Source organism: Embleya sp. NPDC025285, assembly GCF_055558835.1.
Genome location: NZ_JBVHLU010000090.1, coordinates 1 through 44,413, shown reverse-complemented (window position 1 = coordinate 44,413; position 44,413 = coordinate 1). Strand labels below are relative to the sequence as shown.

General features: G+C 73.0%; 33 protein-coding genes. 12 read left to right on the top strand and 21 right to left on the bottom strand.

Features of this window, described 5'->3' with window-relative positions; genetic code table 11:
- Window positions 1-37 precede the first annotated feature (37 nt).
- The 8 genes from ACZ4FV_RS40070 to ACZ4FV_RS40035 all read right to left on the bottom strand — a co-directional run bounded on the left by ACZ4FV_RS40070 (window position 38) and on the right by ACZ4FV_RS40035 (window position 8,646).
- A complete protein-coding gene (locus tag ACZ4FV_RS40070; protein WP_465325617.1) occupies window positions 38-853 on the bottom strand; it encodes a ferredoxin reductase in 816 nt (271 codons plus the stop codon).
- On the bottom strand, window positions 846-1,460 hold the full coding sequence (locus ACZ4FV_RS40065; RefSeq protein WP_465325615.1) for a sulfite oxidase-like oxidoreductase: 615 nt from the start codon (window positions 1,458-1,460) through the stop codon (window positions 846-848). The genes ACZ4FV_RS40070 and ACZ4FV_RS40065 overlap by 8 nt, the downstream gene beginning before the upstream one ends.
- Complete coding sequence (locus ACZ4FV_RS40060) at window positions 1,457-2,830, bottom strand: amidohydrolase family protein (RefSeq protein WP_395873848.1); 1,374 nt, start codon at window positions 2,828-2,830, stop codon at window positions 1,457-1,459. Before ACZ4FV_RS40060 ends, ACZ4FV_RS40065 begins: the two co-directional genes overlap by 4 nt.
- Entirely contained in the window at window positions 2,827-3,615 is a 789-nt protein-coding gene (locus tag ACZ4FV_RS40055) for a nucleoside phosphorylase (RefSeq protein ID WP_402241535.1), read from the bottom strand. Before ACZ4FV_RS40055 ends, ACZ4FV_RS40060 begins: the two co-directional genes overlap by 4 nt.
- The gene (locus tag ACZ4FV_RS40050; RefSeq protein WP_395873845.1) at window positions 3,612-4,580 is read right to left on the bottom strand and encodes an ABC transporter permease; all 969 of its coding nucleotides are present in this window, start codon (window positions 4,578-4,580) and stop codon (window positions 3,612-3,614) included. The genes ACZ4FV_RS40055 and ACZ4FV_RS40050 overlap by 4 nt, the downstream gene beginning before the upstream one ends.
- A 2-nt stretch (window positions 4,581-4,582) precedes the next feature.
- Window positions 4,583-5,815, bottom strand: a complete 1,233-nt coding sequence (locus ACZ4FV_RS40045; RefSeq protein WP_395873844.1) for an ABC transporter permease — start codon at window positions 5,813-5,815, stop codon at window positions 4,583-4,585.
- Between the two features lie 13 nt (window positions 5,816-5,828).
- Window positions 5,829-7,466 (bottom strand): ABC transporter ATP-binding protein, encoded by a 1,638-nt coding sequence (locus tag ACZ4FV_RS40040; protein ID WP_465325611.1) that lies wholly within the window; start codon window positions 7,464-7,466, stop codon window positions 5,829-5,831.
- A 109-nt stretch (window positions 7,467-7,575) separates the two neighbouring features.
- A complete protein-coding gene (locus tag ACZ4FV_RS40035) occupies window positions 7,576-8,646 on the bottom strand; it encodes a BMP family ABC transporter substrate-binding protein (protein ID WP_395873842.1) in 1,071 nt (356 codons plus the stop codon).
- Window positions 8,647-9,303: 657 nt separating this feature from the next.
- On the opposite strand from ACZ4FV_RS40035, the gene mtnA reads away from it, so the two are divergent.
- Window positions 9,304-10,299 (top strand): S-methyl-5-thioribose-1-phosphate isomerase, encoded by a 996-nt coding sequence (gene mtnA / locus ACZ4FV_RS40030; protein WP_395873841.1) that lies wholly within the window; start codon window positions 9,304-9,306, stop codon window positions 10,297-10,299.
- Window positions 10,300-10,406: 107 nt separating this feature from the next.
- Here the strand turns inward: mtnA and mtnB are convergent, their stop codons facing one another.
- Complete coding sequence (gene mtnB, locus ACZ4FV_RS40025; protein ID WP_402241547.1) at window positions 10,407-11,054, bottom strand: methylthioribulose 1-phosphate dehydratase; 648 nt, start codon at window positions 11,052-11,054, stop codon at window positions 10,407-10,409.
- A 187-nt stretch (window positions 11,055-11,241) separates the two neighbouring features.
- Window positions 11,242-12,207 carry a LysR family transcriptional regulator gene (locus ACZ4FV_RS40020; protein WP_395873839.1) on the bottom strand — a complete coding sequence of 322 codons (966 nt, stop codon included), beginning with the start codon at window positions 12,205-12,207 and terminating at the stop codon, window positions 11,242-11,244.
- 229 nt (window positions 12,208-12,436) lie between these two features.
- On the opposite strand from ACZ4FV_RS40020, the gene snpA reads away from it, so the two are divergent.
- The 3 genes from snpA (at window position 12,437) to ACZ4FV_RS40005 (ending at window position 15,183) form a co-directional block, all read left to right on the top strand.
- Complete coding sequence (gene snpA / locus ACZ4FV_RS40015; protein WP_402241550.1) at window positions 12,437-13,108, top strand: snapalysin; 672 nt, start codon at window positions 12,437-12,439, stop codon at window positions 13,106-13,108.
- A 1,056-nt stretch (window positions 13,109-14,164) separates the two neighbouring features.
- Window positions 14,165-14,581, top strand: coding sequence for a PIN domain-containing protein (locus ACZ4FV_RS40010; protein ID WP_395873837.1), 417 nt, complete (start codon window positions 14,165-14,167; stop codon window positions 14,579-14,581).
- A gap of 146 nt (window positions 14,582-14,727) precedes the next feature.
- On the top strand, window positions 14,728-15,183 hold the full coding sequence (locus ACZ4FV_RS40005; RefSeq protein WP_395873836.1) for a hypothetical protein: 456 nt from the start codon (window positions 14,728-14,730) through the stop codon (window positions 15,181-15,183).
- Between the two features lie 38 nt (window positions 15,184-15,221).
- Here the strand turns inward: ACZ4FV_RS40005 and ACZ4FV_RS40000 are convergent, their stop codons facing one another.
- A complete protein-coding gene (locus ACZ4FV_RS40000; protein ID WP_402241556.1) occupies window positions 15,222-16,181 on the bottom strand; it encodes a hypothetical protein in 960 nt (319 codons plus the stop codon).
- A gap of 619 nt (window positions 16,182-16,800) precedes the next feature.
- On the opposite strand from ACZ4FV_RS40000, the gene thpR reads away from it, so the two are divergent.
- Together thpR and ACZ4FV_RS39990 are read left to right on the top strand one after the other, a co-directional pair.
- Window positions 16,801-17,388, top strand: a complete 588-nt coding sequence (gene thpR / locus ACZ4FV_RS39995) for an RNA 2',3'-cyclic phosphodiesterase (protein WP_465325605.1) — start codon at window positions 16,801-16,803, stop codon at window positions 17,386-17,388.
- Window positions 17,389-17,790: 402 nt separating this feature from the next.
- Window positions 17,791-19,128, top strand: a complete 1,338-nt coding sequence (locus ACZ4FV_RS39990; RefSeq protein ID WP_395873833.1) for a sulfite oxidase — start codon at window positions 17,791-17,793, stop codon at window positions 19,126-19,128.
- A gap of 142 nt (window positions 19,129-19,270) precedes the next feature.
- Here ACZ4FV_RS39990 and ACZ4FV_RS39985 read toward each other — a convergent pair whose 3' ends face one another.
- A complete protein-coding gene (locus tag ACZ4FV_RS39985; protein ID WP_465325602.1) occupies window positions 19,271-21,850 on the bottom strand; it encodes an NADP-dependent isocitrate dehydrogenase in 2,580 nt (859 codons plus the stop codon).
- A gap of 66 nt (window positions 21,851-21,916) precedes the next feature.
- Window positions 21,917-22,090: a hypothetical protein gene (locus ACZ4FV_RS39980; RefSeq protein WP_402241559.1), complete on the bottom strand. Its 174-nt coding sequence runs from the start codon at window positions 22,088-22,090 to the stop codon at window positions 21,917-21,919.
- A gap of 155 nt (window positions 22,091-22,245) precedes the next feature.
- Here ACZ4FV_RS39980 and ACZ4FV_RS39975 point away from each other — a divergent pair, with 155 nt between their 5' ends.
- Complete coding sequence (locus ACZ4FV_RS39975; RefSeq protein ID WP_402241562.1) at window positions 22,246-23,544, top strand: NAD(P)/FAD-dependent oxidoreductase; 1,299 nt, start codon at window positions 22,246-22,248, stop codon at window positions 23,542-23,544.
- A gap of 320 nt (window positions 23,545-23,864) precedes the next feature.
- The gene (locus ACZ4FV_RS39970) at window positions 23,865-24,485 is read left to right on the top strand and encodes a prolyl oligopeptidase family serine peptidase (protein WP_402241565.1); all 621 of its coding nucleotides are present in this window, start codon (window positions 23,865-23,867) and stop codon (window positions 24,483-24,485) included.
- Window positions 24,486-24,699: 214 nt separating this feature from the next.
- Here the strand turns inward: ACZ4FV_RS39970 and ACZ4FV_RS39965 are convergent, their stop codons facing one another.
- From ACZ4FV_RS39965 to ACZ4FV_RS39950, 4 genes are all read right to left on the bottom strand, one after another.
- The gene (locus ACZ4FV_RS39965) at window positions 24,700-25,749 is read right to left on the bottom strand and encodes an LLM class flavin-dependent oxidoreductase (RefSeq protein WP_395873829.1); all 1,050 of its coding nucleotides are present in this window, start codon (window positions 25,747-25,749) and stop codon (window positions 24,700-24,702) included.
- A gap of 54 nt (window positions 25,750-25,803) precedes the next feature.
- Window positions 25,804-27,282, bottom strand: coding sequence for an MFS transporter (locus tag ACZ4FV_RS39960; protein WP_395873828.1), 1,479 nt, complete (start codon window positions 27,280-27,282; stop codon window positions 25,804-25,806).
- 304 nt (window positions 27,283-27,586) lie between these two features.
- Entirely contained in the window at window positions 27,587-29,101 is a 1,515-nt protein-coding gene (locus tag ACZ4FV_RS39955) for an FAD-dependent monooxygenase (protein ID WP_402241569.1), read from the bottom strand.
- A 132-nt stretch (window positions 29,102-29,233) separates the two neighbouring features.
- Entirely contained in the window at window positions 29,234-30,469 is a 1,236-nt protein-coding gene (locus ACZ4FV_RS39950; RefSeq protein WP_395873825.1) for an amidohydrolase family protein, read from the bottom strand.
- A gap of 333 nt (window positions 30,470-30,802) precedes the next feature.
- Between ACZ4FV_RS39950 and ACZ4FV_RS39945 the strand changes: the two genes are divergently transcribed.
- The 3 genes from ACZ4FV_RS39945 (at window position 30,803) to ACZ4FV_RS39935 (ending at window position 33,935) form a co-directional block, all read left to right on the top strand.
- Entirely contained in the window at window positions 30,803-32,332 is a 1,530-nt protein-coding gene (locus tag ACZ4FV_RS39945; protein ID WP_395873824.1) for an FAD-dependent monooxygenase, read from the top strand.
- A gap of 116 nt (window positions 32,333-32,448) precedes the next feature.
- Window positions 32,449-33,726: a cytochrome P450 gene (locus ACZ4FV_RS39940; protein ID WP_465325595.1), complete on the top strand. Its 1,278-nt coding sequence runs from the start codon at window positions 32,449-32,451 to the stop codon at window positions 33,724-33,726.
- Between the two features lie 5 nt (window positions 33,727-33,731).
- A complete protein-coding gene (locus tag ACZ4FV_RS39935; RefSeq protein ID WP_395873822.1) occupies window positions 33,732-33,935 on the top strand; it encodes a ferredoxin in 204 nt (67 codons plus the stop codon).
- Window positions 33,936-33,980: 45 nt separating this feature from the next.
- On the opposite strand, the gene ACZ4FV_RS39930 is transcribed toward ACZ4FV_RS39935, so the two are convergent.
- The 3 genes from ACZ4FV_RS39930 to ACZ4FV_RS39920 form a co-directional block, all read right to left on the bottom strand.
- Window positions 33,981-34,757, bottom strand: a complete 777-nt coding sequence (locus ACZ4FV_RS39930; RefSeq protein ID WP_395873821.1) for an AfsR/SARP family transcriptional regulator — start codon at window positions 34,755-34,757, stop codon at window positions 33,981-33,983.
- Between the two features lie 503 nt (window positions 34,758-35,260).
- Window positions 35,261-38,740 (bottom strand): helix-turn-helix transcriptional regulator, encoded by a 3,480-nt coding sequence (locus ACZ4FV_RS39925; RefSeq protein ID WP_402241575.1) that lies wholly within the window; start codon window positions 38,738-38,740, stop codon window positions 35,261-35,263.
- An 820-nt stretch (window positions 38,741-39,560) separates the two neighbouring features.
- The gene (locus ACZ4FV_RS39920) at window positions 39,561-40,859 is read right to left on the bottom strand and encodes an acyltransferase family protein (RefSeq protein WP_395873819.1); all 1,299 of its coding nucleotides are present in this window, start codon (window positions 40,857-40,859) and stop codon (window positions 39,561-39,563) included.
- Between the two features lie 321 nt (window positions 40,860-41,180).
- Here ACZ4FV_RS39920 and ACZ4FV_RS39915 point away from each other — a divergent pair, with 321 nt between their 5' ends.
- Complete coding sequence (locus ACZ4FV_RS39915; RefSeq protein WP_395873818.1) at window positions 41,181-41,783, top strand: TetR/AcrR family transcriptional regulator; 603 nt, start codon at window positions 41,181-41,183, stop codon at window positions 41,781-41,783.
- 285 nt (window positions 41,784-42,068) lie between these two features.
- Here ACZ4FV_RS39915 and ACZ4FV_RS39910 read toward each other — a convergent pair.
- Window positions 42,069-44,413, bottom strand: a 2,345-nt coding sequence (locus tag ACZ4FV_RS39910; RefSeq protein WP_465325591.1) for an SDR family NAD(P)-dependent oxidoreductase, incomplete at its 5' end; no start/stop codon positions are given.

The window sequence follows — 44,413 nt, the reverse complement described above, 5'->3', positions numbered from 1 at the left end:
CGGCCGGTGGTACGGCGGTTCGTACCACCGGCCGCGCTCAGCCGAAGCGCTCAACCCGAATGCGAGTGGTCGGCACCCCCGCCGAGGTGAGCAACCGGCCCGCGTGCTCGGCGAAGCCGGTCGAGCCGCACACGAACACCTCGTAGCGCTCGTCCGCGAGCACCGCCGCCACGTGCGGCGCGAGCGTCTCCGCGCGCAGCCGGCCCACCGGATGCGGATACCCGCTCGGTGCCGCGCGACTGTACAGCACGGTGTGCTCCTCGCCCGGCAGCGCGGCCAACTCGCGTGCGTACAAAAGGTCTTCCGGGGTGCGCGCACAGGCCACCAGGCGCAGTGGCACGGCGAGCCCGCGCCGCCGGCGGTGGCGGACCATGGCCATCAGCGGGACCAGGCCGGAACCGCCGGCCACGAGCAGCGCCGGTCGATCGCCCGCCCACGCGAAGAATCCGCCGAGCGGGCCGCGTACCTCCAGCAGGTCCCCGGGCCGGGCCACATCGTGCACGAAGCCGGACACCTCACCGCCCGGCATGCGGTCGACGGTGAACTCGATGTGCCCGGCGTCGTCCGGCGCCGAGCCGACCGAGTAGTGCCGCTGCGCGGTGTACCCGTCGGCGGCGGTGAGCCGCAACATGTAGTGCTGGCCCGCGACATGCGCGTTCCACACCGGCAGCGCGAGTCGTACGGTGACCGCGTTGGGGGTCTCGCGGCGCACCTCGACCACTGTCGCGGCCTGCCAGTCCACCTTCCCGCGCAGACTCGGCGCGGCCCGACCGGGCGCGGCGAAGGCCGGAATCGGCGGCGCGCCGGGCCCGTTCGCCCCGCCCGCCTCGGTCACCGCGGTCGCCTCAGTCACCCGAGTACCTTTCCTCCGCCCACGGGTCGCCGCGGTGGTGATAGCCGTTGACCTCCCAGAAGCCCGGCTCGTCGTGGTCGAGCAGACGCAGGCCCGCGATCCACTTGACGCTCTTCCAGAAGTACAGGTGCGGCACCAGCAGCCGGGCCGGCCCGCCGTGTGCCGGGGTCAGCGGGGCGCCCTCGAAGTCGAACGCGATCCAGGCCCGGCCGCCGGTCAGGTCGGCGAGCGTGAGGTTGGTGGTGTAGCCCGTGTGCGAGTAGGCCACCGCGTGGGTGGCCGTGGCCAGGGGGTCGGCCTCGGCCAGGAACGTGTCCAGCGAGACGCCGGTGAAGTCGGTGCTCAGCTTGGACCAGGACGTGACGCAGTGGATCGGCCCGTCGTAGCTCTCGCGGGGCAGCGCGCGGGCCTGCTCCCAACTCCACGCGCGCGGCCCCTCGACCAGTCCGTCGATCCGGAACGACCAGTCGGCCGGCGCCAGTTCGGGGGTGACCTCGGCGGAGAGCACGGGGAAGTCGTGGCGCGCGTCGTACTGACCCGGTGGCAGCCTGGGGTCGCGTTCGGCGGCGGTGTGCCGGCCGACGAAGCCGCGCGTGGTGGAACTCATGGCGCGACCTCCGATGCTCGCGTCGGTGTGGTGTCGTTCATTTCGGGATCCCGATTCGGTCGACCGGACGGGTTCGGCAGCGTGGCGGCGAGCGCGTTCAGCTCCTCGATCGCCGCGCCCTCGTCGATCGTAAGCAGTCGACGATCGCGCATGACGATCCGGCCGTCGATCACGGTGTCCCGTACGTCGGCGGGCCCGGCCGCGTAGGCGAGCATCGACCACGGGTCGTGTCGGGGCGTCAGGTGCGGCCGGTTCAGGTCCAGGACGACCAGGTCGGCCGCCTTGCCGACCTCGATCGACCCGGTCAGCGCGCCGATCCCGATCGCCCGCGCGCCGTCGACGGTGGCCATCCGCACCGAGGCGCGCGCCCCGATCAGGGTCGGGTCGGGCGCCGCGCCGGGGGTGACCCGGTGCAGCGTCGCGGCGGCGCGGATCGGGCCGAACAGGTCGAGCGCGTTGGCGCTGACCGCGCCGTCGGTGCCCAGGCCCACCGGCACGCCGGCGGCCAGCAGTTCGGGCAGCGGGGCCACCCCGGAGGCGAGCTTGAGATTGGACACCGGGCAGTGCGCGACGCCCGCGCCGGACGCCGCGATCAGCGCGATCTCCTCGCCGGTGAGGCAGACCGCGTGCGCCAGCAGGGTGCCCGGGCGGAGCAGCCCGAGGTCGTGCAGGAGCTCCACCGGGCGGCGGCCGTACCGAGCGCGCACGTTCGCCACCTCGACCGCGTTCTCGGCGGCGTGGATGTGCAGCAGCGCGTCGTGCTCGCGGGCCAGTTCGGCCACCGCGAGCAACTGCTCCGGGGCCAGCGTGTACGCGCTGTGCGGGGTCACGCAGCGGGTGGTCGAGCGGCCCAGCAACGCGGGCGCGAGCCGCAGGCGCGCGGCGAAGTCGAGACCGTCCGGCGGTCCGGGCACGTCCATGAACGTCGGCCCGGTGACCAGCCGAAAGCCCGCCTCGGCCGCGGCCGCGAGCCCCGCCTCGGGGAACCAGTACATGTCCATCGCGGTGGTCACCCCCGCCCGGATCGACTCGGCCAGCGCCAGCCGGACCGCGACCCGCACCACCTCGGCGGTCAGCACCGCGCTCTCGGCGGCCACCAACCGCTCCAGGAACACCTGGAGGTCGACGTCGTCGGCCCGGCCCCGGAACAGGGTCATCGCCGAGTGCGCGTGCGCGTTGACCATCCCGGGCAACACCAGACAGCCGCGCGCGTCCAGGGTCGGCGCGGCGCGATACCGGGCGCCCAGCTCGCCCGCGGTGCCCACCGCGACGATCCGGCCGCCCTCGATCGCCACCGCGCCGTCGGGTATGTACGTGTCGGCGGCGTCGGCGGTGAGCACCGCGCCGCCGGTGACGAGCAGGTCGCTCACGCCCGGTCCGCCGCCTCGCCCGCCTCGTCCAGGGCCAGTCGGTACAGCGCGTCCAGCGCCACCACGACGCCGCGCTCGACGCCCTCGGCGACCACCCGGCGGTGCGGATCGTAGGTCGAGCTGCCGGACTCGTCGACCAGGTCGTCGGCCGCGATGCCGTCCACGACCAGCACGCCGCCGGCCCGGTGCCCGCCCAGCGCGGCGAACACGAGCAGCGCGGACAGTTCCATCTCGATGGCCAGCACGCCGGCCGCCTGGTACGGCTTCATCGGCAGTTCGAGCACCCCCGGCATGAACGCCGCCCGGGTCCACACGACGCCTCGGTGGTGCGGCGCGCCGTGCTCGCGGGCCGCACCGTGCAGCGCGAGCACCACCTCGGGGGTGGAGAAGGCCGGGAACTCGGCCGGCACCAACTGCTGGGTCACGCCGTCGTCGCGGACCGCGCCGGTGGCCACCACCAGGTCGCCGTCGCCCACACCGCGCGCCATCGCGCCCGCCGTGCCGAGCCGGATGAAGGTGCGTACGCCGGCCTCGGCCAGCTCGCCGAACAGGCACACCGCGCCGGGACCGCCCACGCCGTGCGAGGACACCACGACCGGTACGCCGCGCCAACTGCCCGCGTAGCTGACGTACTCGCGGTTGGCGCCGATCTGTCGCGCGTCGTCCAGTCGCTCGGCGACCAGTGCGGCGCGGGCGGGGTCGCCGACGACCAGCGCGTGGGCGGGCAGGCCGCTGCTGGGGATCTTGGTGATCGGCAGTACGGCCGGACGAGTGGTGCTGCTCATGTGGACGGCTCCGAGGTGGTGCGGGCGAGGCGGCGGGGACGGGGGATGCGGCCGGTGAGCCGGCCGGGCGGTGCGGTGCCGCGCCTGGCGCGCGAGCGGGTGGCCAGGAACAGCGCGACCAGCGTCATCACGTACGGCGCGGCGTCGGCGGCCTGCTGCGGCATGCCCTCGCCCTGGAGCCGGAAACCGACCGCCTCGACCAGGCCGAACAGGATGCCGGCGAGCAGCACGCCGACCGGGAGCGCACGACCGAGCATCACCGCGACCACCGCGATCCAGCCGCGGCCGGCGGTCATGTTCTCGGAGAACAGGGTCACGTTGCCCAGCGCGAGCTGCGCGCCGGCGAGTCCGCACAACGCGCCCGAGGTCAGGATCGCCGCGTAGCGGTAGCGCGCGACGCTGACGCCCAGCGACTGGGCGGCCTCCGGCGCCTCGCCGACGCCGCGCAGCCGTACGCCCCACGGGTGTCGGGACAGCAGTACGGCGATCACCACGACCGCGACCCAGGACAGGTACACCAGGGGCGAGTGGCCGGACAGCGCGCGGCCCAGGAAGGGCACCGACTCCAGTCCGGGGATGTCCACCGGTTGCAGGCCCTTGAGGTCGGGGTCGCCGAAGGTGCCCTGCTTGCCGAAGATCGTGCGCAGCAGGAACCCGGTCAGGCCGACGGCGAGCAGGTTCAGCGCGATGCACAACACGACCGCGTCCGCGCCCAGGGTGACCGCGCCGATCGCGAGCAGCAGCGAGAAGACCATCGCGGCAAGCACCGCCGAGATCACGCCGACCCACACGCTGCCGCCGAACCAGCTACCGGTGACGGCCGCGAAGCAGCCGATCAGCATGGTGCCTTCCAGGGACACGTTGAACACGCCGGCGCGCTCGCACAGCGCGCCGCCGAGGGCGGCGAACAGGATCGGGGTGAGCGCGCGCAGTGCGGAGAAGATCAGTTCCGCGTCGAAGGACATGGTCAGTTACCTCCGTCGCCGCGCGCGGGAGCGAGCGGCCCGGCGACGCCGGTCTCGAGTACGCCGGTGTCGACCAGGCCGGTCTTGGCATCGGGTGGTGGTGGATGGGCCTCGGCCTCGGGTCCTCGGCCGAGCCGGCGCAACCAACCGCCCTTGCGGAAGACGCCGCCGCGCACCGCGAGGAACAGGATCACCACGGCCTGGAGCACGGCGGTGAGCTGCTGCGGCACCGCGGTCTCCTGCTCCATGCCGAAGCCGCCGATGGTCAGCGCGGCGAAGAAGAAGCCGGCGGCCACCGTGCCCAGCGGGGACGCGGCGGCGAGCAGCGCGGCGAGCAGGCCGGTCCAGGTGTAGCCCGGGGTGATCAGCGCGCCGTCGACCAGGCGGTACGGGAAGCCGAGCACGGCGATCGCGCCGACCAGCCCGGCCAGCGACCCGGAGGCGAACATCAGCCGCAGGGTCAGCCGGGACCGGTCCACCCCGGCGTAGCCGGCGAAGCGCGCGCCCAGGCCGGTCATCCTCACCTCGTAGCCGGCGGCGGTGCGGTGGTCGACCACGAAGTAGACCACCGCGGCCAGCACGATCAGCACGATGCCGACGCTGACCCCGGTGCCCGCGCCGGACCCGGCGGCGAACTCGGGCAGCTTGACGCCCTCCGGCAGCCGGTCGGTCTGCGGGATGCCGGAGCCCTTCTGGAGCAGCGGGAAGCGCACCATGTAGGACACGAACGACATCGCCGGGTAGCTCAGCAGCAGGCTGGAGACCAGCAGCGGCACGCCGCACCTGGTCTCCAGGACGGCGGCGAGCGCGGCCCACAGACCGCCCGCGAGCACGCCCGCGAGCAGCGCCAGGATCACGGTGATCACGTCGGGGAAGGGCGAGTACAGGCCGACCGAGGCGGCGGCCAGGCCACCCAGCACGAGTTGGCCGTCGCCGCCGAGATTGACCAGGCCCGCGCGCAGCGGGATGGCCAGCGCCAGCGCCATGCCGACGATGGGGATGCACTCGCCGAGCGTGTCGCCGATTCCCTCGGAGCCGAACGCCCCGGTGAGCACCGAGCCGTACGCGGTCAGCGGGTCGGCGCCGGTGCCGGCCAGGATGATCGCGCCCAGGATCAGCGCGGCCACGATGGACACGGTGACCGGGGAGAACACCACGCCGCGCACGCGCAGCGCCAGGTGCGCGAGTGGACCGGATGGGTGCTCGGTGGCCGTACCGGCCTTGCTGGCAGTCATATCTGATAACCCGTCAGGCCTGGTGGGCGGTGGTCGGTGCGGTGGCCTGCCGGCCGTCGGCGTCGCCGTCGGCGTCGGCGTGCGTCGCGGCGTCGGCGGTGGCGCGGGTGGTGGCGCCGCCGGCCATGGCCATGCCGATCGTGTGCACGTCGGCCTCGGCACGCGGCAGTTCGGCGACGATCCGGCCCTCGTACATGACCAGGATGCGATCCGAGAGCGCGAGGATCTCGCTCAATTCGGCGGAGACCAGCAGGATGCCGTGACCGGCGTCGCGATACTCGATCAACCGCGCGTGGATGTTCTCGATCGAGCCGATGTCCACGCCGCGGGTGGGCTGCTCGACCAGGAGCAGCGGCGCGTCGTGGGTGATCTCCCGGCCGAGGATGGCCTTTTGCTGGTTGCCGCCGGACAGCGTGCCGATGGTGACGGCGGAGGACGCGGCCTTGACCCCGAAGCGCTCGATCACGCGCGCGGCGTGCTCGCGGATCGCCGTGCGCCGCAGGAAGCCGCCGCGGCCGGCCAGCGGCGGGCTGCGGTGGAAGCCCATCGCGAGGTTGTCGGCCAGCGAGGCGTCGCGCGCGGCGCCGACCGTGGCCCGGTCCTCGGGTACGTAGGCCAGGCCCGCTCGGCGCCGGTGTTGCACCGAGGAGTCCTTGACGTCGTGGCCGGCCACGAGCACCCGGCCCGCGCTGCTCGGGCGCAACCCGGCCAGCGCCTCGACCAGTTCGCTCTGTCCGTTGCCGGCCACGCCCGCGACGCCGACGATCTCGCCCGCGCGCACGGTCAGCGACACGTCCTCGACCAGCGGCTTGGCGCCGCGGCCGGCGGAGACGGTCAGGCCCTGTACGTCGAGCACCTCGGCGGCGGGGGCGCCCGCCGGGTGGGTGCGGTCCAGGTCGATCCGGCGGCCGGTCATCGCCAGCGCGATCTCGGCCGGGGTGGTCTCGGCGGTGGCGAGCCGGGCGGTGACCCGGCCGTCGCGCAGCACGGTGACCCGGTCGCTGACCGCCATCACCTCGCCCAGCTTGTGGGTGACCAGCAGGATGGTGCGCCCGGAGCGGGCCAGTCCGCGGATCACCTCGAGCAGCCGGTCCGCCTCGGCCGGGGTCAGCACGGCGGTGGGTTCGTCCAGGATCAGCACCCGCGCGTCGCGGTAGAGCAGCTTGAGGATCTCCACCCGCTGCTGGACGCCGACCGGCAGGTCCGCGACGCGCGCGTCCGGTGGGACGTGCAGGCCGTGCGTCTCGACCAGCGCGGCGACCCGGGCGCGCGCTGCGGCGCGGTCGACCAGGGCGCGCCGGGTGGGCTCGCTGCCGTAGACCACGTTCTCCGTGACGGTCAGCGAGGGGAAGAGCTTGAAGCCCTGGTGGACCATGCCCAGTCCGGCCGCGATGGCCTGCACGGGCGAGCCGAACGAGTGCTCGGTGCCGCGCAGCAGGATGTGGCCGGCGTCCGGTCGTTGCAGGCCGTACAGGATCGACATCAGGGTCGACTTGCCCGCGCCGTTCTCGCCCATGACCGCGTGGATCTCGCCGCGCTCGACCCGCAGGTCGACCCGGTCGTTGGCCAGCACGCCCGGAAAACGCCGGACGATGCCGCGCATCTCGACCTCGGCGATGGCACCGGGGGCGGCGGCGTGCTGATCGTTCATCGGGCGAATCTCCGGGGGGAAGGGGGCGAGGCCGGGCGGGGTGGTCGCCGGTGTCGGGTCGGTGGACCCGACACCGGCGAACCGCGGGCAGTCCGCGACTGCTCGGCGACTACTTGGCGGCGGCCGGGTCGGCCACGGTGATCGTGCCCGCGACGATCTGGTCACGCAGGCCCAGCACGGTCTTGAGCACGTCCGGGTGCTGGGCGATCAGGCACTGCGAGGTCTCCAGGCCGGGCTCCATGCCGGTGAGCGTGATGCCGCCCTCCTTGAGGCCGTACGAGGTGACGCCGCCGGGCTTGCCGCCGACGATCTGCTCGACGCCCTGGGCGACCGCGATGTCGGTGTGCTTGATCACGTTGTCCACGACCGTGCCCGGCGCCGCGGAGCACTGGTTGACGTCGACGCCGTACGCCTGGACGCCGGCCGCCTTGGCCGCGTTGAACACGCCCAGGTTGCCCGCGGCGGAGGCGGCGCCCATGATCTGGTCGACGTCCTTGGCCTTGAGCGACGCGGTCTGCTCGCTGGCCCGGGCCGGGTCGTTGAACGGCTTCTGGCCGCCGACGAACAACTGGGTGAAGGCGCTCGCCGGGTTGGTCTGCTTGGCGCCCGCGCCGAACGGGTCGGAGAAGCGACGGATCTGCGGGCTGTCCAGCGCGACCACCGCGCCGACCTTGCCGCTCTTGGTCAACAGGCCCGCCTCGGCGCCCGCGAGGAAGGTGCCCTCGTGCTCGCGGAAGGTCGCGCAGGTGATGTTCGGGTACGGCTTGGTGGTGCACGAGTCGACGAACAGGAACTGCTGCTTCGGGTTGGCCTCGGCCTGCTGGGCCAGCACGTCGGCGAACTCGAAGCCGACGGCGACCACGACGGCGGGCTTCTGGCGGACCGCGGCCTCGACGTTCTGCTGGATCGCGCTGGTGTCCTTGCTCTCCAGCACGGTCGCGCTGCCGCCGGCCTTGCGGGCCGCGTTCTGCGCGCCGGTGGCGGCGAGCTTGAGGAAGTCGTTGACGCCGATCGGTTCGGGCGTCACCAACACGATGTTCTTCGCCGGGTCGCCGCCCGTGCCGCCGGCGGCCGGGGACTTGTCCTTGTCGGCGGAGGCGTTGCACGCGGTGGCGGCCAGCGCGGTGCCGACGACGACGGCGGCCACGGTCAGGCGGTGGCGGGAGGTGATGCGGTACATGAGCGTCCTTGGGAGGAGTGTCGACCCCGGCGGGGCGGTGCGGAATCGGCGGTTCGGGGACGGGAACCTCGCGGTCCCGCGGGCTCGGCGCCGGACGGCGCCGCGGCTTCGGGGTGGCGACGGGTTCGCGTGTCTCGATCGGCGTTCGGGCGATCGATCGGCGGGCGATCGATCAGTACAGGCGCCGACAACAGCGGCCGGTGCGGCGGACACAGACGCCGCGTACACCGCGCTTGTCGAGCGGAAGCGGCGGACGGTCCCACGCCATGGAGCGGCCGCGGCACTCGATACGTACGTCATGACGCCGCGTTTCGGCCACAGCCTGCTCCCTTCCGATCGCACCAGTCCGGGTCTCGATGTGATCATCACATCCGACTGGTTTCGGGGGAGGTTAGCACCCTCACCAGGCACTTCTCGCTCTTGTTCAGAATGTGGACAGATTGTCCACGATGTGAACATTGGGTGACCGGATCGACACGCGGTCGTCCCGGATGCCGGGCGGGAGTCGGGGCCGAGCCGGCCCGCCACGTAGCATCCGTAGTGCCGAGGCACGCGCTCGCTCCCACGCGCGGCGCGCCGGCGGGCCGGTGCCCTCGCCCGCCCGCGTGGCCGCCGCCCGCGCCCGGCGCTCGATCACCCGCCCGGAAAGGACCCCTGATGGCCTCCGAGATACGCTCGCTCGCCTGGCACGGCACCGGCCTGCGCCTGCTCGACCAGACCGCGTTGCCGCAGCGGATCGTGCACCTGGACATCACCGATGTGGACGCGCTGATCGACGCGATCCGCCGGCTCGCGGTGCGCGGCGCGCCGGCACTGGGCGCGGCCGGCGCGTTCGGCGTCGCGGTGGCCATGCGGCAGGCCGAACGCGAGGGCTGGGACGCGGACCGACTGGCCGCCGAGATCGCCCGGATCCGGGACGCCCGGCCCACCGCGGTCAACCTGGCCGGCGGCGTGGACCGGGTGTTGCCGTTCGCGGCCAAGGGCGTGGACGCGGTGCTCGCCGAGGCCGAGGCGGTGGTCCGCGAGGACGTCGAGGCCAACCACGCGATCGGCCGGCACGGCGCGGACTGGATCCTGTCCCGGGTCGAGCGGCGGCCGCTGCGCGTACTGACCCACTGCAACACCGGCTCGCTGGCCACCGCCGGATGGGGGACCGCGCTGGGGATCATCCGCGAACTGCACGCGCGCGGCGTCCTGGAGCTGGTCTATGTCGACGAGACGCGCCCGCTGCTCCAGGGATCGCGGTTGACCGCCTGGGAGTTGGACCAGGAGGGCATCGCGCACCTGGTCCAACCGGACGGCGCGGCAGCGAGCACCATCCTGCGCGGCCTGGCGGACGTCGCGGTGATCGGCGCGGACCGGATCGCCGCCAATGGCGACACCGCGAACAAGATCGGCTCGGTCGGCGTCGCGCTGGCCTGCGCCGACGCGGGCATCCCGTTCGTGGTCGCGGCGCCGCTGACCACGTTCGACGACGCGACCGCGCACGGCGACGAGATCACCATCGAGGAGCGCCCCGAGTCCGAGGTGCTGGAGGTGGCCGGCGTCCGGGTCGCCCCGGCCGGCTCGCGTGCGTTCAACCCGGCCTTCGACGTCACTCCGGCTCGACTGATCAGCGCGATCGTCAACGAGACGGGCGTACGCGAGTACTGAGCCGCGGCACGCGGGCGGGGCCACGAGCGGATCGTGGTCCCGGCCCCGCGCGCTTTTCGTCGTGTGGGCCTGTGGGCCTACCGGTCTGTGGGTGTCGCGGGTCGGGCTCAGCCCTCGGCGATGCGGTAGTCGAGGAGCCATTCGACGATCTCGACGTGGTGCCGGGCCTGGATCGGGTCCGCGCCCCAGACGTACATCCCGTGCGAGGCGACCACGACGGCCGGCACACCCGGGATCAGCGCGGCCTCGAGCCGGTCGCCGAGTTCGGTCATGTCCTGGCTGTTGGCGATCACCGGGATGGTGACCGTCTCGTCGTGCGCGGAGCGGCCGATGCCCTTGAGCATCTCCAGGTCGCGCAACTCGATCCCGGCCGGCCAGCGCCGACCCGCGCGCACGGCGGACACGGCGTGCACGTGGAAGACCGCGTTCGCGCCGGTCAACGCGACCACCCGGGCGTGCAGCCCGGCCTCGGCGGACGGCCGACGCGGCGGCGTGCTCGCCTCCTCCGGGACCGGTACGCCTGCCGCGTCCACCACGACCAGGTCCTCCGGCGTCAACTCGCCCTTGTCCAGGCCCGAAGCGGTGACCGCGAGCCGCAGCGGGTCGCGCGAGAGCACCACGGACAGGTTCCCGGAGGTGCCGCGCATCCAGCCGAGCCCGGCGAAGCGCGCGGCCTCCCGCGCGAGGGTGGCGCCGGCGTCCGCGCGCACGGAGGCCGGGACCAAGGCGGAAGTGCCGGCGTCGGGGGTCGTCATGGGGGTTCCTCACTGTTCACGGTCCGGACGCACCGGCTCACAGTGTGGTCGAACCGGTAGTTCGGGCCATCATTTCACCCACGCCGCGGCGAACCCGGATCGGCACCGGCGCGAGTGGCCGTGTGGCCGTGTGCCGGCCGTGGGAGCGCCTCCGAGCCGGGCTCCGCCCGCGGTGCGGCGACCGGTCCTACGCGTCGTAGCGCAGGATCGGGCTGTCCTCGCGCAGCAGCCGTTGTCGATAGGCCACCGCGAGCCACGCGGCCTCGCGGTAGGCGGCCTCCAGCTCGTGATAGACGGTGTCGATCAGGGCCGGGGCGGGACCGTTCTCGGTGCGGAAGGCCAGGAACAGCCGCACCGCGAGCGGATCGCCGGCCAGCGGTCGCACCGCCATGTCCGGTCGGGGCCGCGACGTGGGCTGGCACGGGGTGACCACTTCGCCGATCGCGACCAGGGACGCCGCCGTGAGGTAGTCACCGTGCAGGATCCGGGGGTTGATGCCCGCGTCGGTCAACACCTCGCGCAGGCCCTCCCATTCGCCGTCCACACTCGGGTCCACCATCCACTGGTCGTCGGCCAGTTCGGCGAGCTTGACCTCGGACTCGGCGGCGGCCGGATGGTCCGGGGACATCGCGATGAACTGCGGTTCCCGCTCGACCAGAACGCGGCGTCGCACACCGTCCGGCACGCGCAGCGGGAAGCCCTCGACCTCGTGCACGAACGCGACGTCGAGCTGGCCGGCGGCGACCATCCCGAGCAGCGTGCTCGCGGACACGTCCACCCGCAAATAGGTGTCCGTGGTGGGCAGTCGCAGTCGCAACCGGCGCAACCAGTCGGCGATCACCCGGTTCGCGGTGCCGCCGATCCGCAGGTGTGGACCGGCGGTTCGGACCGCCTCGGCCTGGGTGTCGATGACCAGCGCGCTCATCTCGGCCATGATGGGTCGGGCCCGATGCAGCATCGTGAGCCCCAGTGGAGTGGGTCGGCTGCCGGTCCGGTCGCGGACGAACAACGGTGCGCCCAGAGCGTTTTCGATTCGTCTGAGCTGTGCGGTCAGGGACGGCTGGGTCATGCCGAGCAACCGGGCCGCGGCGTGCAGGCTGCCGGTGTCGCCGATGGCACACAGTGCGCGGAGGTGCCTCACCTCGAGCTCCATGATGCGGAGGATAGGACGCACCACCGAGGTCGTACCAGACACCTGTGCGCGCGGGATGGGCGGGGGAAGCGTGAATCTTGCGTAACACGATGCGTGAATGCGCGGTGACGGTGCGGGAACGGGTGGTGATACGACCGTGCTATCGCCGATTGTCATCATCCGGGCCGGACCGGGCTCCCGTGAGACTCGTTGCGCACCGAACAGGTCTTCGGCACCCAAGGAGCCCCCCATGTCCCCAGTGCGTCCCCGGAATCCCCGTAAGACCATCGTTACCGCCATGCTCGGCCTCGGCCTCGCCGCCGGACTGATCTCCGCGCCCGCCGCGGCGGCCGGCACCGACGGAGTCGCGGCCCCCCTCCGCGCCTCCGCGCACTACACCTCCGCCCAGGAGGACCAGGCGCAGAACCAGGCCTTCCTCGACGCGGTGATGAAGTCCGTGGCGGCCAAGCGTGCCGCGGCGCCGAACTCGGCGGCAGCGGTCACGGTCGTGTACAGCACCGCGAACGCCCCCAGCTTCCGCACCCAGATCGCCCGCTCCACGCAGATCTGGAACAGCTCGGTCACCAACGTCCGCCTCCAAGAGGGCAGCAACCCCGACTTCCGGTACTACGAGGGCAACGACTCGCGAGGTTCGTACGCGAGCACCGACGGCCACGGCAACGGCTACATCTTCCTCGACTACCGGCAGAACCAGCAGTACAACTCGACCCGGGTCACCGCCCACGAGACCGGACACGTGCTCGGCCTGCCGGACCACTACTCGGGTCCGTGCAGCGAACTGATGTCCGGCGGCGGCCCCGGCACGTCCTGCACCAACGCCAACCCGAACTCCGCGGAACGCGCGCGGGTGAACCAGCTCTGGCGCAACGGCCTCGTGGCGTTCTCCGCCGCGGCCTCCTGACCCGATCCGGCGACGCGCACCCGGACACTCCGGGCTCCCCTGCGCGTCACCTCGTCCCCTGATCCGGCACCCGACCACCGCCCCCCGCGGTGGCCGGGTGCCGTTCCATGCCTGGGGCGCGCGTCCCTTCGTCCGGGCCCTCGGTGGACCCCGACACCCGTGCCGTCCTCAAACGCCGGACGGGCTGGGGCGGTTCGGCCCTTTCCGCCGGCCGCGGCGTACGGTGGCGGGCCTCGGTCGTGCGGACCCGTGGGATCGGTGGGCCTGTTGCGGCTCTGTCCTCAAACGCCGGACGGGCTGGGGCGGTTCGGACGGGACGGATGGTTGTGCGGCCTTGGCTGCCGGTGGCGGGCCTTGGTCGTGCGGACCCGGTTGGGCCGGTGGGCCTGCTGCGGTTTTGTCCTCAAACGCCGGACGGGATGAGGGGGTGCCCGGCGGGCAGAGGACGTGAGTTTGGCCAACTTTGCTTGCAGCCGCACCTCGCCGCATGTGCGCCCTGATCCGCCGACGGGAACCACAGGCGGGAAAGCGACCTCCGCCGCACGCCCGCCACCACGCCGAGACGCCTCCCGCCCCGCCTTCCCCCGTCCCGCGCCGCGCTTCGCGCCCCATCGCGCCGCGCCCCGTCCCGCGCCGCTGCGCCGTCGCGCCGCCCTGCCGCGTCGCCATCGCGCCGCGCCCATCGCGCCGCGCCTCGCCCCGTCCCGCGCCCTGCGCCGCCCCGCCGACCCGGGCTGCCTCGCCGACCCGGGCCGCGCCCTGCGCCGCCCCGCCGACCCGGGCTGCCTCGCCGACCCGGGCCGCGCCCTGCGCCGCCCCGCCGACCCGGGCCGCCCCGCCGGCCCGGGCCGCGCCCTGCGCCGCCCCGCCGACCCGGGCCGCCCTGCCGACCCGTCCCGTGCTCCGTCTCCGCCCCGTCCCGCCGCCGCGCCTTGCTGATCCGTACCGCGATCCCGGCTCGTTGCTGCGACCCGCGGTTCCGTCGCCGCGCTGCGTCGTTGTCGCTTGTTGTCGTGTCGGGGCTGTTACGGGGGTGGGGGTGGGCAGGATGGGGGGATGGGTGCTGCGGTGGCGTTGGTGGTGGTGGACGGGGCGAATGTGGTGGGGGCTGTGCCGGATGGGTGGTGGCGGGATCGGCATGGGGCCACCGAGCGGTTGCGGGACGCGTTGGTGGGGATGGCGGCGGCGGGGTTGCCCGGTGGCGGCTCCGTGCCGGAGTGGGCGCGGCGCGGGCCGTTGGACGTGGTCCTGGTGGTCGAGGGCGCGGCCCGCGAAGTCGCGGAGGTGCCCGGGGTGCGGGTCGTGCGGGCCTCGGGCAGCGGTGACGACCGCATCGTCGAGTTCGTCGCGGCCGAGCACGCGAGAACGCCCGCGCGTCGTTGTCTCGTGGTGACCGCCGACCGCGGCCTGCGGGAGCGGGTGCGCGCGTTCGCCGCCGAGGTGACCGGTCCCCGGGCGGTGCGTCCGGGCTGATCGCGCCGCCGGGATTCGGGCTCGCCGCGAAGGGCGGATATCGTGAGGTACGGCGGCCCCGCCCACGCGGGTCCGACGTCCCGAGGTCCCGCCCGCGCCGCCGGCCGTACCCGACACCCGATCCGTGGGCAATCGCCGGAGGAAGCATGACCACCAACCGAGTCCGCAAGGGCGTGATCCGAGGCCGGATGGCCGCCTCCGGCGAGTCGTACGTCGTCGCCGCCCGGCGGATGACCGTCCCGCGCGGGTCCAAGGCCCCCGACGCCCGGACCGCCGCGGCGCTGGCCACCCGCTACTGGGAGCCCGCCGAGAGCCTCGACCTGCCCTGTCCGTGCGGCGGCACCTGCGCTCCCGGCGAGCGCTGCACCCGTTGCCACGCGACCTACCGGCACGCCGCCCGGATCCCCGGCAGCGACACCGATGTCGAACTCTGGCAGGACCGGTACGACTGCACCGGCTGCGCGAACACCTATTCCTTCACCGTGTCCCTCCCGGACCGACCCTGGGGCGCCGTGCAGTCCGTGCCGCAGCGCGGCGGCCGGGAACCGATCGTCCGGATCAAGCCGTTCGAGGGCATCGGCCACCCGAACCTTCCCGCCTGACCGGGCCGTTGAGCCGGGCGTGGCCCGCCCCCTGGGGCTCAGGGCTTCTTTCGGTCCGGTACGAGTTCCAACCGGAAGCGCTGGTCGGCCGTGCCCGAGCAGCCGGCCTGTGCGGCCTCGGCCCCGGGTGAGATCTCGGCGGGGCCGCCGAGGATCCCCACGCACAAGCCGCTGTGCACCGGGCGGAGTCGAAAGAGCCCGGGTAGGAGCGGGTCGGCCGGTTCGATCAGAAAGCGCTCGTTGGCGGCACCCGTGCATACGCCGGGGCTGAGCAGCGCGCCGGGGGCCAGCAACGCGTCGTCCACGCGCAGGCAGCCGATGCCCTCCACCGGGTGGTGCCACTCGATCTGGTAGACGTCCGGGGCCAGCGCCTTGAGGTAGGTGTCCGGGACCAGACCCGCACACGGGCGTTGCACGGCCAACGGCCGGTCGGTGCGCCCGTTGCGCTCGAGCCCCTCACCCAGGCACAGCGACTCGTCGGCGATCTGGCCGGGCTTGACCAGGTAGTGCCCGTCGGCGAGGCGGGAAACATCCTTGTCGTCGGAGTAGTGGCGGATGGTGAGGATCGTGCCGATCGCGATCAGTACGAGGATCACGCCGATCAGGACCGGCACCGCACTGCGGTGACGCCACCACGGTTCCGGCGGCGGTTCGCCCGCCGACTCGGCGGCCGGCCCGGGCGGTTCGGCCACCCGGCGTTCGGGGACGCGTCCCGCCGCGAGATTCTCCCGGACCGCGAGCCAGCGCGCGGCGGCGTCGGCGTCCAGCCCGCAGGCGAACACCAGCGCCTCGACCAGGTCGGCCCTGGGCAACGTGCTGCGACCGAGCGCCGCGGCCACCGTGCTGGCGGGCAGTACATGCCCGGACGCCTCGGCCTTGGCCGCCAGTTGACGGTACGTCAGCGCCGACCACTCGCGCAGGGCACGTAACGCGGCCACGTACTCCGCCGCCGTGGTCGCGCTGTCCGGTTGTGGAGCGCTGTCGTCACGCCGTGTCACGCTTCTCCCGTTTCCTCGGACCGACACACACTCGCCGTAGCTGACGCGGCACCCATCGTGCCGGCAGTTCGACGGGGCGGGGAGTCCCAGAAAAGCGATAATCCGGACCCGAATCGATCGATTCCGGGGAGCGGCCGGCAGCCGGTCCGCGACGATCCTCGGATCGGCGTTCGGTCCGGACCCCTGTCCCGTTCCGTTCGAAACGTGTTCCGGTCGGCGCCGTGACCAGCCGGGACACGCGGTCGCCGTCCGGGACACGCGGAGCACCTTCCCGCCGGCCGCTCCGGGCCCGCAGTGTCGAACCCGTTCGCCGGGCCGGCCCGCCGGGTGAACGGGGGTGGCGGGCCGGAGAGGTGCGAGCGCCGGCGCGTCCGGGGCGCGCGTGATCGACGGTGGGTTCGTCGGATGTACGGGGAAGCGCGCGACCCGGGCGACAGGGCGGCGGGGCGACAGGGCGGCGGGGCGACAGGGCGGCGGGGCGGCGGGACCGTGGAGCGGCATCGGACGCGGTGCGTCGGGCCGCGGAACGCCGCGGGTGCGGGCGCGTAGCGGCGCAGTTTTCGGCCGCGTCGGTGGGCCGGCGCGCGGTGGTCGGCGGTGATGCGGTACGAAATCACCTGTGATCGACGACGCCCCGACGCCGCCCAGGACCGTACGACTGTTCGTGGCGCTCGCCCCGCCGGACGATGCCAAGGACGAACTGGCCCGGGCGCTGCGGCCGGTGCACGCCGCGCATCCGCGGCTGCGCTGGAACCGGATCGAGGACTGGCACATCACCCTCGTCTTCCTCGGCGAGGTGGCCCCGGACGTGGTCGAGGCCCTGCGCGCACCGCTGGCCGAGGTCGCCGCCTCGACCCGGCCGGTCGACCTGGAACTGCGCGGCGCCGGGCAGTTCGACGAGCGGGTCCTGTGGAGCGACGTGCGCGGGGACCTGGCGGCGCTGCACACCCTGGCCGACGCGGTTCGCGGCGTGGTCCGGGCGGGCGGCGTCGTGCCCGCGGACCGGCCGCTGCGCGCGCACCTGACCCTGGCCCGGGCCCGCCGGGACAACCCCGACGGCATCGGAGTCGCCGCCCGCGAACTGGAGGACTTCGTCGGCCGCCGCTGGTCCCCGCGCCGACTGCACCTGGTCGGCAGCAACTTCGGCCGGGGCCCGGGCCCGATCCACTACCGCGACGTGGACGCCTGGCCGCTGGCCGGCCGCTGAGGCCCAGCCGCCCGGCCGCCGCGCCCATCGCCTCGGCGGCCGATACCCGGGCACTCCCGGGAGTCGACGGTGCGCTCAGCCGCCCGCCTCGGTCGCCGCGCACGGGTCACTCCGGCTCCACCCCCGCCGGCACGGCCGCGACGCTGCGCGGTGCCCGACCGAACCCGAGGGACGAGCCCGGGACCGATCGGCTGTCTGCGCGCCATCGACGGCTCGCGGTCGGGTCCTCTAGCATCGCGCTGTGATCCTCAGCCACCGCCGCACCGGCGAGAACGCGCCGTCGCGCGTCGCCGTGCCGCGCCGTCGCTGTTGTTGATCCGACCTTCTCCGCGCAATCGACGCACCGCCGCGCCCGTATGCCCGCGCGCGCCTCCCGACGTCCCTTCAGCAGAGGAAGCCTCGATGACACCGATCAGCGAAGTCTCGTACGACCGACACCGGTTGCGGCAGTGGATCGGCGGCTCCGCCCGCGCCGACGGGGTGCCCAGACGCGACCTGCTCAAGTTGCTCGGCGCGGCGGGCGTCCTCACCGCGCTGCCCGCGGGTACCGCGTACGCGGCCGACCCGACCGCCTCCACCGCCCCCACCGACCCGAGCCGCCCACCCGCGCCGGCCGCGCCGCCCACCGCCCCGGGTGCCGTCGCGGCCCCGGGGATCGTCAAGCCGCTGCCGCCCGAACTGTTCACCATCCGGGGCACCAACGCGGAGACCAACTTCCACGCGTTGCGCGGGAGCGGCTATCACACCCCCGTCGACCGGTTCTTCGTGCGCAATCACACCTCGACCCCGCAACTGTCCGCGCGGGACTGGCGGTTGCGGCTGTGGGGGAGCGGGTTGCGCGGATCCGTGGACCAGGCCCACGCGATCGAACTCGACCTGGCCGACCTGCGCCGACTGCCGGCACACACCCATTCGGCCACCATCGAGTGCGCCGGCAACGGCCGCAGCTTCTACACCTCGCAACAGGGCGAGTCGGTGGCCGGCACCGCCTGGACGCTCGGCGCGATCGGCATGGCCCGGTGGCGCGGCGCGCGGCTGTCGGACGTGCTGCGCCGCGCGGGTCTGCGCCGCGAGGCGGTGGATGTGCTGCCGCGGGGGCTGGACGAGGAGTACGTCACCGGCGGCGTCAACCTCGGCCGGGTCCGCCGGCCGTTGCCGCTGGCCAAGGCGCTCGACGACGTGCTGCTCGCGTACGAGATGAACGGCGAGCCGCTGACCGCCGATCACGGCGCGCCGGTGCGGGTGGTCGTGCCGTCGTGGGTGGGCATCTCCTCGATCAAGTGGGTCGGCGACATCGAGGTCTCCGCTCAGCCGCTCTACTCGCCGTGGAACACCGACTTCTACCGGCTGTTCGGGCCCGCCCACCCCGAGGGCGGCAGCGCGCCGCTGACCCGACAGACCCTCAAGAGCGCCTTCGAACTGCCCACCGGTGCCCGCTTCGCGTCGCGCGTCACGCACCGCCTGGAGGGCCGCTCCTGGTCCGGCACGGGCGGCGTACGCCGGGTGGACGTCAGCACGGACGGCGGCGCGACCTGGCGCCGCGCGCGGCTGCGGGACCAGCCGCGTCGGGACGGCTGGGTGCGCTGGAGTGTGGACTGGCGTCCCACCACCACCGGCCCGACGGAACTGCTCGCCCGGGCGAGCGACACCTCGGGGCGGGTCCAGCCCGATCGTTCGACGTTCAACACCCAGGGCTACTTCTTCGACGCGGTCGTGCGCCACCCGGTGACCGTCGACTGAGCACCGGGCCGGCCACTCCCGGCACGGGAAACGCCGAACCGCCCCGGCCGGGCGCAGTGCCGGTCGGGGCGGTTCGAAGGTGTCGGCCCGGGGTTCGCGGGGATCGGGCCGACCTCGACGAGGTCGGCCCGCCCCGAACGGGTCAGCCCAGCGAGGCGATGGCCTCGTTGAAGGTGGCTGACGGGCGCATCACGGCCGAGGCCTTGGCCGGATCGGGACGGTAGTAGCCGCCGATGTCGGCGGGCGAGCCCTGTACCGCGATCAGTTCGGCGACGATCGTCTCCTGCTGCTCGGTCAGCGTCCGGGCCAGGCCCGCGAATGCCTCGGCGAGCGCCGCGTCCTCGGTCTGCGCGGCCAACTCCTGGGCCCAGTACAGCGCCAGGAAGAAGTGGCTGCCCCGGTTGTCGATGCCACCGAGCCGACGGCTGGGCGACTTGTCGTTGTCCAGGAAGGTGCCGGTGGCGCGGTCGAGCGTGTCGGCCAGCACCTGGGCACGGGCGTTGCCCACGGACTGCGCGAGGTGCTCGAAGCTGACCGCGAGCGCGAGGAACTCGCCCAGGCTGTCCCAGCGCAGGTAGTTCTCCTTGACCAACTGCTGCACGTGCTTGGGCGCCGAGCCGCCGGCACCGGTCTCGAACAGGCCGCCGCCGTCCATCAGCGGGACGACCGAGAGCATCTTCGCGCTCGTGCCCAGCTCCAGGATCGGGAACAGGTCGGTGAGGTAGTCGCGCAGCACGTTGCCGGTCACCGAGATGGTGTCCTCGCCGCGACGGATGCGCTCCAGCGAGAAGGCGGTCGCCTCGACCGGCGACATGATCTCGATGGTCAGGCCCTCGGTGTCGTGCTCGGGCAGGTACGCGCGGACCTTCGCGATCAGGTTCGCGTCGTGCGCGCGGCCCTCGTCGAGCCAGAACACCGCCGGGCTGCCGGTCGCGCGGGCGCGGGTGACGGCCAGCTTGACCCAGTCCTTGATCGGCGCGTCCTTGGTCTGGCACATCCGGAAGATGTCACCGGCGCCGACGACCTGCTCCAGGATCGCGGTGCCCGCGCCGTCGACGACCCGCACGGTGCCCGCGGTGGGGATCTCGAACGTCTTGTCGTGGCTGCCGTACTCCTCGGCCTTCTGCGCCATCAGACCGACGTTGGGCACCGAGCCCATCGTGGCCGGGTCGTAGGCGCCGTTCTTGCGGCAGTCGTCGATGACGACCTGGTACACGCCGGCGTAGCTGCTGTCCGGCAGCACGGCCAGGGTGTCGGCCTCCTTGCCGTCCGCGCCCCACATGTGACCGGAGGTACGGATCATGGCCGGCATCGAGGCGTCCACGATCACGTCGCTGGGCACGTGCAGGTTGGTGATGCCCCGGTCGGAGTCGACCATCGCCAGCGCCGGACCGGAGGCCAGTTCGGCGTCGAAGGACGCCTTGATCCTCGCGCCGTCCGGAAGCGACTCGAGACCCTTGAGGATCGCGCCGAGACCGTCGTTGGGGCTCAGACCGGCCGCCGCGAGCGCGTCGCCGTGCTCGGCGAAGGTCTGCGGGAAGTAGGCACGTACCGCGTGGCCGAAGATGATCGGGTCGGAGACCTTCATCATGGTGGCCTTCAGGTGCACCGACAGCAGCACACCCTCGGCCTTGGCCCGGGCCACCTGCGCGGCGAGGAACTCGCGCAGCGCCGCCGCGCGCATCACCGAGGCGTCCACGACCTCGCCCGCGAGCACCGGTACCGACTCGCGCAGCACGGTGGTGGTGCCGTCCTCGGCCACCAGCTCGATGCGCAGCGAGCCCGGCTCGGCGATCACGGCGGACTTCTCGGTGGAGCGGAAGTCGTCGGCGCCCATGTGCGCGACGTTGGTCTTCGAGTCGGCCGTCCACACGCCCATGCGGTGCGGGTGCGCCCGGACGTAGTTCTTGACCGACGTGGGGGCGCGGCGGTCCGAGTTGCCCTCGCGAAGGACCGGGTTGACCGCGCTGCCCAGGGTCTTGCCGTAGCGCGCCCGGACGTCCTTCTCCTCGTCGGTCTTCGGGTCGTCCGGGTAGTCCGGAAGCGCGTAGCCCTGCTCGCGAAGCTCGGCGATGGCCGCCTTGAGCTGCGGGATCGAGGCCGAGACGTTCGGCAGCTTGATGATGTTGGCCTCGGGCGTCTTGGCCAGGTCACCGAGCTCGGCGAGCGCGTCCTCGAGCCGCTGGTCCGCCTTCAGGTGGTCGGGGAACTGGGCGATGATCCGCCCGGCCAGGGAGATGTCACGGGTCTCCACCTTGACCCCGGCCGTCGCCGCGTACGCCTGGACCACGGGCAGGAACGAATACGTCGCCAGGGCCGGGGCCTCGTCGGTGTGCGTATAGATGATGGTCGGGTCAGTCACAGGATGCTCCGCTCCATGTCCGCAACATTGCTCGACATCAAGATATCTTGCGGCGGAACCCTTCGCGTCCCGCCCCCCGCCCGTCCCGGCAGCCACGGGGTCACACGGTGTCGGGTCGGTCCGGACCGGCCAAAGCGCGGAGTTTGAGGCCCAGGTGCAGGTCAGCCGGTCGTCGCCGTGGTCCAGCCGGCAGCCGGTGGGCGCCTCGATCCGACGCAGCCGTCGGTACAACGTCGCCAGGTGCACGCACAACAACGCGGCGGTGCGCCGCACGTCGCCGGCGTGGTCGAGGAACGCGGCCGGCGTCGGCAGCAGCACTCCGTGACCGTCCGCCCGCTCCAGCACGACCAGGGCCGGCACCCGAGCCGCCGCGCCCAGCTCCGCCGCGGGCAGCCGCAGAAGCAGGTCGTAGGGCCCGGCGCACCACTACGGGCGATGTCGCCCAAGCCGGGCACCAGCAGCGTCGCGCGCATGGCGCGCCTGCCGGTACGAGTCCGGCACCAGGTCGAGGCGATCCACCGGCGCGCCGACCCCGACCACCACCTGCCCGGCGCCGTGGGTCAGGCCCCGGAACCTGGCGGTGATCCGCGCACCGAGCACGTCCCGGCAGCTCCGCCGCCGCGGCGGCCGGCGGCACCAGCAGGATCCAGGCCCGCGAGCGCTGGGCGACGGTCAGACTGGACTGGTGACACGGACCGGGACGACCCACCGGGCACCCGTCCGTGTGCCGCCGCATCGGCAGGGAGGAAACCCGGATGAACACGGACGTCGTGGTGGTCGGAGCAGGGGTGATCGGCGCGTCGATCGCGCTCGAACTGGCCAGAGCCGGACGGCGGGTGCTCGTGGTGGACAAGGCCGGCGGGGTCGGCCTGGGCTCCACCAGCGCCTCCAGCGCCGTCATCCGGTTCAACTTCTCCACGCACGCCGGGGTGGCCGCGTCGTGGGAGGCGCAGTTCTGCTGGCGCGCCTGGCGCGAGCACCTGGGTTGCGACGTCGACGACCCGGTCCGCTTCGAACGCAGCGGCCTGGCCCTGCTCGACGTGGACGCCGCGCCGCGCGGTGCCTACCTGCCGCTGTTCGACGCGGTCGGGGTCCCCTACGAGGAGTGGGACGCCGACACCCTGGCGACCAGGATCCCGGGTCTGGACACCGGGCGGTACGGGCCGCCCAAGCGCCTGGACGACGAGGACTTCTGGGCGGAGCCGACCGGCACGCTCGGTGCGGTCTTCACGCCCGACGCGGGCTACATCAGCGATCCGCAACTGGCCGCGCAGAACCTGGCCGCGGCGGCGACGCGCTTCGGCGCCGAGTTCCGGTTCCGGCGGACCGTCGTCGCGGTGCGGTCGACCGGCGGCCGGGTGGTCGGCGTGACCTTGGACGACGGCACGGTGGTGGCCTGCCCGACCGTGGTCAACGCGGCCGGGCCGTGGTCCGGTCGGGTCAACGAACTGGCCGGGGTGGGAGCCGACTTCACCATCGGTGTGCGGCCGATGCGGCAGGAGGTCGGATACCTGCGGGCGCCCGCCGGCTACAACCCGGACGGGGCGGCCGGGGTCACCGTGGCGGATCTGGATCTGGGCGTGTACCTGCGCGGCGAGGTCGACGGCGGACTGCTCGTGGGCGGGACCGAGCCGGAGTGCGACCCGCTCCAGTGGCTCGACGACCCCGACGCCGCCAACCCGAACCCGACGCCGGACGTCTTCGAGGCGCAGGTGACCCGCGCGGCCCGGCGCCTGACCGGGCTGACCGTGCCCAACCGGCCGCGCGGCATCGCCGGGGTGTACGACGTCGCCGACGACTGGACGCCGATCTACGACCGCACCGCCATGGACGGCTTCTATGTGGCGATGGGCACCAGCGGCAACCAGTTCAAGAACGCGCCGCTGGTGGGGCAGTTGATGGCAGCCCTGATCGAGGGGGTGGAGAGCGGGATCGATCACGACACGAAACCGGTGCGGTTCGTCGGCGTACACACCGGCGAGCCGATCGACCTGGGCGCGTTCTCCCGCCGGCGCAGCATCAACACAGCCAACTCCGGGACGGTGTTCGGCTGATGCCGCCGCGCCCCCGGTAACCGGCACGCCGATCCGCCTTCCGCATCGCCTTCGCAGCGCACTCCTGATCGCCTTCCGATCCGCGCTCCTCATCGCTTTCCGATTGCGTTCCGCAGGTGAGCGGGGCCGGGACGAACGTGTGGGAGGCGTGCCGGGCGGGCCCCGACGCGCTGGTCTGCGTGACGAGCCCAAGGGCGGGCGAGGAGGCTCGGTACACCGCCGACCTGCGGTGGATCGCCCGGGCCGACGGGAGGCGGACCGTATTGCGGACCGGTGACCGGCAGTTCGGGGTGCCGTCCGGGTCGCCGTAGGGCCGCGCGGTGGCCGTGGTGGAGGCGTTCTGCTCCGATCGCAAGGTGGTTGCCGGGGACTTTGTGCTGCTCGTGGTGGACGGCACCGGGACCGCGACGGAGGCGGCGCGGATCGACACGAACGGCGTGGACGTCACCTCGACCGGCCGGCTCGACGAGGACCGTCTCGGGTGGGCCGGCATAGCCGGGCCGGACACGGTGGTCGGCGAGTACGACCGCACTTTTGGCAAGGTCGCCGAACTCCGGCGCGGCACCGAGACCTTCGGTGGCCGCCATCCCGAACTCTCCTTCTCCGCGCACGGGCTCGCCGGAGTGCGGCACGGCTACGACCGCTGTCCGGAACCGGCGGTCGTGACAGGGCAATCGGTGCGCACGATCACGTCACTGAGCCATCCGGGCGCGGACGTGCGCACGCCCACCCTGGTGACGGCGGGCGCGCTGGACCGCTGCACGCCCGCCGGGCAGGCCCGGGAGTTCCTTCGCGCGCTGGTGGAGGCGGGCGCGGAGTCGACGCTCGTGATGTGTCCCCGGGAGGGCCACGGGGTGCGCGCCTTCTCGGCCTTGATCGACCACTGCGCCCGGTTGTCGGGCTGGTTCGACAAGCAGATGGCCCCCGGCCCGGCGGCCTGAGACCCGCACGCGCGCCGGACCGGGGCTGGTGCCCGCCCGCTCACGGGGATGAAGGCGGGCGGGCACGGTGCGCCCGACGGCCGGGGTCGGGCCGTCGAGCGGTCTGGTGGTATAGCTGCCCCGCCACCGGCGAGGCAACCGGGTTCGCGGGCCGATTCGTCGGCACGACCGGCGAATCGGCGACCGGCGAATCGGCGGTCTGCGGGTCGGCGCGTCAGCGGGTCAGCGAGTCGGCCGAGTGCGCCGAGGGCACCAGGCCGGTCGCCTCGGCGAGGATCTCGAACGAGCGGATGCGGTCGTCGACGCCGTGCACCAGGGTCAGCGCCATGAGCTCGTCGGCGCCGGTGCGGTCGACGAACGCGTCGATCTTGGCCGCGATGTCGTGCCGTCCGCCGACCAGGTGCGCCGCTATCCGCTGGCGGACGAACTCCCGTTCCTCCCGGCTGTATTCGAAGGCCTCGGCATACTCCGGGCTGGGGTAGGGCCCGGTGATTCCGCTGGTGCGCTGGAGCAGCGACGACAGCCCCATCGGTCCGGCCAGCCACTCCGCCCGCTCCTGCGTCTCGGCGACGATCACGATGGCCGCGACGATGGCGTAGGGGTGGTCCAGGTCGGCCGACGGACGGAAGTTCTCCCGGTAGGTGGCCAACGCCGGAATGGTGTTCTCCGCGCTGAAGTGGTGCGCGAACGCGAACGGCAGGCCGAGCATGCCGGCCATCCGGGCACTGGAGGGGCTCGAGCCGAGCATCCAGATCGGCGGCCGGTTGCCCTCCGCCGGGATCGCGCTGACCGGGGAGATCGGGCCGCCGTGTGCGGGCGACTCGAAGTAGTCCAGGAGTTCGGCGAAGCGCTGCGGGAAGTCGTCACCGGGGTCGGAACTGCGGCGCAGCGCCCGGGCGGTGATCGGATCGGTGCCCGAGGCCCGGCCGATGCCCAGGTCGATCCGGTCGGGGTGCAGCGCCTCCAGGGTGCCGAACTGCTCGGCGACCACCAGCGGAGCGTGGTTGGGCAACATCACCCCGCCCGAACCCACCCGCAACCGCGAGGTGGCGGCGGCGATCCGACCGATCATCAACGGCGGCGAGCAACTCGCGATGTTGGGCGCGTTGTGGTGTTCGGCCATCCAGTAGCGCAGGTACCCGAGTCGGTCCACGCTCTGCGCGATCCGAACGGTGTCGCGCAGAGCCTGGGCGGCCGAGGCACCGCTGGCCACGGGTGCGAAGTCCAGCACCGACAGGGGAAGTCGACTGCTTGTGTCCGTCATGCGGGAAGTTCCTTCCGAAGGGCCGGTCGGCGCCGGACGCGGCACGGGACGCGGTCAGGCGGCGGGCTTGGGGGCGGGGGGTTTGGGGCGGATCACGAAGATCGACACGACGAGTGCGCCGACGGCGAAGACCGACGCGCCGATGGCCGCGGTGGAGATGCCTTCGGTGAGCACGTGGTGTGCGGTCTGTTCGGGATCGAGGCCGGCCGGCGGGTGCTTGGCGGCGTTCTTGCTCGCGGTGCCGGAGATGGTGGCCAGGATGGCCAGACCCAGGCTCGCGCCGACCTGCTGGAGGGCCTGGAGCAGGCCGGAGGCGGCGCCCGCGTCCTTGGGCGGGACCTCGGACAGGATGATCATGTTCAGTGGCATGAAGCTCAGTCCCGAGCCGATGCCGAACAGCAGCATCGGTCCGACCACGCCGCCGGCATAGCTGCTGGAGTCGTCGATCTGCGTCAGCCACAGGATGCCCAGCGCGACCAGGACGCCGCCGAAGACCAGGATCGGCTTGGGGCCGAACTTGGGCAGCAGCTTGGGCGTTGCCCGGGCGAAGGCGAACTGGCACAGCGCCATCGGCAGGAACGCGCAGCCCGCCTTGAGCGGGCTGTAGCCCATCACGGTCTGCAGGAACTGGGTGAGGAAGAAGAAGATCGCGAACATGGTGGCCGGCAGCAGCAGCATGTTCAGGTACGCGCCGGCCCGGTTGCGGTGCGCGAGCAGGCGCAGCGGGGTGATCGGCTGCGCGGCCTTGGACTCGATCGCGATGAACGCGGTGAGCAACACCCCGGCCAGGACGAGCGCGCCGATGGTCAGACCGTCGCTCCAACCGTCGGATGCGGCCCGGATGCAGCCGTAGACCAGGGCGACCATGCCCGCGGTCGAGGTGACCGCGCCCAGGATGTCGAAGCGGCCGGGGTGGCGCTCGGGCTGGCGGATGTACAGCGGTGCCAGGGCGAGGATGCCGATGCCGATGGGCACGTTGATGAACAACACCGCGCGCCAGGAGGTGGCGTCGGTGAGCAGGCCGCCGAAGACCAGGCCGAAGGCCATGCCCGCGCCGGACACCGCCGAATAGACGGCGAGCGCCTTGGCTCGGGCGGGACCCTCGAAGTTGGTGTTCAACAGCGCGAGGGTGCTGGGCGCGGCGAACGCGGCGCCCACGCCCTGGAAGGCCCGGGCGGTCAGCAACATCGCCTCGGAGTTGGCGAAGCCGCCGACCAGCGACGCGAGCGTGAACAGCGCGATGCCGGCGATGAAGACCTTGCGGCGCCCGAGGATGTCGCCGGCACGCCCGCCGAGCAGGAGCAGGCCGCCGAAGGCGAGCGTGTACGAGTTGATGATCCAGGTCAGGCCGGTGGGTGAGAAGTCCAGGGCCTCCTGCATGTCCGGCAGCGCGATGTTGACGATGGTCGCGTCCAGAATGACCATCAGCTGGCAGGCCAGGATCACGGCCAGCGCGAGGCCGGGGCGGCGCTCGCGTCGTTCGACGGCCGAGACCGGATCGGCCGGTGTGCCAACTGCCGGCGGGGTCGACATGGTGCCTCCACAAGGGGCCAAGAAGGGGGAACGGTGAGCGTGCGCGGGCTCGCGCGCCCGCAGCGATGACCGTTGTGCCGGTCGGGTGTGGCCGGCCGGGGCGAGGCACGCGACGGCACCCCTTCCGGGCCGAAAGCAAACCGGAGGATCTCTCGACTTACGATACGGAGGAACTCTCGACTTTTCAATCGCATCGGCAACACACGTGTCCGGCAAGGCAATTCGGGCCGAGAACACCGTGCGTCCGACCGGGTGAACGAGCGGATCGCTACGCGGGCGCGCCGACCGGGCGATCAGGCGGTGGTTACGCGGGCGCGCCGAGCCAGCCGGTCAGGGCGCGTCGCAGGCCACCGTCCCCGCTCACGCCTTCCGGGCGGATCCAGGCGGCGTACCCGTCGGGCCGCAGCAGCACGGCCGAGGCGGCCGATTCCGGGACCGGGGCGGCCTGCACCACGTCCACGCGGTCCTTCCAGCCGGTGATGTCGAACGGCTCGGCGTCGCCCGCCGACAGATCCAGGAGCACCGCACGGCCGGTACGCAGCACCCGGTCCACGCTCGTCTCGCCCGCCTCGGTGAGCAGCGTCGCGTCCGGGAAGCGCTCGCCCAGCAGGGCGTGCCCGCCCACCTCGGCGGCGGCGCCTCCGTCCGCGCCGATCCCGGACCGCTCCGCGACCGGGTAGCGGATGTCCACTCCCGCAATCATGTGCACCAGATGCCGGCTGACCTCCTCGTGCGCGAGCAACTCGCCCAGCACCTCGCGCAGCGGCTCGGCCTCGGAGAGCGGGAACATCAGCGACAACTGGGCCCGCGTGTTCATCAACACCCGTGCGGCCACCGGGTGCCGTTCGACGGCGTAGGTGTCCAACAACCCTTCCGGAGCCCATCCCTGGATCGTCGCGGCCAGCTTCCAGCCCAGGTTCACCGCATCCTGCAAGCCGGTGTTCAAGCCTTGGCCGCCGATCGGGAAGTGCACGTGGGCGGCGTCGCCCAGCAGGATCACCCGCCCCTGCCGATAGCGCTCGGCCTGCCGCGCGGACGAGCCGAACCGGGACAACAGTTGTGGTGTGCCCAGGTCGAACTCCCGTCCCACCACGTGTCGGATCTGCCGGTGCAACTCCTCCTCGGTGACCGGGACCTCGCGCCCGGTCCGGGGCGCGCCGAACTCCGCGACGGTGACCCGGACCAGTTCGCCCTCCAACGGGATCAGCGCGAACATCCCGTTCGGATGCAGTGACGGGTCGATCCGGATCTGCCGCTCCACCGGGATCCGCAGGTCGCCGGTGATGCCGTCGGCCACCGACGGCGTGCCGGGAAAGTCGATGCCCGCCCGCTTGCGCACCACACTGGCGCCGCCGTCGGCCCCGGCCAGGTACGCGCCGGCCACCCGGTACTCGCCGTCCGCCGTACGCACCGTGACGGTGACCCCGGACTCGTCCTGGGTGAAGTCGGCGACCTCGTGCCCCCGGCGCACGTCCACCCCCAACTCCACCGCGCGCTCCTCCAGATGCTGCTCGATCCGGCGCTGCGGCACCCGGCGCGGCACCAGGTGTTCCTCCAGCCCGGTGAACCGCAACATCCCGAAACCGAAGTGCTTGATCGGCGCGTACTCGAACACCGGTGCGGCCAGGTCGCGTTGCTCCAACGCCCGGATCGAGCCGTACTGCAGCCCGAGCGCCCGGGACCACCCCGGCGGCTCCACCAACCGCTCCAGCACGATCGTGCGCACGCCGGCCAGCGCCAGCTCACAGGCCAACATCAGGCCGCTGGGCCCGGCCCCCGCGACGACTACCGTGCGATCGCTGTGCTCGTTGCGTTCCATCTCGACTCCTCGGCGATGTCCGATGTCCGACGTGCGATGTGCGATGTGTGACGAGGGGGTCCGCCGACAGGCGGGTACGGCCCCGGGCGCCTCGGGGGCGAGCGGGCGGTCCCGCGCGGGTCCGCCCGGCGCTCAGCGGTGGGCGCGAAGCCGGGCCTCGACCTCGGCCGGCGGCAGATGCGCGCGGCCGTCGGCCAGCACCAGCCGGACCGCGCGCAGCGCCGCGAGATCGGCGCGCGGATCGCCGGAGACGACCACGAGGTCGGCGGCGAAGCCCGGGGCCAGCCGCCCGGTGCGATCACCCAGCCCGAGCCCGTCCGCCGCGTTCGTGGTGGCCATCTCCAACACGTCGGTGTTGGCCAGGCCGGATCGTGCCAACCACTCCAGGCCGGTCACGTAGGCGTCGAAGCTCGCCCCCGCGATGCCGGCGTCGGTACCGGCCATCAGGCGCACGCCGTTCTCGTGCAACACCCGGGCCACGTCCAGCCACGGGCCCATGGCCTCGTGGCCGATCCGCTCCCGGGTCAGATCGAACGCGCGACTGAAGGTGGGACACACGAACACCCCGCGGTCGGCGATCTCGCGGACCAGATCGAGCCGTACGTCCGGGCCCGCCGCCGGGCCCGCCTCCGGGATGAACGTGCAGTGCTCCAAGGTGTCCGCGCCCGCCGCCAGCGCGGCCTCGACGCCGACCGCGCCGTGCGCGTGCGCGGCCACCCGCAGCCCAGCGGCGTGCGCCTCGCGCACGACCAGCGCGATCGCGTCCGCGCCGAACTGGCGCTGCCACGCCTGGGGGCCGCCGGGGGTCAGGTTCCCGCCGGTGGCCATCACCTTGAGCACGTCCGCGCCGGAGGCGATGTGCGCGCGGGTCGCCGCGAGCAACTCGTCGTGGTCGGCCACCTCGCCACCGAGGAACCAACAGTGCCCGCCGGGCACGGTCAGCGGCGTGTTCGCGGCGAGCACCCGCGGCCCCGGCAGCAACCCGGCGGCGATCGCGTCCCGCAACCGCCGGGCCAGGCCGCCCCGATCGCCGAGATCGCGCACCGTGGTCACGCCGCTGTCCAGCAACTGCCGAGCCCGGCTCGCCATCGCCGGAAACAGGTCCAGGTCGTCGACCCCGGCCAACGCGGCCACCGGATCCGCGCTCGCGTCGAACACGAGATGGACGTGGCTGTCGATCAACCCCGGCAGGACGCTCGCGCCCGGATGATCGGCCACCGGTGTGCCGACCGGCGCCCGGGCGAGGACCTCGGCACGCGGGCCCACGTCCCGGACCAGTCCGTCCGCCACCAGGACCGCCCCGTCGGGCACCTCCGGGGCCCCCGCGCCGGGCAGCACCCGGTCGGCGGCGATGATCCGTGCTGTCATGGACTGCTTCTCCTCGGCACCGTGAGACCGCAACCGCCGGGCGGGACCACGCCCGCGGCAGGCCCTCCCACTGCCTCGCCGGCGGGTGCCCCCGGTCGTTCGCGCCCACTGTCACAGCCGGTTCTAAAGCGACTCTTACGACCGCTCACGCGGCCGGTGCCGGCGGCTCACCGCATTGCCCGCCGGGGCGCCGGGGCGGCGCTTCCGAGCCCGGGTGAAGGGCGCTTCGGCACGCCCCCGCGAGCCCGGCCGCCCGGCGCCCTTAAGCCCAGCCTTAGCCGCTGCGCTCAAGCTCTGGGCCGACCCCCAACGCCCAGCGCGGAGGAGAAGAGCATGAGCCGCACCGTCGTGATCGCCGGGGGAGGCCCCACCGGCCTCCTGCTCGCGTGCGAACTCGCCCTGGCCGGCGCCGAACCCGTGGTGGTGGAGCCGCGCACCGACGATCCCGAGTTCTCCCCGGGCATGGCCGTGCACGGCCGCACCCTGGAGATCCTGGAACAGCGCGGACTCGCGGACCGCATCGGGGAACACGAGATGTTCGCCTGGCCGCGCACCCCGTTCGCCTTCCACTGGCTCGACCTGACCTCGGTCGGCCCGACCGAATACACCTACGCCTACCCGCAGTGGCGCCTGGAGCGGCTGCTGCGCGCGCGGGCCGGCGAACTGGGCGTGGAACTGCGCCGAGGCGTGCGGGTGAGCGACTACACGCAGGACGCGGACGGCGTCACGGTCCACACGCGCGCCGAGGACGGCACCGAGGAGACCTTGCGCGCCGCCTACCTGGTCGGCGCGGACGGCGCGGACAGCACCGTACGGCGGTTGGCCGGCATCGGGTTCGTCGCGTCCGGCAAGGAGTACGCCGGGGTGCTCGGCGACGTGGAGCTCGAGGAGAGCGAGCACGACACCTTCGACGGCGGCCTGTACCCGGCCGGGGTGTTCGGCGCGCTGCCGCTCCAGCCGGGCCGGTTGCGGCTGATGACGATCGAGTTCGGCGCCACGCCGCCGGCCGCCGATGTCCCGGTGAGCACCGAGGAACTGCTCGACAGCGTACGGCGGGTGCTGGGCAAGGCGCCCCGGGTGGCCCGCACGCACTACCTCGCCCGCTACGGCGGCCCCACCCGGCTGGCCGAACGCTACCGGGACGGGCGGGTGTTCCTGGCCGGCGACGCCGCGCACGTGCTGTTCATCTCCGGCACGCAAGGCGTCAACACCGGCCTGCACGACGCGCTCAACCTGGGCTGGAAGCTGGCCGCGACGCTGGCCGGGCACGCCTCGCCCGGCCTGCTCGACAGCTACGAGAGCGAGCGTCGCCCGGTCGGTGAGCGGGTCGCGCTGCACTCGCGGGCCCAGATGGCGCTGATGCACCCGCTGGCCGAGATCACCCCGCTGCGCGACATGGTCGCCGAACTCACCGCGATCGAGAGCGTCAACCGGCACCTGCTGGAGATGACCACGGCGGTCGGCTACCCGGCGCCGGCCGACGCCGATCCGGGTGCCGAAACGCACGCGCTGGTCGGCCGGCGGGTCCCGGGGGTCACGCTGAACACCGGCGCCGGCGACACGAAGCTGCTCGAACTCCTGAGCACCGGACGCGGCCTGCTCGTGGACCTGACCGGCGGCGCGGGCGGCGGGGCCGACCCGGCCGAGGCGATCGCGTGGGCCGACCGCGTCGACATCGTCACCGCGGGCTCCGCCGAGCCGGCCCTGGACGCGACGCTCGTCCTGGTCCGCCCGGACGGGTTCGTCGCGTGGGCCGACGACGCGACCGGAGCCCGGGCCAAGGGTCTGGGCGCGGCCTTGACCACGTGGTTCGGCGAACCCGACGAGGCGGCGTCCGCCGCGCCGGCGGCCCCATCCGCCTGACCCGGACCGCGGCGACGCGCCCACCCGGCGAGCGATCGACGACGGGCCACCGCACGTGTGGATCCACCCACCGGCGTCGTCCTTCGGGCCGATCCAGGACATGAAGGAGCAGGAGCATGACCGATACCACCCGGACCCAGACCCCGACCCAGACCCCGACCCCGACCCCGGCATCCGTGCCCGAGGCGCCGGCCACCGTCGACGAGCGCTCGCGGCAGTGGAGCCTGTACCAGCCCTGGCTCCAGCAGGACCCGATCCCGTATTGGAAGCAGATGCGCGCGAGCGCGCCGATCGTGCGCTCCGAGGAGGCGGGCGGCTTTTGGATCCTCACCCGCTACGAGGACATCGAATGGGCGGCGCGCAGCCCCGAGTTGTTCTCCAACGCCGAACTGGTCATTCCGCACCGGCAGATCTTCCCGACCAAGCAGATCCCGATCCAGCTGGACGGCGAGGAGCACCGCAAGTGGCGCCTGACGCTGGCGAGTCTGTTCAACCCCGGGGTGGTCAACCACTTCGCGCCCCGGATCCGGGAGGCCGCCGTGGACGCGATCGAGCCGATCGTGGCCGCCGGGCGCTGCGAGTTCCTCACCGACTTCGGCATCCAACTGCCCGCCGAGACCTTCCTGATCAGCTTCGGGATCGGCCGGGAGCACCTGCGCACGCTGCTCGACCACAAGACCTGGCTGCGGCGCGAGGGCATCCCCAACGCCCGTACCGACGAGGACCTGCGGGTGGCGAACAAGCCGCTGTGGGACTTCTTCGGCGAGGCGATCGACCAGCGCCGCGCCGAGGGAACCCAGGGCCGCCGGGACGTGATCAGCCAACTCGTCGAGGGGCGCTTCGACGGCCGTGAACTCACCCGCGACGAGATGATCAACGCCGCGTTCGTGACCATGCTCGCCAGCCTGGACAGCACCACCGCGCAGCTCGGTCTGATCTTCCTGTACCTGGCCCGCCACCCCGAGGTCCAGGACCTGATCAACGCGAATCCCGACCGGATCCCCGCCGTGGTGGAGGAACTCATCCGACACGAACCGGTCTCCTCGACCGGGCGCCTGGTCACCCGCGACGTCGAGCGGCACGGCGTGACCATGCGCAAGGGCGATCGGGTGTTGTTGTCCTGGGGCATGTCGGGCCTGGACCCGGACGCCTTCGAGAACCCCGACGAGGTGGACTTCGACCGCAACGCCACCCGTCAACTCGCCTTCGGCACCGGACCGCACCGGTGCCTGGGGATGCACCTCGCGCGCCGGATCATCGGCATCGCGATCGAGGAGTGGCACAAGCGCGTGCCGAACTACCACGTCGCCGAGGGCACCGTGCCGCTGCATCACTACTCGCCCGGCCGGGGGTTGCACAACCTCGACCTCGTGCTCGGCCGGGCACGGGGGTAGCGGGCATGCGCGTCCGGGTGAACTCCGATGCCTGCATGGGGCATTCCATGTGCAGTGCGCTGGCCTCGGAGGTCTACGAGGTCACCGACGAGGGTTTCAACGAGATGGGCGACTTCGAGGTCGACCCGGCTCGACGGGCCGCCGCCCTGCGCGGCGCCCGGGCCTGTCCGGAGAAGGCCATCACGATCGCGGAGGAGCCGACCGCGTGAGCCGCGGTCCGTCGGCGACCCATTCGGGCCGCCGACGGGCCGACGTCAACTCGCGAGCCTGGTGTCGAGTTGCTCGTCGGCGGTCAGGATCGCCAATTGCAGGTCCCGCAACGCCCGTCCCGGCTCCAGGCCCAGTTCGCCGTTGAGCGTCTCCCGGGCCTGCTGGTACACCCGCAGCGCGTCCGCCTGCCGCTCCGACCGGTACAGCGCCAGCATCAACTGCCGATGGAACACCTCACGCAGCGGGTGCTCGGTGGTCAGCGCGTACAGCGGGCCGACCAACTCCCGGTGCAGGCCCAATTCCAGGTCGGCCTCCACCAGCAACTCGGTGCATTCCAAACGGGCTTCCTCCAGCCAGGTCATGAACCCGCGGATCAGCGGCCCCTGGCCGTACGGTTCCCCGAGCGCCGGCCCGCGCCACAGGTCCCGGGCGGCCCGCAGCGACTCGGACGCCTGGCGGTACGCGCCGACCCGCAGATGCGCGCGCCCCTGTTGCACATGGCGCTGGAAGGTCCACAGGTCGAGGTCCTCCGGCGCCATCCGCAGCAGATATCCCGGCGCCCCGGTGACGATCGGGCCTTCGGGGTCGTCCGGCCTGCCGATCAATCGCCTGAGCTGGGACACGTACACATGCAGTGCCGCTGTCACCCGACGGGGCGGATTCTCGCCCCATATCTCGTCTATCAGTTGATCTATCGAGACGACCTGATTGCCTCGGATGACCAGTGCCGCCAGCAGTGTGCGCAGTTTGGGCGCGCTGATCGGGGCGCCGTTGCCCGCCTCGTCGATGACGTGCAGTGGGCCCAGGATCGAATATCGCATGACTTCCCCCATGGGTTTCGGTCGAGGCGGACGGACCGGCCGGTGTGGCCGGCCCGGGCCTACCGCTCTCGACGCGATGACGGATGGTCGGGGTATCGCGCGCCGTCGGGCGACGTCCCGTCGAGACCTCGGCGCCGGCCGGACTCGGACGCCGGCGGCCGTATACGGAGCCTCACCACGATTGTGTCTCGCCCGGACCCCGGTCACGCCCCCCGGGCACCCCAGCATGCCCCCAGCCATCCGCCCAGGGGTGGTAGCGAAACCGGTACGGGAAACCACCGGCGGGACGGGTCCGACCACCGACGGCGCCCCGGGGCCGAGGTCCGGCGGACCCCGGACGCGAGGCGGCCGGGGCAGGGACGCGGGAGTCGGCCCGGGCTGCCGGGGCACGGAACGCGGGTGTGGCTCGGGCCGCCGAGGGCAAGGACGCCGACCGGCCCGGGCCGCAGAGGCAACGACGCGGGACCGGCCCTCGTGCGGCCGGTCCCGGTTTCGTCGGTCGGTCAGGCGCTCTCGGTGCCGTCCGTCTCCAGGGTGTCGCCCAACTCGGCGCGGGAGTTGATGCCGAGCTTGCGGTAGACCTGACTGAGATGCCACTCGACGGTCTTGACCGTCACGAACAGCGTGTGGGCGATCTCCTGATTGCGGTATCCGGCCGCGGCCAGGTCCGCGACCCGGCGCTCCTGGGGCGTCAGACCGGTCTGACCGGTCCGGCGCGGCTGCCGGCCCCGGGTGCGCGAGGTGATCGCGTCGAGCTCCTCCCGGGCGCGGGTGACCAGCGCGGTCGCGCCGCAACTCTCGGCCAGGTCGGCCGCCTCGCGCAAGCGGCAACGGGCCTGCATGTGCTGGTCGTTGTGTCGATGCGCGATGCCCAGTTCGAGCAGGGTCAGAGTGTGGTCGGGCACCGCCGGGGTGGTGCGGATGTGCTGGAGGGCCTCCTCCAGGATCCGTACCCGGTCGGTACCGCGCGCGGTCTGCGCGGTGGCCCGCAACGCGCCGGCGATGGTGCGCGGCGCCCCGAACGCGCGCCCGGCGGGCACCTGGGCCTCGGCCAGCGCCCGGGCCTCGTCGGTGCGGCCGAGCCGGACCAGCGCGGTGACCGCGTCGATGGTGGGCAGGAACGCGACCGGGGTCGGCGCGGTCCAGCGATGGAAGAGCGCCCTGGCGTGCAGGATGTCGTCGAGCGCGTTCTCCGAGTGCCCCTGGGCCAGCCGTACCCGCCCCCGGGCGACCAGCAGCGGCAGCAGGGTCAGGGTCTGTGGCGTGTCCAGGTCCGGCGCGTCCTCCAACAGCCGGGCCGCGCCGGTGAGATCGCCCCGCACGGCAAGGGTCGACGCCAGCGCCGCGGTGGCCAGGCACAACACACTCCCCGGCGGTGGCGGGGCGTCGGCGGCGACGTCCGGATGGATCGCCCGCAGGGCCGTGCGCGCGTCGGTCTCGGCCTCCGCGAGCATGCCGCGCTGCCACCGAACCCAGGCCCGGGAGGCCCGCGCGGCGTCCGCGGCCAGGGTCAGGTTCTGATCGCGCGCGTCGGAGAGGATGCGGGTGAGCAGCGTGTCCGACTCGGTCAGCCGGTTGCAGTGCGCGAGCGCCCCGGCCAGCAGCAGGATGGGATGCAGTTCCCCGTCCGGCCCGGTGACCAGCCGCCCGTACGCGAAGCAGCCCTGGGTGAGGGCGTGTTGCACGCGTTCGACGATCTGCTGGGCGGGCCTGCCCTCGCTCAGCGCCTGCACGGTGTCGGCGGCGATGAGCACCCGGCGGATGTCGGCGCACACGCAGTCGGGCCCCCATCGTGTGGTGGGCACCGGGTTGGTGGCCGGGTCGTCGCACTGGTGCTCGCCGGCCCACTCGCCCAGGCCGGCCAGCTCGCGGGCGGCGATATGCCGGGTGGCGGGCATCAGTTGGGCGACCACGGTCAGCGCCATGCACACCCGCAGGAAACCCTCGCCGTCGGGATCGGAGCCGTCCGTCGGCAGGACGGCGGCCAGTTCCTCGCGTAACCCCTGGAGCAGCGTGATCGCCTCGTCGTGCCGGCACGCGGCCACCAGCGCCGAGGCCAGATCCACACCGACCCGGGCCCGGGCCTCGGGATCGGGCGCGGCGTCCAGGGCCTGGGCCAGTCGGCGGCAGGCGTGCCCGCCACGCGCGCGCAACTCGGCCCGGCCCAGCGTCGCGCACAACGCCGGCACAGTCGCGGGCGGCGCCGGTTCGTGCAGGGCTCGGCGCAGATAGCGCACCGCCGCCCCGGGGTCGCCGTGGGCCAGGGCGCCGCGCCCGGCCACCGCCAGGACGTCCGCGACCCAGGGATCCGCGGCCGGCGGCACCTCCATCAGATGGTCCGCGGCCTCGCCCGCCGCCTCGCCCCGCAACGTGCCCGCGCCGGTCAGCGCCCGCGCGGCCCGCACATGCGCGCGGTGGCGCAGGCGCAGCGGTAGATCCCGGTACAACGTCTCGCGCACGATCGGGTGCACGAAGCGCAACGGCGAACCGGCGTGCACCATGCCCAGTTCGACCAGGACGCCCACCGCCTCGGTGGCCTCGGCCCGGCTCAACCCGGCGATCTGGCCCACCAGTACCGGATCCGCGGTCAACCCCACGACCGCCATCGCCTCGGCGAACACCGCGACCGGGCCGGGCGACAGCCGCAGGCGGCGCACCACGCTGCGCGAGACGCTGCCCGGCGCGAGCCGGGAGACCCGGGCCACCACGTCCCCGCAACGACCGTCCTCGGTGGGGGCGTCGATCCCGTCCTCGGCGGAGACCGTACGGACGGACACCGCGCGCCGGGCGTCGCCGCGCTCGGCGCCGCCCCCGGGAGCCGGCCCGGGCACACCGGAGCCCACACCCTCGAACGCCGAGGCGGGCTCGTTGCGCCAGGTCACCGGGAACGTGCCGCCCGCCCGGGAGGTGAACCCGGCCCGCCCGGTGGCGGGGGCCGGCCCGTCGGCGCGCGCACCGGATGCCACCTCGACCAGGGCGCCCCGCGCGCGGTCCTCGGCGCCCAGGACCGCCTCGCCGGTCCGTACGCTCCGGTCGACGGCCTTCCCGAAGGCCATCGCCACGGTGTCGCCGCCGGGTGCCGACCCGGCCCACGGGCCCACCGGGACGGACACACTGCGGCCGTCGCCCGCCCGGGACAACACCCGCACCCCCTCGCCGTCGGGGCAGGCCGGTTCGGGAACGACCACGGCGGGCGAGCCCGGCCCATCGACCGGAACCACGCCGTCCGCCTGGAGTTCGCCCAGCAACTCGCGAAGGAAGAACGGGTTGCCACCGGTGGCCTCGTGGCACAACCGGGCGAATCCGGTGCCCTGATCCGCGCCGACCACGCGGATCACCAACTCGCGCACGCCCGTCTCGGTCAACGGCTCGGCGCGCACGACCCGGGCCAGCGGCGAAGACACCATGGCGCGCACCACGTCCGCCTGCGGCCCCCAGCGCATCGACTCGGTGGCCACCGCCACGACCACGGGCAACTCGTCCAGCCGGGTGGCCAGATAATGCAGGAAACGCAGGGACGACTCGTCGGCCCATTGCACGTCGTCGACGACCAGCACCAGCGGCTCGCGGTCGGCGACATTCACGCACAGCCAATACAGACCGTGAAACAATGCCTGCCGTTCGGCCGCGCTGCCCCGCGCGTCGTCGTCACCGAGCGGAAGCAGACCACCGGCGTATTCGAACAACGGAGCCGACAATTCCGCCGCGCCGGACCACATGGCCGCCCGCAGCTCCGGCGGCGCGCAGGCCAGCAAAGGCTCGAACAATTGACGCACGATCCCGAACGGAAAACTCTCCTCGAACCGCGAACCCCGGGCCTGGAGAATCCGGAATCCGCCCGTCGACGCCTCTTCGCGCAAGCCCAGGAGCAGCGACGACTTTCCGGCCCCGGCCGCGCCCTCCACCAACAACAATCGGCCCCGCCGGTCCCGGCAGCCGGTCAGCAGCTCCCCGAATATCGCCAACTCGCGTCCGCGTTCCACCAATCCGACCGTATCCCCGTGCATAACGGCACAACTCCATTCCCCCGCGCACACCAAATTCACCCCGGGCACATGGCTCCGGGAAGGATTCGCCGACCTCGCCGACGTGGCGACGGACGGCAGGTTCGACCGCACCCGGAACCGGGCGCGGACGAATGCGACGTCGAATGTCGCGATCCGATGCCTTGGGGAGGATCACGCCCCGCCGGGGCGGGCGGATGGGGCGACTCCGGCTGATTCGGACGCGAGACGAGTGACCCTACGGGCGCGGACAGCGCCCCGGACAGCAGCGGTCGGAGGTGGTGCCCACATGGATCGCTGAGGTGGAGCGGTGTCGAATGAAGCACATCACGATGACCCCTCGAGTGCTGTCAACGTCCTCGGCTGTAGGCCCCGGGTCGGTCGGGCCCGCAGGGTTCAGTGCGGGATCAGGCTAACCCGACACTCTCTCCGTTTAGCCGTTCGATCCGGCCCGCACGCGGTTTTCGGTCACCCGCCAACCGAACGTCTCTTCGATCCGAGTACTCGCGGACACCGGATTCGCCCTGGTCCGCGACGGCCGGACGGCGAAAGACCCGGTGATCACACGAGTCGTCACGCAACAGGCGGTGGCCGGTCACCGAGTGCAGATCTTGTCTGAAAATCCGTGCTGGGCGTGACCGAGCGTCCAACGGGCGGACACGCTGGGGAAACCGAACGGAAACACAGGACGCCCTCCCCGTGGGTCCGTGGCCCGATGGGCGACGAACGAACGAGGAGGGCGAAAGGTGCGACGCGGACGTCCGCGCCGGTGGCACCGGGGGCCTGAGGTGACGGGCCGTCAGTCCACGGTGGACGGCTCGCCGCGAGCGGACGACGCGTTCGCCGCCGGCAGCGTCGGACGCTGTTCGGACGACCCGGCGTCCGGACCGCCGCGGGGATCGGACGCGGAACCCGTACCGCCGGCGGAATCGGACCCGGCGCCCGGTCCGCCTCGGGAAGCGGACTCGGCGGCCGGCTCGATCGGGGCGGGCCGACGCCTCGGCCGGGCGAATCGTGCCATCGCGGGCTGCTCCACCACGGCGTGCAGCACCGCGCTCAACGCCAGCGCCACCACGAGCAGCGCCGCCAGCACACCGAACGCGCCCGGGGTGCTCCAGGTCCGGTGCAGGCCCAACCAGCGATGCCCGTAGGACAGCACGAGTTGGTGCAACAGGTAGAACGCGAACGAGATCTCGCCGAGCCGGACCACGAACCGGCTGCCGAGCCACGACCGCGCGCCGCGCACGTCGGCGGCGGCCACCGAGGAGATCAACAGCGCGATCGGCACCACCATCACCGCGACGATGGAGAACAGCGTCGACGCGTGCTTGAGCCCCACGAACGCGCCGATCGCCAGCGCCAGCGCGGGCAACCGACCGAGCGGAATCCACCGACCGGTCAGCACGATCCGGGCCATCAGCATGCCCAGCACGAACTCCAGCATCCGCACCGGCGGGAACGCGTACACGAACCAGAACCTGGGGAAGGACACCGACACCGGCGGGGGGAACATCACGCCGCCCTGGATGAGTTCGGCCACCAGCGGCATCACCGCCACCACCGCCGCCACGCCCGCCGCCACCGGCCACAGGTAGCGGCCCGGGATGCGCTTGATGCCCACCAGCAGCAGCGGGAACGAGAGATAGAAGAACAACTCGCAGGCCAGCGACCACGTGGGCGGGTTCACCCCGAGGAAAATCTCCAGGTCGGGAATCCAGGACTGGATCAGCAGCAGGTTCGGGATCAGGACCCTCGCCTCGAGCACCCGATCGGTGGTGCTCAACAAGATCGCGGCGAGTACGACCGCGACCACCGTGTTCGGATACACCTTCGCCGCGCGCCGGCGCCAGAAGGCCCGGGCAGTGTCGCCGGCCCGAGCGGACCAGGTCAACACGAAGCCGCTGAGCACGAAGAAGAAGGCGACCCCCACATATCCGGAACCGCGCACCACATCATTGAAGTCGGCGCTGAAACCGGCGTCCCGGAAGAACCGCTGATCCGAGGCGTGCGCGAGGAACACCATCAGTGCGGCGAAGAACCGCATGCCGGTGAGAGAGGGCAGCGTGCTCTGTTTCTTTGCGGAATCGATTCCGGTCATGGATCGCCATTCCTGTCGGCGGCCCGGCAACGGCGGGCGGTACGGGCGGGGAGCCGATCGACCGCGCCGAGCGCTCCGGGGCGAGCCGGTATCACGCGGCGGTCGGTTCGAGGGTGCGGTCGCGGGCTTAAGCCGTTCTTTGCTCGCGCTAATCCCGCCTTTGGGACTCGGCAATCGACCGAAAGGCGGTCCCCGGCAGGCCCGGTGCGGCACCGGACGCCTGGCCTGCCGGGTACCGTGTACAAAGGCCGTTCGGCCCCCGACGTATCCTGGACGCCCCGTTTCCAGGATTTCGGCAACAGTGCAACCAGGGGATCGGCGATGACGACTGAGCAGCCCCCGGCACGTGCGATGCGCGCGGACGCCCGGCGCAACTACGAACGGCTGATCGTCGCGGCCGGCGAGGCATTCTCCGAGCACGGGCCGGACGCGCCACTGGACGACATCGTGCGCCGCGCCGGGGTCAGCCCCGGCACGCTGTACCGCAACTTCCCGACCCGACACGCACTGCTCGAAGCGGTGTTCCACGACGGCGTCGAGGGGCTGTGCAGCGAGGCACAGGCCCTGCTGGACGCACCTGTGCCCGAGGAGGCGCTGGCCACCTGGCTGCGCTCGGTGATCGCCTACGCGACGACCTACCGCGGGCTCGCCGCGTCGCTGATGGCCACCATGCTCGAACAGGAAACGACCGCGTCCTCGTGCCACACCCGGATGCGCTCGGCCGGCGCCGCGTTGCTCCTGCGCGCCCAGCAGGCCGGCACCGTGCGCAAGGACACCGACATCTCCGATCTGCTCAAGATCGCCAACGGCATCGCCTGGGCCATCGAACAGGCCCCCAGCGACGCGGGTCAGACCGACCGGCTCCTCGAACTCACCATGGGCGGCCTGCGCACGGCCGAGGCCACACCGGCGCGCGCGGGCTGACCGACCGGCGCCCGGCGCGGACCGAGCACCCGGGCATGTTTCCGGTCACGGAGCGAGCTCCGGTGTACCGTCCGAGGCCAGAGCACCGTGCACCCGGGCAAGTTTCCGATCACGGGAGCGAGCACTCGTGATTCGACCACGGGAGCGAGCGCTCGTGTACGTTCCCGGCCACGGCACCGAGTGCTCGTGTGTGTTTCCCGGTCACGGCACCGATTGCCCACACCCACGCACGGCGTCCCGCGACCGAATCGGTCGCGGGACGCCGTGCGTGTACCGGGAGTTCGCTCAAACCGCGGCCGGGACCGGCTCGCTCGCCTCGATCTCCAGCCGCAGGAACCGGGCCAGCGCGGCGGGCGTCGGATTGTCGAACACCGCCACCGTGGCCAACTCGACCCCGATCGCGGCACTCAGCAGATTGCGCAACTCCAGTGCGGTGAACGAGGAGAAACCCAACGCGACGAAGTCCTCGTCGGCGTCGATCGCCGCGCCCGACCCGTGCCCGAGCAGCGCCGCCACGTGCCCGAGCACGATGTCGAGCAGGACACGCTCGCCCGCCGCGTCGTCCGGGGCCGCCAGCACCCGCCGCCGAACCTCGACGGACCGATCACCCGCGTCGGCCGCCGCGCCGGCGCCCGCCGGGCCCGACGAGGCGCCCGTCGCCGCGAGATCGCGCACCAGCGCGGCCGCGCCCACCCCCGCGGAGCGGGCAGGCAGGCGATCCCACGCGGCGTCCGCGACGACCAGGCTCGGCACGTCCCGATCCGGCGCCTGAGCCAGCGCCTCGAACAGCGCCTCGATCGCCGGCTGCGGGGCCACCGGCCGCAGCCCGTCCACCTCGACCGCCCCCGCGCCGGTCGAGTCCCACGGACCCCATGCCACCACACCGGCCGGCAACCCCCGCTGCCGGCGTGCGTGGGCGAGCGCCTCCAGATACGCGTGTGTACCGGCGTCGGCCGGATCCGGCGAGGTGCCGAGCAGGCCGGCCAGCGAGGAGAAGAGCACGAACACGGACAGGTCCAGGTGCTCGGTGGCCCGATCCAGGTTCGCCGCCGCCGACCGGTGAACGGCCTTGTCCTCAAGCGTGGTTGCCACGGTTTCGGTTTCGGCGATCGGGGCGGGTGTCGTGTGCAGCACCGCGGACAGCGGGTGCTCGGCCGGGACCAGCGCGAGCAACCGCGCCGTCTCGGCCGGATCCGCCGGGTCGCAGACGGCGACCGTCACCCGCGTGCCCAGGCCGGCCAGTTCCTCCTCCAGCGCCGATGTGTCACCCGGGACGGCCCGGGTGAGCAGGAGATGATCGGCGCCGCGTCGGGCCAGCCGGCGGGCGACCTGGGCACCGAGGGATGTGGTGCCCCCGGTGATCAGCGTGGTGCCACGCGGCTTCCAGCCGCCGCCGTCGGCCGCCCGGGCACCGGGCGCGGCCCGCACCAGTCGGCGGACAAACACCCCGGTGGCCCGAATCGCCACCTGGTCCTCGATGTCGGCACCCGCCAGTACGCCTGCCAGCCGCGCCGTCGCCCACCCGTCCGGCCGCTCGGGCAGATCCACCAGACGGACCGTACCCGGAGCGTTCGGTGCGCCCGTGCCCACCGCCCGGGCCAAGCCCCACGCGAGCGCCCGGTCCGGCCGCGCCGGCGCGGCGTCGCCGCGGAGCGCGACCGCGTCGTGGGTGAGCAACCACAGCGGCGCCTTGATCCCGCTCTCCGTCAGCACCCGCACCAGCCGACCGGCCGGGTCCGGGTCCGGATCCGGGTCGAGCGGTGCCAGGGCCAGCACTCCGTCCGGATCGCAATGCCGCGCCACAGCGGCGGACAACGCGTGCACGTCCGGCGCGCCGTCCGCGGCGACCGGGACCTCGATCCGGATCGGCCGCGCGCCATGCCGGCCGAGCGCGGCGAACACGTCGTCGGCGGCCGGATGATCCGCCGGCGCGAGCAGCAGCCACGTGCCCGACAACACCGCACTCGACGGCTCCGGTACCGGCTGCCAGACCACCCGGTGCCACCACCGGCGCTGCCGCCGCCACGCGGTCAGCGCGGGCAACAACGCACGCAGGGCGGCCTGTCCGTCGGCATCCACGTGCAACGCGTCCGCCAGCGCATCCGGATCGTCGTTCTCCACCGCCGCCCAGAAGCGCGCGTCGGCCGGCGCCTCCGCCACACCGTCGAACCCGGCCTCGGCGCCCGGGGATTCCGGTACGTCCAGCCACAGGCGCTGCCGCTGGTAGGCGTACGTCGGCAGGTCGACGGGCGGCGGCGGACCGGCGGGTCCGGTGAGTACCGACGGCCAGTCGACGGACACCCCGTGCAGGTGGGCGGTGGCCAGGGCGGTTGCCACGCTCCGAGCCTGCGGCCGGTGCCCGCGCAGGAGCGGGACGAACGCCGATTCGCCCCGGGCACCGGACTCGTCCCGGCGGAGCGCGTGCACGGTCTCCTGCGTGAGGGTGGTGAGGGTGGTGTCGGGTCCCAACTCCAGGTAGGTGGTGACGTTTTGGTGGTGGAGGGTGGTGATGCCGTCGTGGAAGTGGACGGCGTGGCGGATGTGGTTGGTCCAGTAGGTGGGGTCGGTGAGTTGTTCGGTGGTGGCGATGGTGCCGGTGGTGTTGGAGATCAGTGGGGTGTGTGGGGGGT

What these genes read in the sequence shown, in the direction of transcription:
- ACZ4FV_RS40065 (WP_465325615.1), bottom strand. Translation starts at nt 1,460, where the DNA reads ATGAGTTCCACCACGCGCGGCTTCGTCGGCCGGCACACCGCCGCCGAA.
- ACZ4FV_RS40055 (WP_402241535.1), bottom strand. Translation starts at nt 3,615, where the DNA reads ATGAGCAGCACCACTCGTCCGGCCGTACTGCCGATCACCAAGATCCCC.
- ACZ4FV_RS40050 (WP_395873845.1), bottom strand. Translation starts at nt 4,580, where the DNA reads ATGTCCTTCGACGCGGAACTGATCTTCTCCGCACTGCGCGCGCTCACC.
- ACZ4FV_RS40045 (WP_395873844.1), bottom strand. Translation starts at nt 5,815, where the DNA reads ATGACTGCCAGCAAGGCCGGTACGGCCACCGAGCACCCATCCGGTCCA.
- ACZ4FV_RS40040 (WP_465325611.1), bottom strand. Translation starts at nt 7,466, where the DNA reads ATGAACGATCAGCACGCCGCCGCCCCCGGTGCCATCGCCGAGGTCGAG.
- ACZ4FV_RS40035 (WP_395873842.1), bottom strand. Translation starts at nt 8,646, where the DNA reads ATGTACCGCATCACCTCCCGCCACCGCCTGACCGTGGCCGCCGTCGTC.
- mtnA (WP_395873841.1), top strand. Translation starts at nt 9,304, where the DNA reads ATGGCCTCCGAGATACGCTCGCTCGCCTGGCACGGCACCGGCCTGCGC.
- mtnB (WP_402241547.1), bottom strand. Translation starts at nt 11,054, where the DNA reads ATGACGACCCCCGACGCCGGCACTTCCGCCTTGGTCCCGGCCTCCGTG.
- ACZ4FV_RS40020 (WP_395873839.1), bottom strand. Translation starts at nt 12,207, where the DNA reads ATGGAGCTCGAGGTGAGGCACCTCCGCGCACTGTGTGCCATCGGCGAC.
- snpA (WP_402241550.1), top strand. Translation starts at nt 12,437, where the DNA reads ATGTCCCCAGTGCGTCCCCGGAATCCCCGTAAGACCATCGTTACCGCC.
- ACZ4FV_RS40010 (WP_395873837.1), top strand. Translation starts at nt 14,165, where the DNA reads ATGGGTGCTGCGGTGGCGTTGGTGGTGGTGGACGGGGCGAATGTGGTG.
- ACZ4FV_RS40005 (WP_395873836.1), top strand. Translation starts at nt 14,728, where the DNA reads ATGACCACCAACCGAGTCCGCAAGGGCGTGATCCGAGGCCGGATGGCC.
- ACZ4FV_RS39990 (WP_395873833.1), top strand. Translation starts at nt 17,791, where the DNA reads ATGACACCGATCAGCGAAGTCTCGTACGACCGACACCGGTTGCGGCAG.
- ACZ4FV_RS39975 (WP_402241562.1), top strand. Translation starts at nt 22,246, where the DNA reads ATGAACACGGACGTCGTGGTGGTCGGAGCAGGGGTGATCGGCGCGTCG.
- ACZ4FV_RS39965 (WP_395873829.1), bottom strand. Translation starts at nt 25,749, where the DNA reads ATGACGGACACAAGCAGTCGACTTCCCCTGTCGGTGCTGGACTTCGCA.
- ACZ4FV_RS39960 (WP_395873828.1), bottom strand. Translation starts at nt 27,282, where the DNA reads ATGTCGACCCCGCCGGCAGTTGGCACACCGGCCGATCCGGTCTCGGCC.
- ACZ4FV_RS39955 (WP_402241569.1), bottom strand. Translation starts at nt 29,101, where the DNA reads ATGGAACGCAACGAGCACAGCGATCGCACGGTAGTCGTCGCGGGGGCC.
- ACZ4FV_RS39950 (WP_395873825.1), bottom strand. Translation starts at nt 30,469, where the DNA reads ATGACAGCACGGATCATCGCCGCCGACCGGGTGCTGCCCGGCGCGGGG.
- ACZ4FV_RS39945 (WP_395873824.1), top strand. Translation starts at nt 30,803, where the DNA reads ATGAGCCGCACCGTCGTGATCGCCGGGGGAGGCCCCACCGGCCTCCTG.
- ACZ4FV_RS39940 (WP_465325595.1), top strand. Translation starts at nt 32,449, where the DNA reads ATGACCGATACCACCCGGACCCAGACCCCGACCCAGACCCCGACCCCG.
- ACZ4FV_RS39935 (WP_395873822.1), top strand. Translation starts at nt 33,732, where the DNA reads ATGCGCGTCCGGGTGAACTCCGATGCCTGCATGGGGCATTCCATGTGC.
- ACZ4FV_RS39930 (WP_395873821.1), bottom strand. Translation starts at nt 34,757, where the DNA reads ATGCGATATTCGATCCTGGGCCCACTGCACGTCATCGACGAGGCGGGC.
- ACZ4FV_RS39920 (WP_395873819.1), bottom strand. Translation starts at nt 40,859, where the DNA reads ATGACCGGAATCGATTCCGCAAAGAAACAGAGCACGCTGCCCTCTCTC.
- ACZ4FV_RS39915 (WP_395873818.1), top strand. Translation starts at nt 41,181, where the DNA reads ATGACGACTGAGCAGCCCCCGGCACGTGCGATGCGCGCGGACGCCCGG.